Raw genomic sequence first — 55372 nt, forward strand, 5'->3', positions numbered from 1 at the left:
CCTGCCCACGCGCACCGACTACGTCGAGCTGCTCCTGTCGATCACCGAGGTGAAGGGAAAGAAGGTGTTCGACGTGGGGACGGGGACCGGCGTGCTCTCGTTCCTGCTCCTGCAGCGCGGAGCGGCCTCCGCGGTCGCGACCGATTGTGACTCGCGCGCCGTGGCGTGTGCCCGGGAGAACGCCGAGCGGCTCGGCCTCTCCAAGCGCTTCGAGGTCATGGAGGGAGACCTCTTCCCGCCCGGCAAGGCCGACCTCGTCGTGAGCAATCCGCCGTGGATTCCCGAGCCGCCGAAGAACCGGGTCGACCGCGCCGTGTTCGATGAGGACGACCGCTTCCTGCGCGGGTTCCTGGAAGGACTGACCGGACACCTCAACCCGGGAGGAGAGGGGCTGCTGTTGCTGTCCGACCTCGCGGTGTTGCTCGGGCTGCGCTCCGCCGGGTGGCTGGACGAGCAGCTCGCGCGCAACGAGCTCGTCGTGAAGTGGAAGCGGTCGACTCCGGCGCGTCATTCGAAGGCGAAGGACCGGTCCGACCCCCTGCACGCGGCGCGCTCCCGCGAGGTCACTACTCTCTACGGGCTCAGTCCCGCTCGACCCTAAATCTTACCGATTTCTGTACGGGTGCCACCCCCCCGCGATTCGCCAAGGCATTGAAATCACAGCTATCTACCCCTGCGCGCTTGTTGGCACGGCGGATGCTCTATGGCTTCCACGAGAAGTCGGTCGGGCAGGACGGGTGAGGCGGTCGGGGTAGGGCGGGGCAGTTGGGGTTGTGGGTGGTGGGGGTTGGGTCGGGGCAGGGCGGGGTGGTCGGGGTTGGGGTCGGGCGGGGTGGTCGGGGTTGGCGGGTGGGGTTGGGTAGGGCGGGGCGGTCGGGGGGGTTGGGTAGGGACCGAAGGGTTGGGAGTTTTCTGGGGCAGTAACGGTTGGGTGGGTTGGGGATGGGCGGGTTGGGTTGAGCAGGGGCGGTAGGTAGGGAGTCTTCGGGGGTAGTGACGGGGAAGTGCATCGGGGAGGAGCTGCTGGGGAGCGGCTCCTCCCCGATTGTTTTTCCGTACGCGCGGGGTACTGCTGACCCCCACGACTCCCACGGGTAACCTCTGGCCGGGAGCAATCCATGACCGACCTCGCGACCCGACTCGCCCAGTCCACGCTGTCCCTGTGCCGCATCCCCAGTCCCATTGGTGAGGAGCGGCTCATCGCCGACCACGTGGAGCGCTGGGCGCGGGCGCACTTCCCCCAGCGTGAGGTGTTCCGTCAGGGGCACTCGCTGGTGCTGGGGAGCCTGCAGGATCCGAGGCCCACGGTGGCGCTGGTGGGGCACCTGGACACGGTGCCGGCGCACCCGAACGACCTGGAGCCGCGAATCGAAGGCGAGCGGGTCTTCGGCCTGGGGGCGTCGGACATGAAGGGCGGGCTGGCGGTGATGATGGCGCTGGCGGAGGACCTGCCGCGCGAGCAGCTGCCGGTGAACCTGGTGGTGGTGCTCTACGAGCGGGAGGAAGGCCCGTATCTGGAGAGCGGACTGGGGCCGCTGTTCGACACGAGGCCGGAGCTGAAGCGGGTGAAGTTCGGCATCGCGATGGAGCCGACGGACGGGGTGGTGCAGGTGGGGTGCGTGGGGAGCCTGCACGTGACGCTGCGGTTCAAGGGGAGGAGCGCGCACTCGGCGAGGCCGTGGCAGGGGGAGAACGCCATCCACAAGGCGGGGCCGCTGCTGGCGCGGCTGCTGGAGATGCCGAGGCGCGAGGTTCTGTACGGGGAGTTCGCCTTCTACGAGGTGATGAACATCACGAAGGCGTCGGGAGGGCGTGCGCGCAACGTGATACCGGAGGGGTTCGAGCTGAACCTGAACTATCGGTTCGCGCCGGGGAAGACGGTGGAGCAGGCGCAGCGGGACGTGCGGGAGCTGGTGGGGGACGTGGCGGAGCTGGAGTTCACGGACCTGGCGCCGAGCGGGCGGGTGTGCGCGGACAACGCGCTGTTCCAGGAGCTGATGAAGCTGACGGGGCTGCCGGCGGCGTCGAAGCAGGCGTGGACGGACGTGGCGCGTTTCTCGGAGCTCGGGGTGGACGCGGTGAACTTCGGGCCTGGGGAGACGGCGCAGGCGCACCAGGCGAACGAGAGCGCGCCGATTCCGGCGTTGGCGGTGGCGTACGAGAAGCTGGCGACGTTCCTGAAGGGAGCACGTTGAACCAATCATCACCCCTCTCCCTCCGGGAGAGGGACGGGGTGAGGGTATCTCGGGCCCCGGGTTGAACCCGTGTCCGCCCCCTCTCCCTCTGGGAGAGGGCTGGGGTGAGGGTCTTCCGTCCAGTTCCTCCACGGAGACACTCCGAGCCCGAACCACCGTGCAAGAATGAGCGGTGTCCGGGTGTTGAGAGACTCAGATGAACCCTCAGCTGCTCTTCCAGGAGTCCGCGTCCTTGCGGCGCATGGTGGTGCTGATGGTGCTGATCGCCATCCTGCTCTTCCACTGGGAGCCGGATGCCCGTCTGCTCAGCGCGCCAGCGCAGCGGCGGGAGTCCGACGGGCCCCTGCCCGAGGACGGAAGTGAGGTTGGAACGCAGGCCGCGAGACCGCTCCACTCGGCGCACTTGGAGGCCATCCCCCGGCGCCTGCCCGGTCCGCGCCAGTCGGCGAGGCGTCGTCCGGGCCGGCGCGGCTGAGCCGAGCACGAGCTCTCATCGCGAGGATGCGGAAGCCTTCCGCTGGCGCGCCGTGAGGGCCAGGAGCACGCCACACAGCAAGGCACCGCCCGCGCCCACCAGCCGCGGCGTCAGCGCCTCGCCGAGCAGCAGCACGCCGCCCGCCGCCGCCACCACCGGCACCGCGAGCTGCACCACCGCCGCCCGTAGCGCCGTGAGGTGCGGCAGCGCCGCGTACCACAGGCTGTAGCCCACGCCCGAGGCCAGCGCCCCCGAGGCCACCGCGAGCCCCACGCCCGCTGGAGTCGCCCGCGGTGCTCCCTGGACGAGCAGCGCCAGCGCGGAGAGCCCCAGCGTCATTGGCACACTCCGCAGGAAGTTGTCCGCCGTGGCCGCCAGCGGGTCCGCGTTGCCTCGTCCTCGCAGCGAGTACACGCCCCACGCCACGCCCGCTCCCGCCATCAGCGTGGCCCCGAGCGCGTCCGGTGCCGTGGCTCCGGGCAGCCGCAGCACCAGCAGCCCTCCGAGTGCCATCGCCAGCCCCATCCACTCGAGCACCCGCGGGCGCTCGCCCCGGAAGAGGCCCACGCCCAGCATCGTCGCCTGTACGCATCCGAAGAGGAGCAGTGCTCCCACTCCCGCCGGGATTCGCACGTACGCCAGTGAAAAGCCCGCCGCGTAGGTGAACAGCGCCAGCGCCGAGCCCCATGAGCCCCGGCGCTCTCCTCCTCCCCGTGCTCGCAGGAGGAGCCACAGCACCAGTGCTCCCGAGAGCAGTCGCACGCTGGTGAAGCTCGCCGCGTCGATTCGCCACGCTCCGTTCTCGAGCGCCGCCCGGCACAGCAGCGAGTTGGCCGCGAATCCCATCAGGGCCAGGACGGTGAGGACCGCGGTCTTCAGCACGGGGGCAACCTGGGGGCTCCTATACCCTCACCCCGACCCTCTCCCAGAGGGAGAGGGAGGGGATGGGGGGAGGGGATGGGGGGAGGGGATGGGGTTGGGAATGGGTGGGGGGTATTACCGCCAGAAGCCCACCGAGATACCGAAGTTCGAATAGCGCCTCGAGGCGTCGAAGGAGGCCGTCAGCGCCCAGTCCTCCAGGTAGCGGAACAGGAACAGCTCGAAGCCTCCCGTCAGGTGCGGCCTCGGCAGGTGGTCCTCGAACGGCGAGGGCTCCACGAAGACCCCCAGCCTTGTACGCAGTCTCCCGGGCCACGTCTCGTGCTCCACTCCCACCCGCGGTTGCAGCATCCCCGATGCCCCCACCTTCACCGGATCCGTCAGGGCCGTGAACGAGTGGATCGACACCGCGTTCTCCGCCGGAGAGATGAAGTCCGCCTGCGCGCTGATGAGCCACCGCCCCGCCAGCCCTCCCTCGTCCTCCGGCGGCACCTCCGCGAAGTGCTCCCCCTCCAGCATCTGTCTGCGCGCCGCGGGCGAGAGCCGGTTGTAGCGCTCGGCTCCTTCTCCCAACCGCCAGCTCACCCCCAGCGACAGCACCGCCGGTGACACCACCGCCGAGTACAGCTGCCGGCCCGCGATGAAGGGCACCTGTCCCACGCCTCGCCGCCACTGTCCCACCACCTCCGGCCGCACCGACACTCCCAGCCGGTACGGCCTGCCCTGCGGCCGGTAGAGCATGTCCAGCGCGATGCCCGTGTTCCCGTAACGCCAGTCCCCCTCCGGCTTGTGGCTGAGGACCGCCTGCGCGCTGTAGATGCCGAAGCCGAGGATGAAGTCGTCCCGCCCCAGCGCCAGCGCTCCCGCCAGCGTCGTCTGGAGGAGCGACACGCGGATGAGGTCATTCCGGTCGCAGTGGACGGTGTTGCAGTAGCCCACCTGGTAGTTGCGCAGCGAGAAGCCCATGCCGAAGTTGCGGTACTGCAGCAGCACCGCGCCCAGCAGCTGGAGCGTCGTCGGCGCGTCGTCGGCGAAGCCGTCGTTGTCCAGGTCCTTACCCTTGGCCTTGGACAGCGGCAGGTCCATCCAGGACAGCGTCACGCCTACGTCCCAGTCCCGGTCCAACTGCGGCGAGCGGTGGGCGAGCGCGGCCATGTTGGTGGTGAAGCCCGCCACGCCCTCGGCGATGCCCACGTTGGCACCGCCCATCGCCACCACCCGCGACGAGCCCATCAACACGCCGGAGTTGAGGTACAGCCGCTCCGGCCGCGTGGCCTCGGGCACTTCGTCCTGTGCCCATGCCGCTGGCGCCGCCAGCAGCACCACCCAGAGAAAGAGGACGGCTCGCATCAGCCCTGCTTCACCACCTGGGTGAACAGCGTGTCCGCCTCGGCCGCCAGCTTCGTGTCCCTCCACGTCAGGCCGCCCGCGTCGTGCGTCACCAGCGCCAGCGTCACCTTGCGCCACCGGATGTCGATGTCCGGGTGGTGGTCCGCGGCCTCGGCCGCCTTCGCCACCCGGCTCACGAACTCGATGCCCGCGAGGAAGCTCGGCGCTTCATAGGTCCGGCGGATCATCCCTCCCTCGTGCTTCCACTCGGGGTGCTCGGCGAGGAACTGCTTCAGGGCCTCGGGGGTCAGCTGCGTCTTGTCATAGGCCATGGGCGTCTTCTCCTAGGCGCGCTCCACCGCGCGCCGCCACTTCGTCAGGTGCCGCTCTCGCACTTCCGCCTTCATCTTCGGCTTGAAGACCTTGCCCACCTTCCAGGCGCGGCGGATGGCGTCCGTGCCACTCCATACGCCCGCTCCCAGGCCCGCCAGGAAGGCCGCCCCCAGGCTGGTGGTCTGCAGGTTCTGCGGACGCACCACCTCCGTCCCCAGCATGTCCGCCTGGAACTGCATCATCAGGTTGTTGGCCGAGGCGCCTCCGTCCACCTTGAAGGCGGGAATCTCCCGGCCGGTGTCGCGCCGCATGGCATCGGCCAGGTCGTTGATCTGCATCGCCACGCCCTCCAGCGCCGCGCGCGCCAGGTGCGCCGCCGTGGTGGAGCGGTCGATGCCGGCGAAGAGGCCACGCGCCTCGGGACGCCAGTGCGGAGCCCCGAGCCCCGCCAGCGCCGGGACGAACACCACGTCCCCGCTCTCCTTCACGCTGGCGGCCAGCGGCTCCACGTCCCCGGCCTTCTTGATGACCTTCAGCCCGTCGCGCAGCCACTGCACCGCGGCTCCGGCGATGAAGGAGCTGCCCTCCAGCGCGTACGCCGTCTTGTCCCCGATGCGCCAGGCCACCGTGGTGAGCAGCCCCGCGCTCGAGTACACGGGCGCCTCCCCCGTGTTCATCAGCAGGAAGGCGCCGGTGCCGTAGGTGCACTTGGCCTCGCCGGGGGTGAAGCACGCCTGTCCGAAGAGGGCCGACTGCTGGTCTCCCGCCATGCCGCTGATGGGAATTCCGTCCGGCAGACCGCGCATCCCCTTCGTGGTGCCGTAGACCTCGGCCGAGCCTCGAATCTGGGGCAGGCACGCGGACGGCACCTTGAAGAGGGACAGCATGGCCTCGTCCCACTTCAGCAGGGACACGTCCATGAGCAGGGTGCGGCTGGCGTTGGACACGTCGGTGACGTGCGCCTGGCCCCCGGTCATCTTGTAGACGAGCCAGGTGTCGATGGTGCCGAAGCACGCATCCCCCTTCTCGGCGCGCTTCCGGGCCCCCTTCACGTGCTCCATCATCCAGCTCAGCTTGGTGCCCGAGAAGTACGGGTCCAACACCAGGCCCGTCGTCTTGCGCACCCGCGCCTCCTCGCCCTGCTCGCGCAGCTTCGCGCAGTGCTCCGAGGTGCGCCGGTCCTGCCACACGATGGCATTGGCCAGCGGCTTGCCCCCGTCACGCAGCCACAGGCCCGTCGTCTCGCGCTGGTTGGTGATGCCCACCGCGGAGAGGTCCTTGCCGGCCAGCCCCGCGTTCTTCAGGGCCTGGCGGATGCAGTACTCGACGCTGGCCCAGATTTCGTCCAGGTCATGCTCCACCCAGGAGGGCTTGGGGAAGTACTGGGTGAACTCGCGGTAGGCGCTCCCCACCACCCGGAGCTTGTCATCCAGGATGGAGACGTGGGTCCCGGTGGTGCCCTGGTCCACTGCCAGCACGTACTTCGCCTTCGCCATGAGATGGAGCCTCCTGAGGCTGCCTGCGTGGTGTCCGGGCGAACCATAACCGAGCCAGGGCTCTTGGCACGCGCCGCGTACACGCCTACCCTTGCGCGCCATGCCATCCGTGAGGGAATTGCGAGCGCTGGTGCAGACGGACGTGAAGACGTTCCAGGACCAGCATGGCCCGGTGGCGCTCATCCAGCAGCCACCCGCCCCCGTCTTCCAGCGCCTGGCCCAGCAGATGGGCGGGGCGCGCACGGTGTTCATGGCCCACCGCTCCCGGCTGGCGGACCGGTTGATGGCGATGCTGCAGGGCTTCGAGCACCTGCAGGTCCTCTTCCTCAAGCCCAAGATGGACGGCGAGGTCTTCGCGGTGGGGCGGCTGGAGACGAGCTCCCTGGTGGTGCACGACCCGTCCGTCTCCAAGTTCCACGCCTTCATCCGCTGGAGCGCGGGAGACGGCAACTGCTACGTGCGCGACGCGGGCTCGATGAATGGCACGTTCGTCAACGCCATCGCCCTGGGCGAACAGGAGCAGCAGCTGTTCGACGGGGACGGGCTGTCCTTCGGCGACGCGCAGTTCCTCTACGTTCGCGCCGAGACGCTGCACGCGCACCTGTGCGCGGCCATCCCCTCCGTGGCCCGCTGAAGCGTCCACTGCTGGGCGTCTGGCCGCCCCCGGGTCTGCCTCCGGACGTGCCAGCGGCCAACAGTGCCTAGCTTGCTTCTCGTCCCGGGCGTGGTGGTGCATCCGGGGAGGGGAGGCAGGGGATGAAGGGCTTCATCTTCGAGGAGTTGAACGGTGGGGCGAGCTGCCGCACCTACCTCATCGTCAGCCCGCGGACACGCGAGGCGCTCATCGTGGACCCGGTGCTGGAGCTGCTGCCGGGCTACATGCAGCGGTTGGCGAAGGACCAGCTCCGGCTGAAGGTGGTGGTGGACACCCATACGCACGCGGACCACCTGTCCGGGTGCCGGGAGCTGGCGCGGATGACGGGCGCGGTCATCGCGGGGGCTCCCGAGGGCTCGGTGCACCGGGTGCTGAGCGACGGAGAGGTGCTGGAGGTGGGGGATGTGCGCCTCACCGTCTGGGCGTCCCCGGGGCACACGGCGGATGGCCTGGTGCTGGTGATGGAGGACCGGGTGCTCAGCGGGGACACGCTGCTCATCGGCGCCACGGGCCGCACGGACCTGCCCACCGGTGACGCCGAGGCCGAGTACCGCAGCCTCCAGCGCCTGCTGTCACTTCCGGAGGACACGCTCGTGTACCCCGCCCATGACTACGGCGGGCGCACGTTCAGCACCATCGGCCACGAGCGCCTCACCAACCCGCGCCTGCGCCTGAGCTACGAGGCGTTCATCCAGTTGATGACGTCTCCTCGCAACGAGAAGCCAGCGCGCCTGGCGGAGGCGCTCGCCTACAACACGCGCCCGCTCGACGCGTACGACGAGCCGGCCGAGCAGGCCTTCATGCTGTAGGCGGGGGGCGGTGGCTCGGTCGTCGCCGCCGCCGTCGCTGCCCTCGTCCACCGGGTCGAGCGTCAGGCCACCTTGGTGGTGGCGCGCTTGAGACGCTGGCGGGAGAGGGCGGCACGCGCCTCGTTCTCGTCGTGGACGAACTCCAGATCGAACGAGGGTTTGCCCGTGAAATACATCATCAGCGCGAGCCCCTTGGCGGCGGCCTTGGCCACGAAGTTGGCGCCGATGTACGCGACCCCCAGGTACCAGTCCTGGCGGATGTTCTTGGAGGCGTAGCCCCGGGCCTCGGAGGGGATGGTGCCAATCTCCGCCAGGTCGGTGATGAGATAGAACGGCTTCTTCTCGGCCAGCTCGCGGCAGATGTCGACGAGCTGTTTGACCTCCTCGAGCCCGATGTCACCCTTGATCTTGATGAACAGGGTGTCGGGTTGCTCGAAGCGGATGTAATGGGTGCCGATGGACCATTCGCGGGGAGCCGTCATGGGGAGCCTCGTGACTGCCGGTGTATCGCAGTCCAGGGCCATCCGGTAGGTGGTTCCCGGAAGGCATGACGGGAGCGGTCGTGTCGGGGCCCGTCCGGACGTGCCCGGAGCGGACGGTCAGGCGACCCGAGCTCGGCCGTGAGCACGCTCGCGGGCCAGGAGCTCGCGTGCCTCCTCCTCCGAGCCGACGAAGTGCAGGTCGAAGGTGAGCCGGCCGGTGAGGTAGTGAACGAAGGCGAGGCTCTTGGCGGCGGCCTTCTGCACGAAGCCCGCCCCGATGTAGACGGAGCCGAGGAACCAGGCGGGATTGACGTTGCGGGAGACGTAGTTGCGCGCCTCCGAGTCGACGGTGGTGGCCTCCCGGAGATCCGTCACCACGAAGAAGGGCCGGTGGTTGCCCAGCTCTCCGTAGATTTCAGACAGACAGACTGCATCCTGGAACGTGGTCTCCCCATCGATCCTCACCCAGAGGATGTCCGGTTGCTCGAAATGGGCAGAATGCGTCCCGAGCTTCCATTCGCGGCGGATGGCCATGTGACCCCCCCATGACGTTTGCCGCGCATACTACGCGTGTGGTTGTAGAAGAGTAGCGGCGTTGCAAGAGTTTCGGCGCTTCTGTCCAGTCTTTCAACGCTCTCGCGCTGGAGTGTCTCCGTAACCCGTCAGCTCCACGTAGCCGCGCCCCTGGAGGGGCTGGCCCTCGTGCGTGCCCGAGAGGCGGACGGAGCCCTCCCAATAGCGAACACTCACCGGCAGCTCCTGGTCGGCCAGGGCGGGGGTGATGTTCAATTCCAGACGTTGGGAGGGAATGGAGAGACGCCAGCGGGCCGGGTACACGGTGCCGCCGCGGGGGCTCTTCCAGGTGTCCGACACTTCCAGCCGCACGTCGTCGCGGGAGATGCGCACGGGCTCGCCCCGGGCGGGGATGAGCATGCCCGCGCTGAAGGGGTCCACCGAGCCGTCCTTCTGACGGAGCTGGTAGTACATGAGCTCGCCACCGTCCGAGAGCTGGAGCGCGAACCAGTCCCAGCCCACCTGGTTCTCGCCGAGCGGGCGGGTGCTCCACTCGCGGTCCATCCAGCTCTGGCCCGTCACCTCGTGGACGCGGCCGTCCACCGTCACCTGTCCGCGCGAGGGCATCCGGGTGAGCGAGTAGTAATAGGAGGCGTTGCCCGGCGCGGCGCCCTTCCGGGCGAGGCCCCGGTCACCCTGGAGCACCGGGGGCTTTCCCGCCTCCAGCACGAGGGACAGCGACACCCCGTCTCCCTGGGCGGTGAGCTTCATGGGCAGGGCCCCGTCGGCCAGGGCCTCGGCGCTCCAGTCCTCCAACCACACGCGGAAGGGCTCGGTGCGCGCGCCCGCGAGTCCCAACGCGTCGCGGGTGAAGCGCTCGGTGGCGTGGAAGCGCCCGCTGCCGATGTCCGAGAGCGCCAGGTGTCCCATGTAGACGTGCCGCGTGCCCCACGCGGACTCGCGCGGCGCGTCCCCGGGGGCCAGCGCGCTGCGGAAGAGGGTGAGCTGATAGCCGAAGTCATGCCCGTCCGCCGTGGAGAGGTTGCCCGTCCAGTACCACCACTCGGTGCGGAAGCCGGGGTGCGGGCCGTGGTCCTCGGGGAAGTGGAACTCCCGGGGCTCGAGGGCCCGGGTGTAGCCCGTCTCGCCGCCCTCTCCACCGCCGAGCGCCTCCGCCACCTTCAGCGTCGGTCGGGCACTGGGGGCCGGGGCCACATCCCGCGTCACCCAGACCGCTCCCGCCGCGAGCCCCGCGAGTACCACCGCCACGCCGATGACGAGTCCGCGTCCGCGCATCGCCCTCACTCCTCCCTCAGCGCGTTCGCGGGGTTGGCGCGCGACATCTTCCAGGACGGGTAGAGGCCCGCGAGCGCCGCGGCCAGCAGGGCCAGAACCAGCGCCTGCGCGAGCACGCCCGGCACCACCAGCAGTCGCAGCGTCCACCCGAAGGAGCGCTGGTTGATGACGTGGACGAGCACGTACGCGAGCGCCACGCCGAGCGGCAGCGAGAAGAGCCCCGCGAGCAGGCCCAGCAGCCCCGTCTGGAGGGACACGAGCCCCCAGAGCTGGCGCGGCGTGAGGCCAGTGGCGCGCAGCACGGCCAGCTCGCGCGCGCGCTCGAGCTGCAACGCCATGAGCGCGCTGAGCACGCCGACGAAGGCCACGCCCACGGCGAGCAGCCGCAGCACGTGGGTGATGGTGAAGGTGCGGTCGAACACCTCCAGGGAGGTTTCCCGCAGCGCGCGGTTGGAGCGGATGTCGAGCGCCTGCACGTCGCCGGCGCGCTCGCGCACCCGGGTCACCAGCGCGTCCACGTCCTGTCCGGGCGCGGCGTAGAGGGCCACGCCGCTCACCCTCGGGTCATCGAAGTGGCGCAGGTACGTGGCGCGCGGCATCAACAGCGTGCCCGCGTCCGAGCCGTAGTCGAAGTACACGCCGACGATGCGGAAGCGGCGCGGGCCCTTGTCGGTGGACAGCTCCACCGAGTCGTTCACGCCCAGGCGGCGGTGGAAGGCGAAGGGCTCGGAGACGAGGAGGGTGTCCGGCGCCTCCAACTCCTTCCATACGCGCTCCGGGTCTCCCTGCTTGAAGCGGTAGGGCCGCACGGTGACGGTGCCGAAGTCCACGGAGCGCAGGTCCGTGGGCATGCCATTGACGCGCACCTGCACGGTGCGGATGGTGGTGCTGCCGGCCACGCCGGGGGTGGCGCGCAGGTGCTCGGCGAGGCCCGGGGCGAAGGTGGCTCCGCCACGCCGGGTGACGAGCGCGGGCGGGGAGATGAAGACATCGGCTTGCAGCGAGGACTCCAGCCACTCGGCCACCGTGCCGCGGAAGCTGGCCACCATGAGGCCCACGCCCACCGTGGTGGCCACCGCCACCATGAGCGCGGCCAGGGCCACGGCGGTGCGGCTGAGGCTCGACGTCACCCCGCGCGCGGCCATGCGCCCCAGCAGCCCGAAGGGGCGCCCCAACGGACCGGCCGCCGCGCCCGCGAGCAGCGTCGTCAACCAGGGCACCAGCAGCGCCGCGCCCAGCAGCACCGAGAAGAGGCCACCGTAGGCCGGCAGCAGCTCGGGGGTGGGCAGGGCCAGCAGCCCCACGCCCAGCGCGAGCACGAGCAGTCCCAGCAGGGCCAGACGCGGAGCCCTCCGCCGGGCCACGTCCTCCAGCGTGGAGCGGCGCAGCGTCACCGCGGGGGCCGAGCGCGCCGCCTCCCACGCGGGCAGCAGCGCGGCGGCCAGTGTCGCGCCCAGGCCGAGCAGCACGCCCTTGGCCAGCGTGGACGACTCCAGCGAGAGGCCCCGCACGCTCACCACGAGGTACAGGTCGTTGAGCGTCCGGGTGACGAGCTCCACCAGCCCCCGGCCCAGGATGATGCCCAGCAGCAGCCCGGCCACCGTGCCCACCAGGCCCAGCGCCGTGGCCTCGACGAGCACGAGGGCGAACAGCTCGCGCCGGGTGATGCCCACCGCGCGCAGCCGCCCGAGCTGCTCGCGCCGCTGCACCACCGAGAAGGTCATCGTGTTGTAGATGAGGAACGTGCCCACCACGAGCGCCAGCAGCGACAGCGCGGTGAGGTTGGTGCGGAACGCCCGTGTCATCTGCTCCACCGCGTTGCCGCGCGCGCGGGGCCGTAGCACCTCGGCGCCCTCGGGCAGCAGCGGGTGCAGGCGCGCCAGCTGCGCTTCTCCGGCCTCGCCCACCGGCAGCTGGAGGTCGATGCGCGAGAGGCGCCCCACCTGTCCGAGCACCTCCTGCGCGGTGGAGATGTCGGTGAGCACGAGGCTCTCCATGGCGCGCGCACTGCCCTCGTCCTCGGGGTCCAGGATGGCCGTCACGCGCAGCCGCCGCGTCACGCCCTCCATGCCCACCTCCAGGGTGTCTCCGGCGCCGACGCCCAGCGCCTCGGCCGTGCGCCGCGTGAGGAGGGCGGTGCCGGGCTCGGTGAGGAAGGCACCCAGGTCCACGGAGCCGCCGCTCCTGGGCACGAAGGAGCGGAAGGGGGCCTCGGCGAACGGGTCCACGCCGAGGACGCTGAGGGGGCGCCTGTCGCCGCTCGTCGCGCGCACGTAGCCCTCCACCACGGGAGCGGACACGGGCGCGCCGGGCAGGAGGCGCACGTCCCGGTACACCGACTCCGGCAGCCCCGAGGGCCCGCCGACGAGCTGATGCGTGGCACGGCCGGCCACGGTGTCGGTGGAGCGCTCGAAGGCGCGCATGGCGCTCGCGTTGGCCAGGTCGATGGACACCACCACCGCCACGCCGAGCGCGATGCCCAGCAGGGACAGGGCGGTGAGCCACGGGTGGCTGCCCAGGTGGCGCAGGCTGGCGCGGGCCAGGAGGCGCTGTCTCACGCGCGGGCCTCCCGCTCGACGAGCTGGCCCGCCTCGAGTTGCAGCACGCGGTCCGCGCGCGAGACGAGGCCCGGGTCATGGGTGACGATGAGCGCGCAGGCGTGCTCCCGGCGCGTGAGGCCCTCCAGGAGGTCCAACACCTTGCGCCCCGTCTGCTCGTCGAGGTTGCCGGTGGGCTCGTCGGCCAGCAGGAGGGGCGGGGCGTGGGCGAGCGCGCGGGCCACGGCCACCCGCTGCTGCTCACCGCCGGAGAGCCGGTCGGGGAAGCTGCTGGCGCGGTTGCCCAGGCCCACCGTGTCGAGCAGCTCGCGCACGCGCACGCGCGACTCGGGGCCCTCGCGCCCGGTGAGCTCCAGGGGGAGGAGGATGTTCTCCTCCACCGTGAGGGTGGGCAGCAGGTTGAAGGCCTGGAAGATGAAGCCGATGCGGTCGCGGCGCAGCAGGGTGCGCTGGTGCTCGCTCAAGGTGACGAGCTCGCGGCCGTCGATGCGCACCGTGCCTCGCGAGGGCAGATCGATGCCGCTGATGAGGTTGAGCAGCGTGGATTTCCCCGAGCCGCTGCGGCCGAGCAGCACGACGAACTCGCCCGCGTGCAGGGTGAGGCGGACGCTGGAGAGCACCTCGCGGACGGCGTCGCCCTCGGCGTAGGACTTGGAGACGTCGTGGAGCTCGACAACGGGCTGGGCGGGGGGCATGCGTGGGGGGAGTGCTAATGGATGCGCGAGACCCATGCACGTTCCTTTGAAGCTGGATTCTCGGCAGCCTGCCCGCCATGAGGGACGCCGTGCGGTCCGGGACGGGAGTTGGTACTGTTCCTGGCACCGGATGCGTGGCGCATGAAGCTGACCGAGGACATCAAGCCGGTGACCTATATGAAGACCCGCGCCGCGGAGTTGCTGCGCGAGGAGGACCGCTCGCGCATCTTCGAGCGCTTCGAGCGGGCCATCAGCGCCAGCGAGGCCAGTGGACTGGGGTTGGGGCTCTACATCGCCAGGGAGATCGCCCAGGCGCATGGCGGAGACATCTCGGTGGAGAGCCGGCTGGGAGAGGGCTCCACCTTCACCGTGTCCCTGCCGCTGGCCGCGTAGGGCTGACGGATAATCGCAACCGGTCGAAGAAGGTGCCCACCTCCGAGGCGAGCAGGGGTCCGCCCCTGTCGCGCGGGACGATGTGGAAGCCGTCCTTCAGCGAGATGTGGCGCACCTGGGGCGACGCGGTGAGGCCTCGCGCCAGGAACCGGCCGCACTCGGGGTCCACCACGTGGTCCTGCTCGGCCACCGCCACCAGCGCGGGACAACGCACCCGGGGCAGGGCCTCCCTCGCCACGTCCTGCAGCGTCCACAGGTCCCGCAGCCTCGCCGAGGGGAAGGCCGGGAGGATGGGCGCCTCGGCGAGCACCGCCAGGTCGGACAGGTCCATGCCGGTCTTCTGCACCCAGGGCTTCACCCGCTCCAGCAGGCCGGTGTGCCGCAGGCGCTTGAGCAGCCACATCTTCGGTCCCTTGAAGCGCAGCGCCGGGGCGATGAGCGCCAGCCCGTGCACGCGCTCCGGGTAGTCCGCCGCGAGCATCAGCGACAGCAGGGCCCCCATGGACAGCCCCGCCACGAAGACCCGCCGGTAGTCGCGCAGCGACAGCAGGGCCTCGGCCGCGGCGCGCTCCCAGTCCCGGTGTCCCACGTTCAGCAGGGCCTCGGGGGTGGTGCCATGGCCGGGCAGCTGGATGGCGCGCACGTACAGGCCTCGTGCCGCCAGCGCCTCGCCCAGCGGACGCACCTCCCAGGGGCTTCCGGTGAAGCCATGCAGCAGGAGGCAGGCATCCTCTCCCCGCCCCAGCTCGAACGGCGCCGTCTTCTCCGGGTCCATCCGCTGTGCTCTCACCGTGACTCAGTCTAGTCACGGCCCGCATACGGCGGTATGCCCCCCCCATGTCGGATACACCCAAGCCTCCCGAGCCCTTGCCGATTCAGATAGATGACGATGTGGCCAATGGTCGGTACGTGAACATGGCCCTCGTCAACCACACGGAGACGGAGTTCACCCTGGACTTCATCCACGTCCAGCCGCATCCGGTCCGCGCGAAGGTGCTCTCGCGCGTCATCCTCAATCCCAAGCACGTCAAGCGCCTGTTGAAGGTGCTGCAGGACGGCGTCGCCAACTACGAGTCGCGCTACGGCACCATCGTCATCACCGACGACGGCCGTCCCATGCACTGAGGGCGTTCGTGCCAGGCCCGTGGAAGGCCGCTGGCGCGAGGCCAGCGGCCGGACCTGCTCACCAGGTGTAGCGGGAGAGCACGGGGAAGTGGTCGCTCGTGGTGTTGCTGTAGTTGGAGATGTACGAGTCCACCCGGTAGGCCTGCACCGAGCCCGAGACGTAGGTGGCCTTCAGCTCGTTGGTGACGAGCTGGTGGTCGATGGCATCCGGGTAGCTGGCGGTGGTGGCGATTTTCGCGTCGGACAGGGCCTTGGTGGGGAAGGTGTAGTCGGCCGAGTCGCTCACGAAGTTCTGGTACGGGGACGCCTTGCCGGAGGTGATGGAGGTGTCCACGTCGTCGTTCCAGTCGCCGAACACGATCACCTTGGTGGTGGGGTAGGTGCTGTCCAGGTAGGACTTGAGGGCCTGCGAGGCGTTGTAGCGGCGCTGCCAGCTCGTCGTGTCGTCGTAGGCCTTGGCGTGCAGGACGATGACGACGATGTCCCCGGTGCGGCCGTTGAGGTTCACCCGCATCTTCACCTCGAGCGGGGGTCGGCCGGCGAAGTCGGTGTCATAGGAGGTGAGGATGACGCGGGCGCTCAGCACCGAGGCGACGCTCGTCTTGTAGAGGATGCCCACCTTCTGCTCGCTGGAGCTGTAGTAGGAGCTGCCGTTCGTCACGGTGGAGTCACTGGCGAGCAGGCCCGCGTAGCCAGTCAGCTGCGACTTGAGGTTGCTGAAGCTGGTGGTGCTCACCACCTCCTCCAGGCCCCAGATGTCCAGGTCGGCGCCCTGGATGACATCGCGCGCGTTGGTCAGCTGAAGCGACTCGTTGGTGGGGCCATTGGAGGTGGAGCCGAACCACTCGACGTTCCAGTTGCCGAAGTCGAGCGTGGTGGCGGTGCCCCGGGCGGGGATGGTGACGGCGTCCTCGCGGGTGGCGAGCTCGGAGTCGGAGGTGTGCTCCTCGGGGGAGCCACCGCACGCGGCGGTGAGGGAGGCCAGCAGCAGCAGGGACAGACGCGAACGGGAAGACATGGGGGGGTCTCCGGGGGGAGGGTTGAGGCGCGCATGATGGGAGGGGCCCACCAGGCGGCCAAGCCAAGACTCGGTCACTCGCGGGTCGACCACGAGACTCCAGAGGTCCTCCCCGGTGCCCGATGGCGGACCGCGTCATGGCTCCCAGGTCCCGGGTTGGGGGAAAGCCACGGGGAGGCCATCGCGATACTGGCCTCCGGCGCCGGGTCGGCGCAGACTCGTTGGTCCCGTGCGACCCGTCGTCCCGCTCCTCGTCCTCCTGTTGCTGACCGCTCCGGCCGCACGCGCCGCCTGCCCCGATGGGGTGCGGGTGTTTCCCGCTCCCGGCGCGGTGGTCCCCACCAATACCCGCTTCCTGCTCGAGGGCCTCGGCGCCTTCAGCTCCCGGGTGGCCGAACTGCCCGGCCGCGTCCTGCGGCTCCAGGCGGATGGCCACGAGGTGGAGGTGCGCGTCCAGCGCGGGTGGAGCAGCCCGCTGGGGCGCTCCGCCGTCGTGCTCCGGCCCTCGGGCCCGCTCAAGCCGGGCCTCTCCTACGCGCTGCGCCTGGACGATGTGCTGCCCGACGTGAAGGTGCTCAACGGAGGGGGCTCCGCGTTCCCCGAGTGGCACAGTGGCCGGGGCCAGGACGTGTCACGCCCGCGCTGGCTCAAGCGGCCCGCCGTGAGCGAGGGCCTCTTCCGCCGCACCCGCGATGGCACCGAGCGCTTCGTCAAGCTGCGCATGACCCTGGGCGAGGACAGTCCGGCCTACGCCGTGGTGACGCTCTCGCGCCGTGACGAGGACATGGCGCCCCAGCACTACGTCACCCCGCTGCACGACGGCGTGGCCCTGGTGGGACACGAGGCTTGTAGTGGCGCCTTCGCCCTGGAGGATGGCAAGAGCTACCGCGCGAAGCTGGAGGTCTTCGACGCGGCGGGCAACACGGCTCCCGCCGTGCCCCCCTTGCAGTTCGAGGCGCCCGTGGCGACCCAGGAGAGCCCATGACGGTGGATGTGGAGAAGTTGAAGCAGGGGATGGTGGAGTTCATCCACGCGTTGCAGGACGACATCTGCGGCGCGCTGGAGCGGCTGGATGGGAAGGCCCGGTTCCGCGAGGACCCCTGGCAGCGGCCGGGTGGCGGGGGTGGGCGCAGCCGCGTGCTGGAGGATGGGGCCGTGCTGGAGAAGGGCGGCGTGAGCACCTCGGTGGTGTTCGGCGAGCTGGAGGAGGCCTTCGCCAAGAGGTTGCAGGGGGAGGGCCGCACCTTCTGGGCCGCGGGCATCTCGCTCGTGCTGCACCCGCGCAACCCGTATGTGCCCACCGTGCACGCCAACTACCGCTTCCTCCACCAGGGCGGAAAGGCCTGGTTCGGCGGCGGCGCGGACCTGACGCCCTACTACCTCCACGAGGAGGACGCGGTGCACTTCCACCGGGTCCACAAGGAGGCGTGTGACAGGCACGACCCGGCGTACTACCCGCGCTTCAAGGAGGCGTGCGACAAGTACTTCTACCTGCGCCACCGCGAGGAGACGCGCGGGGTGGGCGGCATCTTCTTCGAGAACATGGGCGGAGACCTGGAGCGCGAGTTCGCCTTCGTGAAGGACGCGGGCCGGGCGTTCCTCCCCGCGTACCTGCCCATCGCCGAGCGGCGCAAGGACACGCCCTACACGGAGGCGCAGCGCTTCTGGCAGGAGGTGCGGCGCGGGCGCTACGTGGAGTTCAACCTCGTGTGGGACCGGGGCACCACCTTCGGCCTGGAGACGAACGGGCGCACCGAGTCCATCCTCATGTCGCTGCCCCCGCAGGTGCGTTGGCGCTACGACCACCACCCGGCTCCCGGCTCCGAGGAGGCGAAGCTGGTGGAGGTGCTGCGCAAACCCCGCGACTGGGCGGGCGCTCGCTGACGAGGAGGAGGGTCCCCCGTGGAGAACTCCGTTCCCGACAAGCCGCGCATGGCCACCTGGAAGAAGGTGGCCCTGGGGGCGGCGGTGCTCGCCGTGCCCTGCCTCATGGCGGTGGCCGGCGGCGCCTTCTACCTCATCAGCCGCAGGTACCCCGCTCAGGACCAGGCCCTCAGTCAGGAGGCGCGCGTCAACGTGCTGCGCCTCTGTGGTGACGTGCAGTCCTACCGCGACGAGCACGGCGTCTTCCTCGCCGCGGGCCCGGTGCCGAAGGACGTGCCGCGGGGCGGCAAGGCGGTGCCCTTCGAGCCGGATGAGAACCTGAAGAGCATCGGCTTCGCCCCCGGCGAGCGCATCCGCTACCAGTACCAGGTGGTGGTGCAGGAGACGCCCCTGGGCGAGGCGGAGGTCACCTGCTTCGCGCGGGGGGACCTTGATGGGGACGGCCAGGTATCCGTCTTCCGGGTCACTTTGGACGCCAATGGGATGACCTCTCCGGTGACGGTGGAGCGGGAAGAGGAGTAGCCGGGGGCCCCCTGGCAACTTGCTGGCCGGCCGGGCGACAATCCAGGAGATGAGCCACGCCGGAAACATCAAGGGGCGACGCGGGACTGTCATAGGCCCGGCGCCGACCCGTTCCGAGGGAGGGTCTCCGGGCCCCTCGGGCAAACCGGCTCGTGGCATCGGCAATGGCCCGCCTCGTGAGGAGAAGACGCAGATCGGCCGGATGCCCACGCAGGCCGGCCCCCCGCGCCCGGGTGGCTTCACCGAGGAGAAGACGCAGATAGGCCGGATGCCCCCGGGGGCCGAGCCCTCGCGCTCGGGCAACGTGCGTGAGGAGCAGCCGAAGACCGGTATCTGGAACTTCGCCCAGGACGGACTGGAGAGCGGTGGCGAGCCCCGTGCCGGCAAGGCCCGCGATGACCGGGCCGGCCGCTTCGAGGGGCCTCGCGAGGGCTCGCGTTCCACCGGTGAGCGGCCACGGCTCAGGGACCGTGCTCAGGAGGGGGCCGAGGCTGGTGCCCGCTCCGATTCCAGCAATCGAGCCCCGCCCAGGACGAGCGAGCGGCCCCAGCGTCAGGAAGCTCCGCGTCAGGATGCCCCGCGCCAGTGGGACGCTCTCGCCACCCAGGTGTCCATCCGCGCGCCGCGCGGAATGGAGGTGCGCGGGGGCGAGGCGAAACCACTGGAGGACCTGCTGCCGGAGCTCGGCGAGTCCACTGGGCTGGAGTCACTCGCCCATCATCTCTCCGAGGAGGCGCGCTACCTGGGGCTGGACATCCGTCCCTCACGGCTGGCGCCCTCCGAGCGCGCCGAGCGCCTCTGGAACTTCTTCCTCGCCTACGCCGAGGCGAACGCGAGGGACCCGGCGGGCCAGACGGAAGCGGGGTTCGAGCGCTTTCGCGAGGTGCTCATCCAGAATGGCTTCACCGGACTGCGCGACGCGAACACCGGCTGGGACGGCGTGGAGGTGGCGCTCCAGTTGTTGGAGGCCCGCTCTCCGGAGGAGCTCCAGGCGAAGCTGGCCGAGGTCCGCATCGAGCCCGGGCCGGAGATGCTCCCCTCGGAGGTCTCCACGCCCGTGGCGGAGGAGCACATCACGCTCCCGGAGATGCCGGCCGTCGAGGTCCCCGTCGCGGAGGATCAGTCCTCGCTGAAGGACGACCCGTTCCACTCCAAGCCCGAGCGGTCCGCCCAGAAGCAACCCGTGGCCGAGGGCCCGGCGGAGTTCGACCAGGCGGAACCGCCTCCGCCCGCTCCCTTCCAGGTGGGGGCCCGGCCGCCGCCGGGAGTGGTGGTGCCTCCGGGGATGGTGCCTCCGGGAGTGGACGACCCGGACGACGTCCCCAATGCGGGCCATGACCGCCGTGGCACCAACAAGCGCCTGGGCTCTCACATGCTGTGGAACGTCCTCCACCGCTTCAGGGATCCGCCGGAGCTGAGCGCGTTGGAGCGGGAGAAGTGGAGCCAGGTGGCCTTCGGGGCCATCCTCGCCCTGGTGGGGGCGACCCTGTTGGTGATCATGTTCGCCAGCCTGTGACTCAGTGGGCGGCGCTCTTCGAGAACAGGTTGATGACGAGGCAGCCCCCGAGAATCATCGCCATGCCGAGCAGCGCGGCCAGGTCGAGCTTCTGCTGGTAGAGCACGTAGCTGGCCGCCGCGACCAGGACGATGCCGAGGCCGGACCAGATGGCATAGGCGATGCCGACCGGAATCGAGCGCAGCGACAGGTTCAGACAATAGAAGGCGATGCCATAGCCCACGACGACCAGGAGGCTGGGCAGCGGCCGGGTGAACTCCGCGGTGGACTTGAGGGCCGAGGTGGCGATGACCTCGGCGACGATGGCGATGCCGAGATAGACGTAGGCGGGCATGTGCTGGTTCCTGCGTTGCTGGGTTCCCCGGAAGGGGGGGACGCCAGCCTGGGCCTGCCCGCTTCCCAGTCAACACTGTTGGTGATTTCGCTCGCCGGGTCGTGAAGCCGCCCGGCGGTGAACGGCCGGTCACACGGAATGCTTGGGCCCCGGGGCGCTCATGCTAGGGTGGCGCACCCTTGGCTACCGACGATCTCACTCTCGTCAAGCGTGTCCGCAGCGGAGACCAACGCGCCTTCAAGCTCCTGGTCGAACGCTACCAGCGGAAGGTGTACGCCGTCGCGCTGGGCATGCTGAAGGACAAGGAAGAGGCGATGGACGTCTCCCAGGAGGCGTTCGTCAAGGTCTACAAGTACCTGGACCACTTCAAGGGCGACTCGTCCTTCTACACCTGGCTCTACCGCATCACCGTCAACATCTGTATCGACGTGATGCGTCGGAAGGGCGCGGCTGGTGGGGAGACCGAGGAGTTCGACGAGTCCGTCGCCAACGACCTGTCCGAGGCCCGCATCGGCGCGCTGGGCAGCCGCCTGGGCACCAACCCCCAGAAGAGCGCCCTGCGGCGCGAACTGGCGGAGAAGATCCAGGAGGCCCTCGCGGCCGTTCCCGAGAAGCATCGCGCCATCCTCCTGCTGCGCGAAATCGAGGGAATGTCCTACGAGGACCTCTCCCGCACGTTGGACATCCCCAAGGGCACGGTGATGAGCCGGCTCTTCCACGCGCGGGCGAAGGTCCAGAAAATCCTGAGTGAATACCTGGAGTTGGACGAGGCCAAGAGCGGGGTGGGCAGTGAGTGAAAGGACCTGGAATATCGGTCCCCAACTGCCGTCCAACCCCCAAGTCCCCCATTACACCGGGTGAGGAACATGGCCGGAAATCCCGCGTGCGAGCGTTTCATTCCACTGCTGTCCCCCTACATCGATGGGGAGGTATCCCCCGCTGAGCGAGTCAACGTGGAGCGCCACCTGGCGGCCTGCCGAGACTGCGCCACCCGCGCGGCGGATCTGCGTGCCGAGTCCGCGTTGCTTCGCGTGGGGCTCGAGATGGCCGTGGACGAGGTGGACTTCAAGGACTTCACCCAGCGCGTCATGGCCCGGGTGACGCCGGAGCGTCCGCCCCTGCTGGAGCGGCTGCGCATCTCCCTGTCCGAGCTGTTCCTCTACCACCGCACGGCCATGGTCTCCTCGCTGGCCACCGCGGCGGTGCTCGTGCTCGTGCTGGTGCCGCTGCTCATGTCCCAGAGCGAGGTGCCCATGGGCTATGGTGGGGACCGGATGCGGGTGCGCGCGGTGCGCGCCTCCGAGGGGGCCAAGGTGGCCCCGGTGGTGCTCGAGTCCGACGATGGCAACACCATCATCTGGGTGGTGGATCAGGACGCCACGCACGACGCCTCGGCCGTTCCGCCCAAGGGCGCCCGGGACGCGAGCGTGCCGGACGAGCTGGACCCGAAGGATGACCCCGCGAAGGATCGGCCCCAGGGAGGAGAGCTATGAGGAAGACGAAGCACTCGACGATGGCCATGCTGGTGCTCGCACTGGTGGGCCTGCTCTTCACCCCGCTGGCGGCCCGGGCCCAGGAGCAGCAGAAGCTCAAGGTGCAGGTGGAGGTGGTGCTCGTCTCGCGCAAGGGCACCGAGGTGGAGCCCTCCTCCCTCCAGAAGATGAAGGAGACGTTCCAGCGTCAGAACTTCAACTTCACCTCCTTCAAGCAGCTGTCGCAGCAGTCGCTCGAGGTGGGCAGCAAGGAGTCCACCGAGGTGAAGCTCCCCAACGGGGTGAACGCCTCGCTGCGGCTGCTGCGCATGCAGGGCGACACCGCCACCCTCCGCGTGGAGGTGCCCCAGCTGTCGGCCGTGGACGTGGAGCTGGGCCGCGAGGGCTCCGTCTACCAGCGCGCCGGCAAGCACGTGGGGGGCGAGCTCATCCTCGTGCTCTCCTCTCCCGCCGCGAAGTAGGCGCCGGGCCTCACCAGCGGATGTGGTAGGTGCAGGCCACGCTGCCCTTCTGGCGGCAGCCCGAGCCGTGGTCGACGCGCACCCACGTCGCGTCCTTCGGCCGGAAGCGCTCGCAGATGGCCTCGATGACACCGTGGTCGAAGTTGCAGGAGTAGGGGGTGTCGCAGATCATCCGGCCGCCGCGCTCCCCCGACGCCTCGAAGTGGTAGCCGCCGATGTTCCCGTTCTGATGCCCGCGGTGGTTCATCTGGTAGGCCACGTTGAGCACCTGCAGGGCCTCGCGCAGCGTGCGCACCTCGGGCGGGAAGCGCGCGTGGTCCGGAACCTTGCGGCCCACCGCGCGCATGGTGACCGGGCCAATCTTCTGCTCGATGGCCTCGATGGCGGCGATGGCGCTGCGCATGGAGTACCACCCCTCCGGCTCGATGTTCGCGATGCCATGGTCCGCCAGGAGCTTCTGCGCCTGCGTCTTGATGAGCTCCAGCGCGTTGACGATGGCCATCAATGACTGACCCACCACCTCGACGTTGGGCGGAACGACCTGCTTCTGCATTGCGACCTCTTGGTGGGGTGGGCCTCGCCGGAATGGCTGCCACCAATTGCCGAACAGTAGACGCCCGGGGGGCTTTCCGGGCAGGGGGGGACTCTCTCGTACCAGCTCTTCCCCTGTCCGTGGATGTCGTTCCGGTCATTCGTTCCGGTGGGGGCAACCCGTCCTTCGGTAGAAAAGACAGTCCCTGGCACGGACCTTCCGGGACGCTCACCTTGTGGGACATGAGTGATTTCAGGGGGTTGTGCTTGGGCACGCGGGTTGCTGAGAGAGTCTGGCGTGGGGCGGCGGCGTGGGGCGTGTCGGCAACAGGATAGGCAACTCAGACCAGAGGGAAGGGCGGACCATGGCGAAGACCCAGCGGAGTGGCCAGGTGATGAAGCAGGTGGCGCGTCGGGTGAAGGGGACGGCGGGGCGGGCGGTGGCCAAGGCGAGCAAGCCCGCGCGCAAGGTGCAGGTGACGCTGGGTGATTTGATCGCCGCGGCCTTCGACGTGGCGGGTGAGACGCGGGCCGCCGCCAAGCTGGTGTCCTCGCGCGCCATGGCCTCGGTCACGGGCAAGCAGATCGTCTTCGTCGGCTGAGACGGATTGGGGAGCTGGGGACAGCGACCCGCGTTCGTCCACGGGTTGGGGGGGTCGGGGGGCGGGAGGTCGGACGCGGGTCGTTGTCCGGTTGTACGGGGAGACGCCAGGCCGCTCGCTTTCCGAGGAAGCGAGTGCCCCTGGCGTTTCCATTCGTGTGACCGGGCACCCGGCGGGAAGCGGGGTAGAGTGACGCGCCATGATTGGTGCCCTCGTCCTCGTCTCCGTGCTCCAACAGGCCCCCAAGGCCTTCGTTGATTCCTCCGCGGCGGCAGCACCCGCGGAGGAGGGTGTCCACTTCCACGCGGCCCTCGAGGTGGGCGCACTGGCCCTGTCGGCGGGGACCGACGCCACGGGGGTGGATGGCTTCGGCTTCGCCTTCCCGCGCCTGGGCGTGAGGGGCGGCGAGGAGTTCGAGTTCGAGCTGGGGGCACCGCTGCGGTTGCGGCTGCTCGACCAGGAGCCGCTGCAGGCGCAGCCGGACTACGGCGGCCGGCTGCGGCGCGAGGACTGGGACGAGCGCAGTGACTTCGCCCAGGTGCTGCGCTCGCTGCGCATCGGCCGGGACGATGGGCGCTTCCAGTTGCGCGCGGGCGACTTCTCCTCCTACTCGCTGGGCGCGGGCTGGCTGGTGAACCGCTACAACAACCGGATTTCGCCGGACTACCACCCCGCGGGAGCCAACTTCACCGCGTACCTCGGGCCCACGCGGGTGGAGCTCTTCGCCAGCGACGTGCTGGCCGCGCGCCTCTTCGCCGGCGAGGTGCGGTTGGACCTTGGCCGCGTGCTGAGCAACACGGAGACGGCCTTCGACCGCTTCCTCCTGTCGGTGGACGTGGCGCACGACTTCGGCAGGGCGGGGGGCACGTCGCCCGCGCTGTCGGCGGCGAGCGTCGGCCTGCAGGCGGGCCTGGTGAGGAACGAGAAGCTCCAGCTGTGGGTGCAGGGAGCGGCGGGGGCACGGGCGGACACGCTGGCCGAGTCGGTGCCGGACTACGGTGCGACCGTGGGCCTGGTGGTGGCGGGCAAGCCCCGGGAGAACGTGGAGATCAGCGGCCGGCTGGAGGGACGGCGCCAGGGAGGACTGTTCCGCTTCGGCGCCTTTGGCGCGGGGTACGAGCTGTCGCGCTTCTCCGGCGTGGGCCTGAGCGAGCTGCCGCTGTCCCAGGAGCAGCTGCCGGCGACGTTCTCCGGTTACGGCGAGCTGGTGGCGACGGTGAGCCAGGGGCGCGCGGAGGACCTGGAGCTGCTGGCCAGTGCGTCCGGCGAGTACTTCGTCACCACGGGCCGGGTGGACGCGGACGCGGTGCTGCAGCTGCAGCTGCCCGGGGGCAGGACGATGGCGGAGCTGCGCGCCATCCTCACGGACCTCACGGGCAAGCCGCGCTACTCCGTGGCGGCCGAGGTGCGTCACCGCTTCGTGCCCGCGCTCTACGGCATCTTCATGGGTGGCACGGAGCATTTCCCGCAGGCCAATGGGAGCCTGAGGCACGGCTTCATGGCGGGCCTGGGGGTGGGCGTGGACTTCGAGCGCTGAGCCCGTTACGGGAGCCTGGAGACGCGGAGGCGCGTCCATGCAGGCTCCCGAGCTTCTCCAGGAACTGGTGGTGGTTTTCGGGGTGGCGGTGGTGGTGGTCCTGGCGCTCAGCCGGTTGCGCCTGCCCACCCTCGCTGGCCTCATCGCCGCGGGTGCGCTCATCGGCCCGAGTGGCCTCGGCTGGGTGCATGACACCTGGCGTCTGGAGGCGCTGGCCGAGATTGGCGTGGGCCTGCTGCTCTTCGGCATCGGGTTGGAGTTCTCGCTCGAGCGGCTGAGGCGGCTGTGGAAGGTGCTCACCCTGGGTGGAGGGCTCCAGGTGGCGCTCACCCTGCTGGCGGTGGTGGCGCTCGCCATGGCGCTGGGCTTCCCGGCCCGCAAGGGCGTCTTCCTGGGCTTCCTGGTGGCGCTGTCCAGCACGGCCATCGTGCTGCGCGTGCTCGGCGAGCGGCTGGAGACGGACGCACCCCATGGGCGGCTCATCGTGGGGGCGCTCATCTTCCAGGACCTGTGCGTGGTGCCGATGATGATGGCCATCCCGCTGCTGGCCGGGCAGGAGCAGGGCGTGGGGGCCCTCGCCTGGGTGTTGGCCAAGGCGGCGCTGCTGGTGGTGGTCACGGTGGTGTTCGGCCGGGTGGTCGTGCCGCCGCTGCTCCAGGCGGTGGCCCTCACGCGCCGGCGCGAGCTCTTCCTGCTGGCGGTGCTGGGACTGTGCACGGGCATCGCGTGGCTCGCCGTGCTGGCGGGCCTGTCCCTGGCGCTGGGGGCCTTCATGGCCGGGGTGGCGCTGGCGGACAGCGACTACGGCTACCAGGCGCTGGCGGACATGCTGCCGCTGCGCGAGACGTTCGCCAGCCTCTTCTTCATCTCCATCGGGATGCTCTTCGACGTGCGCGTCGTCCTGGAGCATCCGTTGCTGGTGATGGGGTTGTGGCTGGGGGTGCTGGTGGGCAAGTCGGTGCTGGGCGGGGTGGGGGCGCTGGTGATGCGCTTTCCGCCCAGGGTGGCGGTGATGGCGGGCGTGGGGCTGGCGCAGATTGGAGAGTTCTCCTTCGTGCTGGCCAACGCGGGGCTGCAGGTGGGGCTGTTGAGCGTGGAGGAGCGCAACCTCTTCGTGTGCATGAGCGTCCTCACCATGGCGGTGACACCGGTGGCGCTGAGCTTCGCGCCGAGGCTGGCGGCGGGCGTGGCGCACCTGCGGCCGCTGGAGGTGCTGTTCGGCGCGCATGGGCCGCACCGGCTGGCGCACGAGCACCGGGAGCTGGCCAACCACTTCATCGTGGCGGGGCTGGGGACGGCCGGACGCATGGTGGTGAGGGCCCTGCGCGCCAGCAACCTGCCGCACGTGGTCATCGAGTTGGATCCGCACGTGGTGGCCGAGGCGCGGCGGCGTGGCGAGGTCATGTACTACGGGGACATCTCCAGCCCGGAGATATTGGAGCGCGCGGGAATCCACCGGGCGCGAGCGCTGGTGCTGCTCATCTCCGATCCGGACGGGACGCAGCGGGCGGTGTCGGCGGCGCGGAGGCTGTCACCGGACATCCCCATCCTGGTGAAGGTGCCGAGGCTGCGGGACATCGGGGACCTGCACGAGCGGGGCGCGAGCGACATCGTGGCCGGCGAGTTCGAGACGGCGCTGGAGGCGGTGACGCGGGTGCTGCACGTGGGAGGCGTGGCGGAGGAGGTCCTCAACGAGCTGCTGGCCTCGCTGCGCCACGAGGGCGTGCCCGAGCACGGCCCCGTCTCCGGCCCGAGGCGCATGTTGGGGACGATGGGCGGGCTGCGGCGAGGCACGGCCACCACTTGCTCGCACCTGCAACTGTTGCGGGAGGGCGTGGAGCCGAGGACCTCGGGGTGCGAGTCCTGCATGGCGCTGCACCTGCGCTGGCACAACCTGCGGATGTGCCTGACGTGCGGTCATGTGGGCTGCTGTGATGCGTCCTTCGGCCGGCACGCGGCGAAGCACTACGAGACCACGGGGCACCCGCTGATGCGCTCCTTCGAGCCGGGCGAGCACTGGGGCTGGTGCTACATCGACGCCATCGAGATCGACCCGAGGCCTCCTCGGGGGGATGAGCACCTCGAATCTGGGCGATTGAATCCCCGTTCATCCAGTGAGAAGACGGGTCCATGGCGTCGAAGCTCGGAACCGATCTGACCGTAGGCAGCATCCCCCGACACATCGTGACCTTCTCGCTGCCGATGCTCATCGGCAGCTTCCTGCAGACGGCCTACAGCTTCATCAACGCCATCTGGGTCGGACAGTTCCTCGGCACAGGGGCGCTGGCCACCGTCACCGTGAGCTTCCCCGTCGTCTTCACCCTCTTCGGCATCGGGATGGGGATGACGCTGGCGACGAACATCCTCGTGTCGCAGAGCTACGGCGCCAAGCGCTTCGACGAGCTGCGCCGGGTCGTGGACAGCTCGACCGTGCTGATCCCCGGGCTGGGAGTCCTCCTCACCGTGCTGGGCGAGATCTTCACTCCCTACATCCTTCGCGCGATGGACACGCCCGCCGACATCTTCGATGCGTCGGTGGGCTACCTGCGCATCTTCCTGCTGTCGCTCCCCTTCAGCTTCGCCATGTTCGCGATCCGCAGCATGCTCCAGGGGATGGGGGACTCGAAGACGCCCCTGTACTTCCAACTCGTCTCCGTCGTGCTCACGACGGTGTTGGATCCGCTCCTCATCTTCGGCCATCTGGGACTGCCGAGGCTGGGACTGAACGGTACGGCCTGGGCCACCATCTTCTCTCAAGCCGTGGTGCTGGTGGCGCTCATGGCCTGGCTCCACCACCAGAAGTCCCCGGTGGCTCCCGGATGGCCGCACATCCGCCACCTGGGCCAGGAGACCCGGCAGACCTTCCGGATCGGCATCCCCGCCTCCATTCAACAGTCGCTGGTCTCGCTCGGCATGGTCCTGGTGACCGGCATCGTGAACGGCTTCGGGGAGACCTCCACGGCGGCGTTCGGTGCCGCCTCGCGCATCGACCAGATCGCCTTCATGCCGGCCATCAACTTCGGCATGGCCATCTCCACGCTCGCCGGACAGAACATGGGCGCGGGCCACCACGGCCGCGTGCGGGAGATCTTCACCTGGGGCTGTCTGTTCAGTGGAGCCATCACCCTGGTCATCTCGGTGGTGGCCGTGCTCTTCCCGGAGCCGCTCCTGCGGGTGTTCACCACGGATGCGGCCGTCATCGGGCTCGGCATCTCGTACCTGCACATCGTCGGCGCCTGCTACGTCCTGTTCGGCCTCGTGTTCGTGAGCAATGGCATCATCAATGGCGCTGGCGCGACGATGATCACCACCGTCATCTCCCTGCTCAGCCTCTGGGTGGTCCGTGTCCCTGGGGCCTATTGGCTCTCACGCCAGCTGAACAGCGTGGACGGGGTCTGGTACGCCATCGCCTTCAGCTTCTTCGTCTCGCTGACCTGCAGCATGGCCTACTACTTCTCGGGACGTTGGCAGCGGGTGCTGGTCGGGAAGAGGCACGCGAGCCCCGCCGCGGCCGAGCCCAAGCCGGATCCCGCCAAGGTCTTCGCCAACGAGACCGGAGAGGCGTGAACGCTCCTCCGCCCCGCCCTCGGATCAGGTGGACGAAGACTTGTTGCCGAGCAGCTTCGGGGAGGCCGGAGCGGCGGGCAGGACGACGCGGAAGGTGGTGCCCTTTCCCAGCTCGCTCTCCACGGAGATCTCTCCCCCCAACCCCGACACGATGCCGTGGCAGATGGACAGGCCGAGTCCCGTCCCCGTCCCCACCGGCTTGGTGGTGAAGAAGGGGTCGAAGATGCGGTCGCGCACCTCGGGGGCGATGCCACTGCCGGTGTCCGTCACCTCGATGATCACGTGCGTGCCGATGGCGCGCACCCGCACGCGCACCTCGTTGCGCTCGGGCTGGTTGGCGGGCAGGGCCTGGGCCGCGTTGATGAGCAGGTTGAGGAACACCTGCCCCAGGCGGATCTCACTGGCCCACACCACCGGCACCGGCTCGAAGTCCTTCACCACCTGGGCGCGCCCGCGCAGCTCGTTGCGCACCAGGCGCAGGCTCGACTCAAGCACCTCGCGCACGTCCACCGCGGACAGCTGCTCGCCATCGTCGCGCGAGAGCGTCCGCAGGTCGCGCATGATGTGCCGCATCCGCTCGGCGCCCTGGTGCGTCTCGCTCAGCACCTCCTGCATCTCCCGCAGCGGCTCGGGCGGCAGCTCGCCCATGAGCCGCTGGCACTCCTGCTCCAGGAAGCCCAGGTTGGAGAGCACGAAGGCGAGCGGGTTGTTGATTTCATGCGCGATGCCGGCCGCCAGCGTGCCCACGCTCGCCAGCCGGTCGGCCAGCAGCAGGCGCGACTGCATCTGCTTGCGCTCGGTGACGTCCCGCGCGCTCACCACCGTGGCCGCCTCGCCGTCGAAGAGCAGCCGCATGGCGCTCAGCTCCGCCTCCACCGGCTGGCCGCCCGCGCGCAGGAAGCGCACCTCGCGGATGGAGTTCTCCTCGCCCTTGAGCACGCTGGCGGCCACCTCCCGGTCATCCGGGTGGATGAGCTCCAGCAGCGAGGCGCCGTCGAGCCCCTCCGCCGAGCCATGGCCCAGGAAGGTGAGCCCCGCCGGGTTGATGTAGAGCAGGTGGCCGCCGCGGTGCACGAAGATGGCCTCGGGCAGCCCCTCGATGAGGGTGCGGAAGCTCTCCTCGGAGCGGCGCAGCGCCTCCTCGGCGCTCTTGCGCGCGGTGATGTCCACGGCCACGCCCCCGAGCAGGTGCCGGCCGAACGCATCGCGCAGGGCGAACTTGTGGATGAGCCAGTGGTGCTCCGTCCCCTCGGGCGAGAGCACCAGCTGCTCGGCGCAGAAGCGCTGCCCGGTGGTGAGCACGCTCTGGTCCTCCATGCGCATCCGCTCGGCCTGCGAGGCGGTGAACAGCTCGGCATCCGTCATCCCCACCATCGCCTCCGCCGAGCGCCGGAAGAAACGGGCGTAGGCCTCGTTCACCCACGTGCGCCGGCCCGAGTCGTCCTTCATGAAGGCGATCAGCGGACTCTGGTTCATGAAGGAGTAGAACAGCTCCTGGCTCTGCTGGAGCGCCGCCAGGGTGTCGGCGAACTCGGCCACCAGGGTGCCCTTGGCCTCGAACTCGGAGGCGTTGATCATCGCCGCGCCGAGCAGCTGACCCATCAGCTCCAGCGTGCGCACGTCCAGGTCATCGTAGGCGTTGGGCTCGCCGTAGATGACGTTGAGCGCGCCCATGCCGGTGCCACCCCGCTGCAGCGGGACGACGATCATCGAGCGGGCGTTGATCTGCCGGGTGGCGGTCACGTTCACCCGCGGATCATTCTCGGTGTCGCGGGTGTGGAGCACCTCGCCGCGCAGGATGCTCATGCCCGAGAGGCTGTGGGCGAGCTTCAGCCGGAAGCCGCGGTGGGGGGTCTGGCTCCCGATGGCCACGTGATAGACCAGCTCCTCGCCCTCGACCAGCGCCACCGAGGCGCCCGTCGCGCCGCTCAGCTCCAGGGCGCGCTCGGCGATGAGCCTCATCACCGTGTCCATCTCGAGCCCCGCCAGGGCGACGTCGTTCTGGGTCTGGATGATGGCGGTGAGCCGCTCCAGCTCGCCGCGCGAGGGCGGGCCCTTCTGGGTGGCCTGCATCCCGGCCGTCCTGCGCCGGCCGAGCCACTCGAGCCGGGTGCGCAGCCGCGACGGCTCGAAGGGGGCGATCAGGTAGTCATCCACCGCGGCGGCCAGCAGGGCTTCCAGGGGCACCGGCTCGTTCGAGGCGGGCAGCAGCGCGAGGAGGAAGGGCCGGGGCCGCACGTCCGGGGGAATGGGCCGCCGGGAGATCTCCTCGGCGATGTCACGCCCGGACACCAGCACGCCCTCCACCCCGCGAAGCCATGGCTGGGCCTGCTCGGCATGTGGGGTGTGGACCACCTCGTGGCCCCATTCCTGGAGGAGCTGGCGGATGGAGTCATCGGCTGGTGGACCAACGAGGAGCAGCTTCATGGTGGTCGCTGGAAGGGGGCATGGCCCTCCTACAGGGATGACCTCCTGCCGTGGAATCCGCTCACCTGTCCGATGTGCTCACGATGGATGGGCACGTCCCTCCCCCGGGAAGCGTAGTCCACGGCTTCGTTGGGGAACAAGCCGTCCAGGCTCACGCGAATCAGGGCCGCTCCTCCTCCTCAGCGCCCGAACAGGCCCTTGCGTTTCTGGGGGGCACGGTCCTGCTGGGCCATCTTCGCCAGGCGCTGGCCGAGGATGCGGCTCATCTCCAGGGCCATGGCGGGGTTGGCCATCACCACGCCGCGGAAGTCGTCGCGGCCCACGCTGGCCAGCTCGCACGGCGTGGCGGCCTGGGCGCTGGTGGAGCGAGGCTCGCCCGTGAGGAGGGCAATCTCGCCGAAGAAGCCCCCGGGCTTCACCACCTCCAGCACGCGCCCACCCTCGGCCAGCAGGTTCACTTCTCCGGAGACGACGACGTAGAAGGTCTCCCCCGCTTCTCCCTTGTTGAAGATGGGCTCGCCCGGCGCCTTGCGCAGGTACTCGGCGCCGCGCGCCACGGTGGACAGCTCCTCGTCGCTCAGGGGGGCGAGGAAGTCCACCTTGCGCAGTATCTCGGCCAGGGGCGTGTCGTCGTGGCCCTGGAGCTCGGCGGTGAGGCACTCCACGGCCCGGGCCAGCTCGGCGCGGCGGGCCACGAGGATGATGGTGTACCCGGCGCGCAGCACCGTGCTGCCGTCCGGCAGGGTGATGCGGCCCTCCGGGTCCAACAGGCCGATGAACACGCACTCGCGGGGGAAGTTGGGCAGGGCGCGCACCTGGGCCACCGTCCGGCCGGACACCAGCGCCTTGGGACTCACCTGCAGCTCGAAGAGGATGGCGTCCCCGGCCGCCAGCGGCAGCGAGCCCGCCACCTGGGGGAAGTCGATGGCCGTGGTCATCTTCGCCACCACGACCTCGGCCTCCTCCACCAGCTCGCTCACCCCGGCGAGCCGGTAGGCCTCGCGGTAGCGGCTGTCCAGCATGCGCACCATGACGCGGGCGCCGCCCATGGAGCGCACCAGCGTGGCGAAGGCCAGGTTCTCCGCGTCGCGCGCCAGCACCCCGGCCGCGATGTCCGCGCCGGAGATGCCCGCCGACTCCAGCACGTGCGGATCCGTCGCGTCCCCGCACACCGTCACCACGCCGATGTCCTCGAAGAGCCGGTTGCAGGCGGCCGCGTCCCGCTCCACCACCGTCACCTGGTGGCGCTCCGCCACCAGCCGTGCCGCCAGCGCTCCACCCACCCGTCCGCCACCCGCGATGACGATTCTCATGACGCCTTCCTCCCGTTGCCCGCCTCACCCTCGGGGGCGCCCGACAGCACGTGCTCCAGCTCCAGCGTGCGCTCGTCCAGTCTCGCCAGTTGTGCCTCGGCGGTGGCCTCGGGGATGAGGCCTGCGCGCCGGGCCGACAGCAGCGCGGTGCGCTCCGCGTCGATGAGGCGGCGGCGCGTCACCAGCACGATGCGCGCCCCCTGTGCCAGGTGCTGCTCGCTGAGCCGGCGCAGCTCCCGCTCGGCGCCGGCGATGCCCACCTGGTAGTCGCTGCGCAGGTGCTCGTAGGCCGCGCGGGGGATGAGCCCCTGGTCGTGCAGCACCTCCAGCTCCTGGCGCGCGGCGCGGCTGGCGATGAGCCGCGCCTGCTGCTCGGCCACCGCGTAGGCCACCGGGTCCTCGTGGAAGAGGCCCAGCCGCTTGAGGATGCCGGTGAGCGCGAGCCCCTGGATCACCAGGGACACGAAGGTGACGCCGAAGGCGATGGCCACCAGCAGCTCGCGCGAGGGCGTGGCCTCCGGGAGACCCAGGGCCAGACCGATGGAGAGCGCGCCCTTGATGTTGCCGAGGATGAAGACGTGCTGCCAGCGCAGGGGCACGGCCTCGGAGGGGCGCACCAGGCGCAGCAGCAGGAAGGGCAGGTAGATGGCCACCGCGCGCCCGGCGAAGACACAGGCCACCGCGAGCACCGTCTGGGTCATGTGGGCCACCAGCGTCTGGGGCCGCGTGGTGAGTCCCACCGAGAGGAAGAGGAAGGTGTTCACCCCGAAGGCGGCGTACTCCCAGAAGGTGTGGATGGCCACCTGGCTCTGCGGGGCCACGTGGCGGCGCAGGTTGATGCCGGTGCTCAGGCCGGCCGTCACCGCGGCGATGGCACCCGACAGGTGGAGCTGCTCGCCGATGACGAAGGCGGCGAAGGCCAGCGCCGTGGTCACCATGATTTCGGCGAGCGGATCCTCGGTGTGGCGGATGACGAAGCCGGCCACGAGCCCCAGTGCGAGGCCGAGGACGAGGCCGCCCACGGTGGCGCCCAGCACCTTGGCGCCGAGCAGGGGCAGGGAGAAGGAGGAGTCGCCGCCCACCACGATGTTGGCGATGGCGGCGTAGGCCACGAGCGCGGTGCCGTCGTTGAAGAGACTCTCGCCCTGCATGATGCCGGAGAGGCGCCGGGGCACGGGGGCGCGGCGGAAGGCGTAGAGGATGGAGACGGTGTCGGTGACGGCGAGCATGGCGCCGAGCAGCAGCGCGGGCCCCCAGGCGAGCTCCAGGGCGAAGTGGAGGGCCGTGCCGGTGGCGGCGATGGCCAGCACCATGCCCAGGGTGGCCAGGGTGGCGATGGGCAGGAGGTTGGCGCGCACGTTGGCCACGTCCGCGGTGATGCCGCCCTCGAAGAGGAGCAGCGGCAGGCAGACGAGGAAGACGACCTCGGGGTTGAGCGGGGGGACGCCCGGGAGGATGCCTCCCACGGCGATGAGCAGGCCACCGACCACCAGCGCGACGTTGTACGGAATGCGGACGCGCTTGGCGGCGATGGCGAGCGAGCTGGCGGCCACCATCAGGCCGATGATGAGGGGCATCTCAAGGTGCACGCGGGGCCAAGACTCGCAGATACGGGGGCTTCGTGCACGGGTTGTCCGCACCGTGACCGCGGTTTGGCGGGGGGGGCCCTCGCGGGCGGGCCCCTGGCCGGATGCCTGGCGCGAGGAGGCATGGGCGGGATTGGCGTGGAGCCCACTCCGGTTCGGGGGGCCATGAAACGCATCCTCCTATCGCTTGCCCTCCTGGCGGTCGCGGCTTGTGGTCCCGAGACGCCCGGAGACGCCTCCACGGATTCCTCTTCGACGCTGGGCACCCGGGAGGCGCCCCTGGCGATCTCTCCCGCGGGCTCCATCCCCACGGGTCTTCCCGCGCGCCTCATGGTGGGCCTGTTCGAGAACAACGGACAGACCTGGATGAAGAACAGCGGCGTGCCCTGGGATGCGCGCTACCGCTATTTCACCAAGGGGTGGGTCAACAACTGGGGCTGGTATCCCAAGGATGGCTCCTACGGTAAGGAGTTCATGGTGGAGTCCGCCGCCCAGGGCTCCCTGCCGGTCATCCAGTACTACCAGGTCAACTCCGAGGATGGTGGCGGTGAGGACCAGTTCCTCGCCAAGGTGCAGAAAGCCACCACGATGGCGAGCTACTTCTACGACTTCAAGGTGCTGATGCAGCGGGCGAAGGAGTTCAACAAGCCCGTGCTGGTGCTCATGGAGGCGGACGGCTTCGGCTTCCTGCAGAAGCAGACGCAGAGCAATCCCAACACCTACGCGGCGGTGGCGGCCTCGGGCGTGCCGGAACTGTCCGGGCTGCCCAACACGGTGGCCGGGTGGGGGCTCTCCTTCCTCCAACTGCGCAAGGCGGTGGGCGCGAACAACGTCATCCTGGGCATCCACATCTCGGGGTGGGCCAGTGACAAGGACATCGCGCACTTCTCCGTGACGGACCCGCTGCAGCCGGAGGTCGACAAGGTCTACAACTTCCTCAAGCCATTGGGGCTGGGGCCCAACGTCACGGGGGCGACCTATGACGTGCTGGTGGGCGATCCGCTCGACCGGGACGCGGATTTCTTCAGGATCACGAAGGGTCAGGACCGCTGGTGGGACGTGAGTGACACGGCCCCCATCGAATCCAAGAGCTTCAACCGTTACGCCGAGTGGCTGCGGCTGTGGAACGTGACGTCGGGCAAGCGCTGGGTGTTGTGGCAGCTGCCCGAGGGCAACTCCAACAGCCCCAACGTGGACAACACGGCGAGCGCGGACGAGGGGAAGAACCTGGCGAACGCGGGCTACAGGGACAACCGCGCCGAGTACTTCTTCGGCACCAACGCCGCCGAGCACCGCGCGAAGTTCGCCAACAGCGGTGTCATCGCGCTGCTCTTCGGGCGGGGTGAGGGCGTGCAGGCCTCGCACACCAACGACTACTACTCGGACGGCCAGCTCTACCTGAAGAGCCGCGCGGGCGCCTTCCTGAAGGCCGGTGGACTGGCCATTCCCGCGGGTCCCAACACCAACCCCCCGCCGCCCCCGCCGCCTCCGCCCCCGCCCGGCAAGGACCCGGCGCCGTACAACTTCGAGGCGGGGACGCAGGGGTGGGCCCCCACGAAGTCCGGCGTCACGGGCGTGTCCTCGTCCACCACGCGGGCCTGGGCGGGGAGCCGCTCGCTCGAGGTGAAGCTGGTCGGTAGCGCGGGCGGAACGTCCCCGGTCGCCGTTGCCAATCCCACGGTGACCGCGGGCAAGACGGTGTCCTTCCGGGTGTGGGTCCCCCCGAACCACGGCATCTCGGGCGTGCAGCCCTTTGTGCAGCAGGGCGCGGCGGGCGGTTGGCAGTGGACGGGCAAGTGGACGGGCAACACGGCGCTGAAGGCCGGTGACTGGAACACCATCACCGTGCAGGTGCCCGCGAACGCGGTGACGCCGCTGAGCCAGCTCGGTGTCGAGTTCATCACCCAGACCGCCTGGTCCGGCACGGTGTACGTGGACTCGGTGAGCTGGTGAGTCCGAGGGGCCGCGTGCCTGGGTTTCGGGCGCGCGGCCCCGTTCACGTTCACCGGCGGATGCGCAGGATGACGTCCTTGCGCGGTCCGCAGTCGCCGCGGCCGTCGCAGTTGCTGGTGGTGACGTAGAGGTGGCCGTCCGGGCCCATGGTGGTCTCTCGCAGGCGGCCCCACTCGTTGCGCAGGTACACCTCGTGCCGGGTGACCTGCCGGGGGTTGTCGGGAGAGAAGACCACGCGGTGCAGGTGCCTGGCGCCGAGCACGCCGACGAGCAGCGAGCCCTTCCACTCGGGGATGGCCTCGCCGGTGTAGATGGCGGCACCGCCCGGAGGCACCGCGTCGTCCCAGGTGAGGGACGGGGTGACGAAGCCCTCACCGGACTGGCAGCTGTAGATGGTGGGCCAGCCGAGGTTGTCCCCCTTGCGCACCACGTTGACCTCGTCGTGCCCGCGGCGGAGCGTGTCGCCGCTGGGTCCGTGGTCGGTGAAGTAGAGGGTGTCCCGGTCCTTCCAGTCGAAGCCCTGGGTGTTGCGCACGCCGAGGAGGAAGGCGGCCTTGCCCGGGAAGGGGTTGTCGTCGGGCACCTCGCCCTCGGGAGTGAGGCGCAGCAGCTTGCCGGAGGGGGTGTCCATGGCCTGCGAGTTGTCCGGCTCGCGCGCGTCGCCCGTGCCGACGTAGAGCATGCCGTCCGGGCCGAAGCGGATGCGGCCGCCATCGTGGTACTTGCTGGCGGGGATGTCGCCGAGGATGACGCGCTCGAAGGTGGCGGTGGCGTGGTCCTCGGAGAGCGTCCAGCGCTCCACGCGGTTGCGCGGGCTGCCGTCCGCGTCATGGGTGACGTAGAGGTAGAAGCGCCGGTGGCTCGCGAAGTCGGGAGGCGCGGCGATGCCGAGCAGGCCGCCCTCGCTGCTTCTGGCGATCTTCACGGTGGCGACGGGGTTGGGTTGGAGCACGCCCTGGCGCAGCAGGCGGACGCGGCCGGGGCGCTCGGAGACGAGGGCGTCGCCACCCGGGAGCCAGGCGATGCCCCAGGGGACCTCGAGCCCCTCGGCGACGACATCGACGGTGATGGGCACGGTGCCGTTGGGGCCGAAGTCGTCCTCGACGAGGATGCAGTCGGGCGCGTTCTTCGCCTGGCTCTTGCGGCAGCCGGAGCCAGCGGCGAGGACCAGGAGGGCGGAGAGCAGGAGGCGGGTGCGCATGCCGCATCTATGACGAGCGGAGGGCGCGTCCGCCACCGCCTCGTGGGACGCGCGTCTGGAGGTGGACGTGGTAGAGGGCTCGTGAGCCCGTGAAATCCTTCCGCCACGCCTACAAGGCTCCCAGGGACCCGAGTGCCTACGCTTCGATCGAGGTACGCATGGAGCGTGCGCTCGCGTACGTGGAGGAGGTCCGCGCCCGCTCGGGCCAGCGCCTCACGGTGACGCACCTGGTGGCCAAGGCCGCCGCGGATGCGCTGCGCCGCTACCCGGAGGCCAACGTCATCCTGCGCTGGAACCGCCCGTGGCTGCGTAGGCGCGTGGGCGTCTGTGTCCTCGTGGTGCAGCCGCATCACCTCGGCCGCGTGGACCTCACCACCGCCACCGTGCATGACGCGGACAGGCTCTCGCTCCAGGACTTCGCCGCGGCCATGGAGGAGCGCGTCCAGAACGTGCGCCACCGCCGGGATGCCGTCATCGAACGGGGCAAGCGGCGCTCCTACCGCATCCCCGGCCTCTTCATGAACGCCGCCCTGGACCTGCTCTCCTTCGTCTGGTTCACCCTCAACGTGGACCTCGCCTGGGTGGGCATGCCGAGAGACCCCTTCGGCTCCGTCGCCGTCTCCAACGTGGGCTCGCTGGGGCTCGAGCGGGCCTGGCTGGCCATGGTGCCCTACACCCGCGTGGCCCTCTATCTCGCCCCGGGTGCCGTGCGTGACGTCCCCGTGGTCGATGGGGATTCACTCGTGCCCGGCAAGGGGATGACCCTCTCCTGCACCTTCGACGCGCGCCTCCTCGACGACGAGCTCGCCGCGCGCGTCCTGCGTCACATCGGTGATGCGCTGGAGGACCCCGAGTCCGCCTGGGGACCGCCCGAGGTCCCGCGATAAGGTGGCGGGCATGAGATTGCCGCTCGTCCTCCTGCTCACGCTCACCACGACCGTCTCCGCCGCGCCCAGGCCCCAGGTTCCCGCCGGCTACTGGCCCGAGTCCCGCGTCGAGGAGCTCCTCGCCAAGACCGAGACGATCCGCCTCGCGCCCGACCTCTCGCGCCTCACCCCCGAGGAGCAGCGCGCGGTGAAGGACCTCCTGGAGGTGGGGGGCATCCTCCAGCGCATCTATGAGGAATCGCGGCACCCCGAGGCACTCGAGGCGTACGCACGCCTCACCCGGATGGACCAGCAGACCGGGGGGGCGAAGCGGACGCGGGACCTGCTCACCCTCTATCGGCTCTCCCAGGGCCCCATCGCGACGACGCTCGACAACAAGCGCGAGGCCTTCCTCCCCGTGGCCGCCGAGCTGCCCACGCGCAATGTCTACCCGTCCGACCTCACACGCGAGGAGGTCGAGGCCTTCCTGGCCCAACACCCGGAGACGCGTGACGAGCTCCTCGGCGAGCGCACCGTCGTCCGCCGTGCGACGAAGGCCAGCCTGGCGGGAGATCTCGCGGCGCTCGCGAAGTACCCGGCGCTCGCGCTGCTGCACCCCCGGCTCTCCCCGAACCTGAAATCGCTCGCGAAGAAGCCCGACCCGAAGACGCTCTACGCCGTGCCGTACCCGGTCGCGTACGCGAACGACTTCGTGCGCGCGTACGAGCTGCTCATGAGCGCCGCGGACTCGGTGGAGAAGGGGGATGGGGAGCTCGCGCGCTACCTCCGCAACCGGGCGAGAGATCTGCTCTCCAACGACTACGAGAGCGGGGACGCGGCCTGGGTGACGGGCCGCTTCCAGCGCCTCAACGCGCAGATCGGCTCCTACGAGACGTATGATGACGCGCTCTTCGGCGTGAAGGCGTTCCATGGGATGAGCCTGCTCCTGGCGAACGAGGAGGCGACCCGCGAGCTGCGCCGGGCCCTGAGTGGCTTGCAGGCCATCGAGGACGCACTGCCCTACGCGAGCCACAAGCGCATCCGCGAGGACATCCCGGTCGGCATCTACGAGGTCATCGCCGACTTCGGGCAGGCGCGCGGTACGAACACCGCGACCATCCTCCCCAATGACGCGCTCTTCGCGCACCGCTACGGCCGCACCATCCTGCTGCGCGAGAACATCATGAAGAACCCCGACATCTTCGCCGCCGATGCGCGCGTCTGGCGCGCCGTCACCGCGGACGCGCACGCGAGCGACCTGGCCGCCGAGGGGAACTTCCAGCGGACGCTGTGGCACGAGATCGGTCACTACCTGGGCGTCGACCGGGACGCGCGGGGGCGGGCGCTCGACGTGGCGCTGGAGGACTACGCGGACGCGCTCGAGGAGATGAAGGCGGATCTCGCCTCGCTCTTCGCGCTGCACGCGATGAACAAGGGCGGCACGGTGAGCGACGCCACGCTGCGCGCGGTGCGGGCCTCCGGCATCCGGCGCACGTTGCAGAACGCGAAGCCGCGCCGCGACCAGCCGTACCAGACGATGCAGCTCATCCAGTTCAACTGGTTCCTGGAGCATGGGCTGCTCCAGGCCGACCCGAAGACCGCGCGTCTCACCATCCACTACGAGCGCTACCTGGAGGTCGTCACCTCGCTCTTGAAGGAGGTGCTCGCCGTGCAGCACGCGGGGGACAAGGCCGCCGCCGCTCGCTTCTTCGAGCGCTGGGGCACGTGGACTCCCGAGCTGCACGACGTGCTCGCCGCCCGCGTCCGCGAGGCCCAGGGCGCCCGCTTCCGGATCGTCCACTACTCGGCCCTGGGCGAGTAGGCTTCAGCGGAGGGCGTGGAACCATCCGGCGTACGGGGTGTTCTCGACGAGTCGGCGGTTGAGGTCGGGAGCGCCGTCGGTCCACCACGGCGGTCCTCTCTCTCCGAGGGCCACCTTCGCCCGGTGCACCCGCGCTCTCGCCTCGCGCTCCGCTCTCGTGTCCCCGGCTCGTAGCGCCCGGCCCACGTCCCGCCGCGCGTGCATCAGCGCCTCCACCAGCAGCGCGCGCTGCCTGGGCCCGAGCGCGGGATTGGAGCGCCGCCAGAGCCGTCCCTCCACCACGAGGTAGCGTCCATCGGGCGTCGTGGGGGGCGGCTTCGGCTTGTCCGCTCGGGGGGTCATCGCGGTAACCTTGTCACCCATGGCTGGTGAGGATCGAGAACTGCGAGACACCGTGGAGCGGCTCCAGGCGGAGCTGCGCGAGGCGAAGGACGAGCTGACCCGCAGCCGTGCCGAGATGACGCGCCTGGAGCAGCTCTCGACGCGAGAGAAGCAGGACCGCGTGAAGGCCGAGGCCGAGCGCGCCGCGGCTGAATCGAAGGCGCGCGACGCGGATGCGGCCTTCCAGCATGCCCTCTCCCGACTCGAGCTCGCTCGCAAGGAGTCCAAGTCCGCGCCGGAGGCTCCCTCCAAGCTGGAGCGCCATCGTTCCGGACCCCTGGCCAATGACGGCATCCGTCCCGACAGCACGGAGCAGAAGATCCGCTTCGCGGTGGGAGCCGCGGCGGGCGGCTTCTCCGGCTTCTTCTTCTCGGCCGAGTGGGGCTTCATGTCCGGTGCGCTGACGCTCGGAGTCATCGCGGGCTCGGCCCTGATCGGCGGTGTGCTCGCGTGGTGGTACGGGGACCGTTACTGGACGAGCTGACGCTTCAGGGGCGGGTCTTGCCGCTCCCCGGGAGCTGGTCGGGATGGGTGGGCACCCGGACGTCGCCCGAGATGATTCGGGCCTTCAGCTCCTCCAGCGTGCGCAGGGCGTCCTGCTTGCCGGGGAAGTCGAGGCGCACCGGGGCGTAGGTGATGCCGCCCTCCTTGAGGCCCAGTGACTGGTTGCCGCCCTGGAAGCGGTCTCGCACCCTGTCACGCACCGCCTCGTAGACGACGAGGTCCACCCGCTTCACCACCGCGGACAGCACCGCCTTCGGCGCCAGGTGGGTCGGGTCCGAGTCCACGCCGATGACGTACACCGGCCTGCCCTCGTCGCGCGCCTCCTTCACCGCCTGGATGGCGCCCAGCCCGTCCACTCCGGCCGCCGCGAAGATGACGTCCGGCCCCTTCGACAGCATGTCCTGTCCCACCTGCTTGCCGAGCGCGAAGTGGGTGAAGCTCCCCGTGTAGTTGACGATGACCTGCGCCTTGGGATTCGTGGCGGCCACGCCGGCCCGGAAGCCCGCCTCGAACCGCTTCACCAGCGGGATTTCCATGCCGCCCACGAAGCCCACCTTGCCGCTCTTCGTCACCAGTCCGGCCAGTGCCCCCACCAGGTAGCAGCCCTCCTCCTCGCGGAACACCACCGTGCGCACGTTGGGCAGCGTGTACGGCTCGTTCCGTTCATTCAGCAGCGGGCTGTCCACCAGGAGGAACCGCATGTCCGGGTTGCGCTTCGCCACCGTCTCCACGGCGTTCTCCAGCATGAAGCCCACCGCCACGGAGAGCGATACCCCCTGGTCCACGAGCAGTTGCAGGTTGGGCTCGTAGTCCTCCGCCACCCGGCTCTGGAGGACGACGGGGGTGATGTCGAGCGGGGCGAGCTGGGATTTCCGCTCCGCCAGGTCCGGCCCGAACGAGGCCTCGCGCTCCTCGGACGCCAGCGGCTTGTAGCCGCCCTCCTCGTGCTTCACGCCCGCGGCCCACAGCTCCAACCCGCGCAGCGCCGAGTCGTTGAAGGCCTGGTCTCCCCGGCCTCCCAGTCCCAGCACGAGCCCCACCTTCGGCCGCGTGGCCGCTGGCGTTGGGGCCGCGGCCGCCGGAGCGGGTGATTTTTCCGCCGCGGCGGGTGCTTCCTTGTTGCTCTTGCAGGCCGACAGCACGGCGAGGACGAGGAGCAGGAGGTGGCGTGGGCTCATGGGTCCTTGGATTTAACACGCTCCCTGAACGACCACGGGGCGCCCCCGGTCTCCCGGAAACGCCCCGTGTTGAACCCTGGGCTCTCGATACCCTCACCCCGTCCCTCTCCCGGAGGGAGAGGGGTAGGGGTGATTGTGGTGGGGCCAGGTCCTCAGATGTCGAAGTAGAGCTGGTACTCCATCGGGTGCGGACGCAGGCGGATGGCGTCCACCTCCTTCTGCTTCTGCTCGATCCAGCTGTTGAGCGAGTCCTCGCTGAAGACGTCTCCCTTGAGCAGGAACTTGTGGTCCTTCTTCAGGCAGTCCAGCGCCTCGTCCAGCGAGCCCGGCATCTTCGGCACGTCCTTGAGCTCCTCCGGCGACAGCCCGTAGATGTCCTTGTCCAGCGGCTCGCCCGGGTCGATCTTGTTCTCGATGCCATCCAGCCCCGCCATCAGCTGCGCGGCGAACGCCAGGTACGGGTTGCAGCTCGGGTCCGGCGAGCGGAACTCCAGGCGCTTGGCCTTCGGGCTCGCGCTGAACATCGGGATGCGGATGGACGCGCTGCGGTTGCGGCTCGAGTACGCCAGGTTCACCGGCGCCTCGTAGCCCGGCACCAGCCGCTTGTACGAGTTGTTCGTCGGGTTGCAGATCGCCGCCAGCGCCCGCGCGTGCTTGAGGATGCCGCCGATGTAGTGCAGCGCCATCTCGCTCATGCCCGCGTAGCCCTCGCCAGCGAACAGCGGCTTGCCGCCCTTCCACAGCGACTGGTGCGTGTGCATGCCGCTGCCGTTGTCCCCGTACAGGGGCTTGGGCATGAACGTCACCGCCTTGCCATGCCGCGCGGCCACGTTCTTCAGCACGTACTTGAACCACATCAGGTTGTCCGCCGTCTTCACCAGCGTGTCGAAGCGGAAGTCGATCTCCGACTGGCCCGCCGTCGCCACCTCGTGGTGCTGGCGCTCCACGATAATCCCCACTTCACCGAGGATGCGCACCATCTCGTCGCGCAGGTCGTTGTGCGCGTCCGTGGGCATGACGGCGTTGTAGGCGTCCTTGTAGTTCGGCTTGTAGCCCAGGTTGCCGCCCGGCTCCTCGCGGCCCGTGTTCCACGCGCCCTCGATGGAGTCGATCTCGAAGAACATGTGGTGCGGGTCCGTGCTGTAGCGCACCCCGTCGAAGATGAAGAACTCGGCCTCGGGTCCGAAGTACGCCGTGTCCGCCAGGCCCGTGCTCTTGAGGTACTTCTCCGCGCGCGCGGCGATGTTGCGCGGATCCCTCATGTACTGCTCTTTGGTGATGGGATCGCTCACGTTGCACAGCAGCACCAGCGTCGGCGTCTGCGTGAACGGATCCATCACCGCGGTGTTCGGGTCCGGCATCACCAGCATGTCGGAGTTGTGAATCTCCAGCCAACCCTTGATGGACGAGCCGTCGAAGCCGAGGCCCTCCTCGAAGATACCCTCGCTCAGCTCGTGCAGCGGAACCGCGAAGTGGCGCCAGCGACCGATGAAGTCGATGAAGCGCAGGCTCACCATCTGCGCGCCGTGCTCCTTCGCGAACGAAAGCACGTCCTTCGCCGTCTTGGTGGTCATGGTGTTCGGAATCCTTTCCTGCCGGGTGGGTACTCCCAGGGCGTCGCGGACACTAGGGACGACATCCTCCGGAGAAAAGAGGAACTTGCGGGCGGGTATTGGCCTCTCGACAGGGGAGCGCGATGTTGAGCTGGCAACTTCCTGGAGGAGCACCCTGTCCACCGGTGATCGGCATCGCGAGCTGTGGAGGTTCCCCGGGCTGTCAGCCCTGGTGGCATTGCTCCTGCTGTGCGGCTGTGCCACGGGGGCGCCCCCAGCGGGGCTGTTGACCTCCCTGGGCGTGCGCTCCCGGGTTGTCCCTGGGGCACCGCGTGCGCTGGAGCCGCGTGACCTGCGGGCCATGGCGGAGGCCGAGGCGCGGCAGCGACGCACGCGGGAGGCCGAGGCTTTGGAAACAGCGGTGGCGGCGGTGCACGCTCGCGCCTGGGAGGGGGGAGGGTCCGAGGCACGAGTGGGTGGACGGCTCGTGTTGCGCCTGCGGATGGACGGGCGAAGCATGATTCTCCAGGACTGTGTCATGGAGCCGGGAGTGGGGCCCGAAGGCGTGCCGGTGCGAGAGGCCTCCTTCCGCCTCGTGTTGAAGCGGGCATTGCTTCAAGAAGCCTGGGGGTGGAGCGGTGATGTGGTGGTGGTGCTTCAGCGTGCTCGCGAGGGCTGGGAACTCGTGGATTCCTCGGCCCCCACGGCTTCGGCCATGCGAGGCATGAGGCCCATGGTTCGCCCGTCGGTCATGCCGGCCCATGGCTCTTCCACTGCTGCATCCACCCTTTCCTCGCGAGCCGATGGATCGGACACTGCTCTGCCCGAGCGGGATGAGCGGAAGAAGGTGGAGGCCGAGCGCTGGAAGGCGGTCGAAGCGAAGCTGGAGGAGTATCTGCAATGGGGCATGCGGTTGATGGAGACGCATGTCGCGCATCTGCGCCGCATCGCTCCCGGCCATCGCCTCACGGACCATCCGCTGCGTGAGAAGTCGTTGTCGGCCCTCGTAAGTGCCACGCTGGGATGGGCCTACGCTCATACCGAGGATCCGGACTTCCTACGTCGCGGGCCCTCCGAGGTTGCTCTCTACCTGTTGGCGAGCCGATCGGCCCTGGCCACCGCGATCGAGTTGGGCAAGCGGGCCCCACCTCACCTCGACTACACCCCTCCTCCAGAGGACACGTACACCTCGGAGGAGTTGCTGCTGGAGCTCGCGGTGGGCTTCACTCCCGGCGTGGGCGAGGTGACGGAGCTGGAGGCCGCCTTGACCGGATTCAGCCTCACCGGCCACCGTCTCAGCGAGCCCGAGCGCGTCTTGTCCGCCGTGGGGGTGTTGCTGCCCTTCGTGAACGGCAAGTTGCTGAAGCAGGGAGGAGAGGGGGCCCTGCAACGAGTTGCCCTCCTCACCGGCAAGGGTCTGGACGAGGTGCGGGTGCTTTCGCGTGTCGCCTCCCACCTCGCTCCCGAGGATGTGCGGGAGATCGAGCGCCTGTTGCGCAACGCCTCGGAGGGACGTGTTCTGACCCAGGGGGAGTTGGAGTTCCTCCAACGCGTGGCCCTCCGGCTGGAGACGCCCGTGCGCGAGGCCTCCGAGGCGCTCCGGCGTGGAGACAAGCTGCCCCTGCTGGGTGTTCGTACCCTCACGGATGGTTCACGGCTGCTTCCTGGCACTCCCGAGCACCTGGCCCAGTGCTGGGTGGACTACCAGTTCCGCCACCCTGGCAAGTACCCGCGCTTCTCCTATGGGGTGGACCCGGAGTGGGAGCGCCTCTACCGCTCCATCCTCGCCAACAAGCCCGTGGGCAATGCCTTCGAGAACGCCACCCTCGCGAGGCAGGGCTACATGAAGAACACCGCCATGATGGTGCCTCCACCTGGCGGGATGGCTTCGGGTTTCATCCCCGACTCGGTGCTCGGCAACCCCGGCGAGCTGGTGTGGGGCAAGCCCTACCATTTCGTCGAGGCCAAGGCTCGCGACGAGCTGGCCCATACCGGCAACCTCAAGGTCATGCTCGATTACGTGCGCGAGTACGGAGGTCATGTCGAACTCTGGGTTCGTTCCGCTCGGCATCCGGATGGGGCAACGCGGCTCACCAAGCCTCTCCAGAATGTGCTGCGCGAACTCGAAGATATCGGCAGAGTGACGCTCCTCTCCCACCCCTGATGGGTTCCATGCGTAAGCCTCTGACGACACGCATCTGCCTGCCCCCCGGCATCCCATCAGGCGCGGTGATAAGTAAGTTCCTCCACCTTGCTTTCGAGAAGTACCGATGGTTCTCGCCGGTGCGGTACGGGGTAGCCTCCCTGAACAGCAGGCTCAACCCGGACGACATCGATTACGACGCCCTGCTGCGCTTCTATGAGGAGCGCGACACCCTTTGCGTCACGGCCAGAACGGATCGGGATTTCTTCCTCATCTTTCCATCGAAGCCCGATGACCCTCTCTACACGGGTGGCGTCACCTGGGTGACGTCGGTGACGTGTGCCTCGAAAGCTTCCTGGCGTGCGGCGCACCTCGAGCAGGTGACCGAGCTCATGCGCCTCGTGCGCTCTCCCTTCGCGTTCTCCTCGATGGACGATGACATCGAGCACAAGACCCGGCGCTGGGTGCCTCATGAAAAGGGGGGACAGCGTCATGTCTCGACCGTACGGGACTACAGCCAGGGCCTCGCCGGCCTCTTCTGGAGGAACTTCTACGGCCCGCCCTTCATCCGACTCTTCGGCGAGCGCCTCACGTCCCTATCGCCCGAGTACCGCCAGCCGCTCGGGGATGACCTCGTCCTCGTGCAGCCCTACGTGCTTCCCACCGAAGCAGGCACCGAAGCGGGTGCGGCCCGGGAGCGCGAGCTCATCGCCCACCTCGGGCCCGAGTGCTTCTACGACCACACTCACCATGTGCCGCCCACCCGCTGCCCCGTGCTCGACCATCTCACCGAGCCCCTGCACTGACAGCGATGCGCCTCAGCGCTTCGCGCGCGTGATCAGGCCCACCGAGCCGAGGATGGCTCCCATGGCGAGGAAGCCCCAGGTGCTCAGCGACTCGCCCGCGAGGAACGTGCCGAGCAGCACGGCCACCATCGGGTTGACGTAGGCGTAGCTGGTGGCGAGCGCCGGCCGGGCGTTGCGCAGCAGGTAGCCGTAGGCGCTGAAGGCCACCAGCGAGCCGAAGACGATGAGGTAGCCCAGCGACAGGAGGGCGCGCGGTGTCGGCAGGGTGGTGAGGTGCTCGCCCGCTCCGAAGCTGATGAGCAGGAAGAGGACGCCGCCGGTGAGCATCTGCGTGGCGGTGGACATGAGCCCCTCCGCCATCGGCAGCCGCCGCGTCCAGATGGAGCCGAACGCCCAACTCAGCGGGCCCACCAGCAGCGCCAGCACGGCCCACAGGTGGCCGCTCATGTCGCTGCCGAGGTTGAGCAGCACCAGGCCGCAGAAGCCGATGCCCAGGCCCCAGCGCTCGGCCCGCCCGGGCCACTGGCCGAAGAGGCCGCTGAAGAGCGCGGTCCACAACGGCACGCTGCCCACCACGATGGCCACCACTCCCGAGGGCACCCACTGCTGGGCGAAGACCACGGCGCCGTTGCCCCCGACGAGCAGCAGGAAGCCGATGAGCGCGCCCGCTCCCCACTGGCGCGCCGAGGGGTTGGCGTACCCGCGCAGCCTCAGCACGGTGTAGAGGATGGAGCCCGCCACCATGTAGCGCAGCCCCGCCATGAGGAAGGGCGGGAACCCCCCCTCGAGCACCCAGTGGATGGCCAGGTACGTCGAGCCCCAGATGACATAGAGCGCGAAGAGGCAGAAGTAGAGCGTCCCGCGGTTCGTGTCCGCGGTCGTGGAGTCCGCCGGTACCGTGGCGGTGGGAATCGAGGAGGTGATGGTGGACAAGGCGTCGCGCTTTTAACGCCGGGGCCCGCTCCTCGCGATGTACTCCGTCGGCCTACCCGCCAGGCCGAGTGCTCCGCCCGGTGGCTCACATCGGGCACCTGGGGCGTTGGTTCTACGACAGCGGACAGCCCAGGGGAGCGGGGAGGAGTCGCCCGCGGGGGCTCGTATGGCTGGGGCGTGCTCGCCGGACCCTGTCCCGGAGGACGAAGCGCGCCAGGGTCCCGGGTCTTACCAGTGACCTGGAAGGCGCCTGTCGCGCGGCGCGGCCCTGGGTCGCGCGGCAGCCGGAAAGGTGATGGAATGGGCCATCTCCGCTCGCACCCTGGACGGGCTCCGTCCAGGCGGGCGGGGGATTGAACCGTACCCTCCATCTTCTTAATCTTTCAGGGCATTCTCGCTGTTTTCGTCGGCCGCGCCGAAGCGCCGTTGGGGAGTGTGAGCAGAGATGTCCGAAGAGTTGGGTGAGCGCGAGAAGGAAGTCCTCCGAGCCGTCGTGCAGGAATACATCGCCCGGGGTGGCCCGGTCGGGAGCCAGCACCTGGCGCGCAAGCCGGAGTTCGACGTGTCCTCCGCCACGCTGCGCAACGTGCTGGCGGACCTGGAGGAGCTGGGCTTCCTGGAGAAGCCCCACACCTCCGCTGGCCGGGTGCCCACGGACCGTGGCTATCGCTTCTACGTGGACACGCTGGTGCAGCTGAGGGACCCGGGGCCGCGCGACCGCGAGCTCATCCACGCGGGGCTCGCGCACGAGACGGGCATGGAGGAGATGCTCGGCGAGGCCTCGCGCCTGTTGCACTCGCTCACCCGGCACGCGGGAGTCGTCGTCACCCCGCGCCCGGACGTGGCCATCTTCCACCGCATCGAGTTCGTCCGGCTGCGGGAGGACCGCGTGCTGGCCATCCTCGTGGGGCAGAACGGCCAGGTCATCAACAAGCTGCTGTCGGTGGACTTCCCCGTCACCTCGGACGAGCTGCTCAAGGCGAGCAACTACCTGTCCGAGCTGCTGCACGAGGTGACGCTGGAGGAGGCGCGCGAGCGCATCCGGGGCGAGCTGGACCAGGAGCAGGCGCTCTACAACGTGCTGACGGCCAAGGCGCTCAAGCTGGGGGCGGCGGCCACGGACCTGCAGACGGGGGAGCGGGTGCTCATCGAGGGCACGGGCTCGTTCCTGGAGCAGCCCGAGTTCGCGGACGTGGAGCGCATGCGCGCGCTCTTCAAGGCGCTGGGGGAGAAGCACAAGCTGCTGGCGCTGCTGGATCGGGTGCAGCGGGCGCGCGAGATGCAGATCTTCATCGGCACCGAGAGCGAGTTCTCCTCGGCGGGGGACGTGACGGTCATCGCGAGCCCCTACGGCAGCCGGGAGCAGGTGCTGGGGACGGTGGGGGTCATCGGGCCCACGCGGATGAACTACCAGCGCATCATCCCGTTGGTGAACTTCACCGCGCAGGCCCTCTCGAGCGCGCTGGACAAGGCGTGAGCCTTCCCTCCCTCTCCCCCTGGGAGAGGGCTGGGGTGAGGGTCTACTTCCGGCGAAGCTCGAGCCGCGAGGGCTCCTGTGCGGACTGTGCCGCCGCGCCGCGAGCCGCCTCCAACTGGATGGGGCGGAGCCACATCAAGACGAGCGCCGCGATGCACAGGGCGGCGGCGATCAAGAGTGGGACGAGAGAACGGTGTCGCACGGGCCCCTCCGTGGGGATGGCTGGTCGCCATCCAGGAGGGGAGAGCCTAGTGGGGAATGGGGCGGTTGCCGAGATTCCGGCTCAATGCGGGACGGGAGCGGGCGCGTAGACGCGCAGGGCGGCGGGGGCGAGCTCGAAGCGTATCGGGGTGTGGCCGATGAGCTCCCCGTCCGCGTTGATGTCCTGGGGCGGCTGGGCATCCACGTACAGGTACGCGGTGCGCACGGCGGTGACGGCCGGATGGGACACATGCTCGCCGCGGCGCAGGGACAGCGCGACGCGCGCCAGGGTGGACAGGTCCTGCATGTGGCCCAGCCCGGTGCCCTCGCGTCCGGACTCGGCCGAGGGCGCCGCGATGGTGTAGGCGTCCAGGCGGTGGTCGTCGAGCGTGGCATCGGGAGTCACCACGTTGCCCGCGCCGTGGTAGCGCCCGTTGCCCACCACGAGCTGGAGCACCTCCAGCTCCAGGTCTCCCCGGTCGGTCGTCATCCGCACGTGGAAGGGCTGGTGCTCCCAGAGCTCGGCGACGGCGGCCATGGGGTAGGCCAGCTTGCCCACGCGGCGCTTGAGCTGGGGCGTCAGCCGCTTGGCGATGGCGGTGGCCAGGCCGAGGCTCGCGGCGTTGAGGAAGGGCCGCCCGTTGGCGAGCCCCACGTCCACCCGGGCGGTGTAGCCGGCGGCGATGATGTCGCAGGCGGCCTCCAGCGTGGGGGGAATGCCGAGCGAGCGGGCGAAGTCGTTGCCCGTGCCCAGCGGCAGCACGCCCAGCGTCACGTCACGTCCGAGCAGCAGGCGCACGGCATGGTTGAGCGTGCCATCCCCCCCGCCGATGAGGACCCGCCGCACACCGTCTTCCAGGGCCTCGCGCAACACCTGCTCCATGCGCTTGGGCCGGGAGAGCCGGTAGCTGGCGGCGACGGGAATCCCGCGTGACTCGAGCGCCGCGAGCGTGGCCGGGAAGGCCTCGCTCCCCATGCGGCACTTCTTGTTCACGATCAGCAGCGCGGGCCCTTCATCGAGGGCGCCACGCTTGGGAGGGGCGATGAGTGCGGCATCTGGAAGGGCATCGACGGCCATCGTCGTCGAAGATGCGCACGGGCGGGCAGGGAGGCCAGGGACGGCCGGGCACGCCCGGTCCGCTTCCCCGGTTGCCCTCCCTGTGGGTCAGGGTCAGCGTGACTCCTCGTCCTTGGCGGCGGCCACCGCGTCCGCGGCCCACGGCCAGGTGTCCCGCGAGGACTCATAGTGGGCCAGCAGGTCCGCCGGGTCCTTGTAGATGGCGCGGCAGCCCGCCGTGCGCAGGTCCTCCTCGGGGAAGCCGCCGCACAGCACGCCCACCGTGGACACGCCCAGCTTGTTCGCGGCCAGCGCGTCGTAGGGGGTGTCCCCGATCACCACCACGCTGTGTGGCTCCGGCCGGCCGAGCTTCTCCAGGGCCGCATCGAAGATGTCCGGGTGGGGCTTGGACTTCTCCGCGTCCGCCTTGGAGGTCTCCGTGTCCGTCAGCCCCTCGAGGCCGCACAGCCGGACGTAGTGCTCCAGCTCGTCTCCCTTGGCGCTGGAGGCGAGCGCGATGCGGATGCCATCCTGGCGCAGCCGCTGGATGAGCTCCCGCACCTTGGGGAAGGGGCGCAGCTTGGGCATGAACTCCCGCTTGAAGAGCGCGGAGCGGTAGTCGCTCAGCTCCTGGCCGAACTTCTCCAGCTCGTCCTCCGTGAAGAAGACGGGCATCAGCTGGTCGGCGCCCTTGCCAATCTGACTGCGCACGTGCGCGAAGGGCACGTCCCGCCCGAACTCCAGGAAGGCGCGCCTCCAGGCCTCGGCATGCTCGTCCACCGAGTCCACCAGCGTGCCATCCACATCGAAGATGACGTTCCGCACCAGGGCCATTCCGTCGCACTCCTTCCCGGTAGGGAAGGTGGGAACGCCCCTGGTGGGCTTCAACCCCAGCGGCGCTCCTACTGTGCGCCCGCCACCGCGAACGTCTTGGTCTGAACGGTGTAACCCTCGGGCGCGGTGAGCGCGAACGTCTCCGAGGGCAGGGTGGGGTTGAGCTCCACGCGCGACAGGGTGGTCTCCGCGACCTTCTGGGCACCCGCCCACTGCGTCAGCCGCTTGGGCACGCACACGGCCAGGGCCTGGTCGCAGTGCTCCTCCTCCACCCGGATTTCCGAGGTGTCGCCGCCACTGCGGATGCGCTTGCCCAGGAAGTCCATGGCGGGCCAGCGCAGCACGTACGTCACCTCCACGTCACTGCCCGCGGGCTTCACCGTCAGCTCCACGGCCTCGGGGCCGCGGGGGTGGGGAGCGCGGTGGGCGCTCACTCCCTGGCTCGGTAGCAGCGGGGCGCGGAAGCCCTCGGGGGCGAAGGGCGCGAAAATCTGCGTGAGCGCGCCCACGCGCTGCTCCGGGGGCAGGTCGTCCTTGTAGTGGAAGAACTGCTTCGCCGCGTCATTGCGCTCGAAGAAGTGCTCCCCGTCCCAGGCGTAGGTGCGCGAGGCGGGCGCGCCCAGCGTCCCCATCATCTTCTGCGGCGCGCGGTAGGCGAAGGAGAAGTCCATCGTCTGCGCACCTTCGTGGGCGGTGCCCGCCAGCACGTAGCTGGAGAGCTTGCCGTCGCGGGCGGCCAGCCGCTGTTTCGCGTCGGAGAGCAGGGCGGACGTGTCGTCCGGGCGACGGCAGCCGGCGAGGACGAGCAGGACGAGGGGCAGGAGACGAGCGCGCATGGAGTCCGGAAAATGAAGAAGGCCCCCCTGTCGCCAGGGAGGCCTTCGCACACTACGTGCAAACAGCGGATACTGACTACTTCACCGCCACGCCGACGGCGCCCGAGACGGGGAAGCCGATGATGAGACCGGTCAGGGCGAAGATGCCGTGACGCGGGGTGGTGCCGGCGGTGAGCAGGTGCACCTTGTTGCCGCCCATGGCCTTGGCCTCGGCCACCAGGAGCTTGTTCACCACGGTGTCCAGGTCGCTCTGGACCAGGTCGATGACGTGGAAGATGGCGGTGAGGCCGAGCGCGGTGCCCTGGATGACGGCGATGGGCTCGGCGCCCGGCACGGAGATCTCGTTGCCCGAGACCACGGCGGTCTCCACGCTGGTGCACGCTACGAGGCTGCTCGCCACAACCGCCGAAACAATGGCCTTCTTCATCTGTGTATCCCCTCTCGAGTCAATGCCGTTGGTACCCTTGCCAGTCAGCCGTCCTGGCCCCTGGCGGGTCGATGGGTCCGCAAGCTGCCGTGGTGTCGTAGCAAAGGCGCCTTTCAAGTCAAGCAATGGATCCTGTCAATATCGGGAGATGCCCACGGGTCGCGGCCCCGCGTTGAAATGAAGGCCGGGCGTTGCTACCCCCACCAGACCCATGGAGAGCGCCCAAGTACGCCCCGCGAACCGTCTCTGGCTGCACCTGCTGCTCTTCGTGCTGACCGCCGGGACGACCTCGTTCACCTTCGACCATGCGTTCCTCGGCACGGCGCTCCCCTGGGACGAGCGCCTGACGGGGGCGTTGGCCTTCAGCGCCGCGCTGCTCGCCATCCTCGGCTCGCACGAGATGGGGCACTACGTGCTGGCGCGCGTGCACGGGGTGGACGCGTCGCTGCCGTACTTCATCCCGGTGCCCTACCTGGGGGTGGGCACGCTGGGGGCGGTCATCCGCATCCGCGGGCGCATCCCCGACAAGAACGCCCTGGTGGACATCGGGGCGGCGGGGCCCCTGGCGGGGCTGGCGGTGGCGCTGCCCATCATCGCCTGGGGACTGGCCCACTCCACGGTGGTGGATTCGCCGCCGGTGCCCTCGCCCTTCCCGGGGGACGAGTCCCTCTGGAGCCTGGGCAAGGACCTCCTGCTCTGGGTCCAGGTGAAGCTGGGCCACCTGCCCCCGCCCTCCGAGCCCCCCTTCACCGGGCACATGCAGTGGGTCTTCAGTGACGGCCTGCTGATGAAGGGCCTGCAGTGGCTGGTGCTGGGGCCGCTGCCCGAGGGCAAGGACGTGATGGTGCATCCGGTGGTCATCGCCGGCTGGTTCGGCCTGCTGGTGACCCTGCTCAACCTCATCCCCGTGGGCCAGTTCGACGGGGGGCATCTGGCCTTCGCCTTGTGGGGCAGGCATGCTCGGTGGGTGGGCAAGGCCATGGCGCTGGTACTGCTTTTCCTCACCCTCTTCTACACGGTCACCTGGGGTGTCTGGCTCCTGGTGGCCACGAAGCTGGTGGGCTTCGGCCATCCGGAGGTGACCCAGCCAGCCGAGCCTTTGGGACTCGGGCGGAAGCTGGTCTGCGCGGTATGCTTCCTCGCCCTGGCGGGCTGTGCCATGCCCGTGCCCATCCGAATGGTGATCTGGTGAAGTACTTCTGTGAGGCTTGCGAGCGGCTCGTTCCCCCGGCGTCGTACCGGCTGGAGTTCGGTCTGCTCGTGGTCAAGTGCTCCCGCTGCAAGGTGGAGATGCGCTGCGGGCCGGACGTGGACGAGGCACCCGCGCCAGCGCCCGCCACGCCCAAGACGGCCGACGCGCCGGTCATCATGCTCGGCGTGGGCGACGCGGAGCCCGACCCCATCGAGAACGAGCCCACCCGGCGAGTGGCGGTGCCCGCGTCCGTGCTCGCGGCCATCGAGGCGGAGGCCAAGGAGAACCGCCGCAAGAAGGAGTCCCCGGCGCCCGCGCCCGTGGCGGAGGTGAAGATCTCCGCGCTGGAGTTCGTGGCGGCGGCGAAGGCCGCGGCGCCCGAGCCCGCGGTGGCCAGGGCCCCGGCGCCGGAGCCCGTGGCGGCCAGGGAAGTGCTGTCGGAGCTCCCGCCCGCGAAGACCCCGGCGCCGAAGTTCCCGATGTCGGAGGCCGCGGCATCGAACCTGGTGGTGCTGCGGCTCGCGGATGTGCACGGGCGCTCGTCGGAGTCCAAGCCGGCCGCGGAGCCCAGGCCGGTGGAGTCCAAGCCGGCGGCGGAGGCGCCCGTGCTGCGCCCGTCCATCGCCGTGCGCGCGGTGTCGGAGTCCTCGGCGGATGACCCCTTCATGCCGCCCCCGGGCTACTGCCCCAAGTGCATCGGGCCTCGCAAGGACGGCACGGTGGTGTGCCCCTACTGCGGGCTCGAGTACGCGCGCTTCCGGACCGACGAGTTCCGTCCCTCGCCGGCCGTCGCCTCCACGTGGCTGGGCGTGCAGGAGCTGTGGGAGAGCAAGGGCGCGCACGACAAGATTCTCGCGCTGGCCTCGGAGAAGGGGGAGCTCGCCGGACTGGGCCGGCTCTACCGCATCCGGCTGGCCCGCAACCCGGACGATTCCATGGCGAAGCGCGGGCGTGAGGAAGTGCTCCGCCTGGCCACGGCCAGCTCGACGCTGATGCCCTCGGCGCCTCCGGACAAGCGCGCGAAGGTGAAGACGGCCGCGCTGGGACTGCTGTTCTTCGCCCTGGTGATGGCGGCCGTGCTCATCATCTACCAGACCCGCCGGATGCTGGCGGGCGGGCCGTAGTGCGCGACGCGCTCGCCATCGACCTCTCATGGCTGCTGCGCCTGCGCTGGGGCGCCATCGTCGGGCAGGTGGCGCTCATCCTCGGGGTGCACTTCGGGCTGGGCATGCCGCAGCGGCTGGGGCCGCTGTTCGCCACCATCACCGTGGCGGTGGCGAGCAACGTGGCCCTGGGCCTGTGGGCCCGGCGCGAGCGTCCCATCCGCCAGTGGCTGCCGTGGGCGGTGATGGCGCTGGACGTGGTGCTGCTCACGGTGCTGTTGGACCTGAGCGGGGGCCCCTTCAACCCCTTCAGCGCGCTGTACCTGGTGCACATCGCGCTGTCGGCGGTGGTGCTGCGCGCGGGGTGGACGTGGGCGCTGACGGGGCTGGCCATCTCCTGCTTCGGCGTGCTCTTCGTGAACAACCTCTGGTTTCCCCGGGAAGGGGGCGAGGCGGCGTCGACGCACCACCACATCCACGACGTGCGGATGCACCTGGAGGGCATGTGGGCGGCCTTCGCGCTGGCGGCGGGCTTCATCGTCTATTTCGTCCAGCGGGTGACGCGGGCGCTGGCCGCGCGTGAGGCGGAGCTGGTGGCGGCCCGGGCGGACTCGGCGCGGCACGAGAAGCTGACGGCGCTGGCGACGCTGGCCGCGGGCGCCGCGCACGAGCTGTCCACGCCGCTGTCCACCATCGCCGTGGTGGCCAAGGAGCTGGAGCGCCACCTGGAGCGCACCGGGGCGGCGGCCTCCTCGCTCGAGGACGTGCAGCTCATCCGCCAGCAGGTGGCGCGCTGCCGGGACATCCTCACGCAGATGGCCACGGACGCCGGGGCGAGCCGGGGCGAGTCCATGGTGGCGCTGTCGCCCGCGGCGCTGGTG

The 55372-nt window shown here is 69.8% G+C and carries 54 protein-coding genes (2 of these 54 cut by a window edge); 28 read left to right on the forward strand and 26 right to left on the reverse strand.

The genetic code is table 11. The features are described 5' to 3' along the window. The 3 genes from JRI60_RS05645 to JRI60_RS05655 form a co-directional block, all read left to right on the forward strand. Positions 1 to 601 carry the 3' portion of a N5-glutamine methyltransferase family protein gene (locus JRI60_RS05645; protein WP_239470367.1) on the forward strand. The gene continues 482 nt to the left of window position 1, outside the view, so 601 of the gene's 1083 nt are visible here — the last part of the coding sequence; its start codon lies beyond the left edge, outside the window; the stop codon is at positions 599 to 601. Between the two features lie 517 nt (positions 602 to 1118). Then, positions 1119 to 2195, forward strand: a complete 1077-nt coding sequence (dapE, locus tag JRI60_RS05650; RefSeq protein WP_204224832.1) for a succinyl-diaminopimelate desuccinylase — start codon at positions 1119 to 1121, stop codon at positions 2193 to 2195. A 196-nt stretch (positions 2196 to 2391) separates the two neighbouring features. Next, complete coding sequence (locus JRI60_RS05655; protein ID WP_204224833.1) at positions 2392 to 2670, forward strand: hypothetical protein; 279 nt, start codon at positions 2392 to 2394, stop codon at positions 2668 to 2670. A 15-nt stretch (positions 2671 to 2685) separates the two neighbouring features. Here the strand turns inward: JRI60_RS05655 and JRI60_RS05660 are convergent, their stop codons facing one another. The 4 genes from JRI60_RS05660 to glpK all read right to left on the reverse strand — a co-directional run bounded on the left by JRI60_RS05660 (position 2686) and on the right by glpK (position 6707). After that, positions 2686 to 3552: a DMT family transporter gene (locus JRI60_RS05660; protein WP_239470368.1), complete on the reverse strand. Its 867-nt coding sequence runs from the start codon at positions 3550 to 3552 to the stop codon at positions 2686 to 2688. Between the two features lie 114 nt (positions 3553 to 3666). Then, complete coding sequence (locus tag JRI60_RS05665) at positions 3667 to 4899, reverse strand: hypothetical protein (protein ID WP_204224834.1); 1233 nt, start codon at positions 4897 to 4899, stop codon at positions 3667 to 3669. Continuing rightward, positions 4899 to 5210: a 4a-hydroxytetrahydrobiopterin dehydratase gene (locus JRI60_RS05670; RefSeq protein WP_204224835.1), complete on the reverse strand. Its 312-nt coding sequence runs from the start codon at positions 5208 to 5210 to the stop codon at positions 4899 to 4901. The genes JRI60_RS05665 and JRI60_RS05670 overlap by 1 nt, the downstream gene beginning before the upstream one ends. 12 nt (positions 5211 to 5222) lie before the next feature. Next, positions 5223 to 6707, reverse strand: a complete 1485-nt coding sequence (glpK, locus tag JRI60_RS05675; protein ID WP_204224836.1) for a glycerol kinase GlpK — start codon at positions 6705 to 6707, stop codon at positions 5223 to 5225. A 100-nt stretch (positions 6708 to 6807) separates the two neighbouring features. On the opposite strand from glpK, the gene JRI60_RS05680 reads away from it, so the two are divergent. Beyond that, on the forward strand, positions 6808 to 7341 hold the full coding sequence (locus JRI60_RS05680; protein ID WP_204224837.1) for an FHA domain-containing protein: 534 nt from the start codon (positions 6808 to 6810) through the stop codon (positions 7339 to 7341). A gap of 122 nt (positions 7342 to 7463) precedes the next feature. Then, the gene (locus JRI60_RS05685) at positions 7464 to 8171 is read left to right on the forward strand and encodes an MBL fold metallo-hydrolase (RefSeq protein WP_204224838.1); all 708 of its coding nucleotides are present in this window, start codon (positions 7464 to 7466) and stop codon (positions 8169 to 8171) included. A gap of 62 nt (positions 8172 to 8233) precedes the next feature. Here the strand turns inward: JRI60_RS05685 and JRI60_RS05690 are convergent, their stop codons facing one another. From JRI60_RS05690 to JRI60_RS05710, 5 genes are all read right to left on the reverse strand, one after another. After that, positions 8234 to 8653 carry an STAS/SEC14 domain-containing protein gene (locus tag JRI60_RS05690; RefSeq protein WP_204224839.1) on the reverse strand — a complete coding sequence of 140 codons (420 nt, stop codon included), beginning with the start codon at positions 8651 to 8653 and terminating at the stop codon, positions 8234 to 8236. A gap of 117 nt (positions 8654 to 8770) precedes the next feature. After that, complete coding sequence (locus tag JRI60_RS05695; protein ID WP_204224840.1) at positions 8771 to 9187, reverse strand: hypothetical protein; 417 nt, start codon at positions 9185 to 9187, stop codon at positions 8771 to 8773. Between the two features lie 93 nt (positions 9188 to 9280). Further along, a complete protein-coding gene (locus tag JRI60_RS05700) occupies positions 9281 to 10462 on the reverse strand; it encodes a lipocalin-like domain-containing protein (protein ID WP_204224841.1) in 1182 nt (393 codons plus the stop codon). 5 nt (positions 10463 to 10467) lie between these two features. Then, the gene (locus tag JRI60_RS05705; protein ID WP_204224842.1) at positions 10468 to 13020 is read right to left on the reverse strand and encodes an ABC transporter permease; all 2553 of its coding nucleotides are present in this window, start codon (positions 13018 to 13020) and stop codon (positions 10468 to 10470) included. After that, the gene (locus JRI60_RS05710) at positions 13017 to 13715 is read right to left on the reverse strand and encodes an ABC transporter ATP-binding protein (RefSeq protein WP_204224843.1); all 699 of its coding nucleotides are present in this window, start codon (positions 13713 to 13715) and stop codon (positions 13017 to 13019) included. The genes JRI60_RS05705 and JRI60_RS05710 overlap by 4 nt, the downstream gene beginning before the upstream one ends. 141 nt (positions 13716 to 13856) lie before the next feature. On the opposite strand from JRI60_RS05710, the gene JRI60_RS05715 reads away from it, so the two are divergent. Beyond that, positions 13857 to 14108 carry a sensor histidine kinase gene (locus tag JRI60_RS05715; protein ID WP_204224844.1) on the forward strand — a complete coding sequence of 84 codons (252 nt, stop codon included), beginning with the start codon at positions 13857 to 13859 and terminating at the stop codon, positions 14106 to 14108. On the opposite strand, the gene JRI60_RS05720 is transcribed toward JRI60_RS05715, so the two are convergent. Beyond that, positions 14080 to 14883 carry an alpha/beta hydrolase gene (locus tag JRI60_RS05720; RefSeq protein ID WP_204228754.1) on the reverse strand — a complete coding sequence of 268 codons (804 nt, stop codon included), beginning with the start codon at positions 14881 to 14883 and terminating at the stop codon, positions 14080 to 14082. The two genes, JRI60_RS05715 and JRI60_RS05720, sit on opposite strands and share 29 nt — an antisense overlap. Before the next feature lie 62 nt (positions 14884 to 14945). Here JRI60_RS05720 and JRI60_RS05725 point away from each other — a divergent pair, with 62 nt between their 5' ends. After that, the gene (locus tag JRI60_RS05725) at positions 14946 to 15233 is read left to right on the forward strand and encodes a DUF3467 domain-containing protein (protein ID WP_204224845.1); all 288 of its coding nucleotides are present in this window, start codon (positions 14946 to 14948) and stop codon (positions 15231 to 15233) included. A 58-nt stretch (positions 15234 to 15291) separates the two neighbouring features. On the opposite strand, the gene JRI60_RS05730 is transcribed toward JRI60_RS05725, so the two are convergent. Continuing rightward, complete coding sequence (locus JRI60_RS05730) at positions 15292 to 16251, reverse strand: endonuclease/exonuclease/phosphatase family protein (protein ID WP_204224846.1); 960 nt, start codon at positions 16249 to 16251, stop codon at positions 15292 to 15294. Positions 16252 to 16480: 229 nt separating this feature from the next. Between JRI60_RS05730 and JRI60_RS05735 the strand changes: the two genes are divergently transcribed. From JRI60_RS05735 to JRI60_RS05750, 4 genes are read left to right on the forward strand one after another with little or no spacing between them, the layout of a single operon-like run. Beyond that, positions 16481 to 17236 carry a hypothetical protein gene (locus JRI60_RS05735; protein ID WP_204224847.1) on the forward strand — a complete coding sequence of 252 codons (756 nt, stop codon included), beginning with the start codon at positions 16481 to 16483 and terminating at the stop codon, positions 17234 to 17236. Then, on the forward strand, positions 17233 to 18135 hold the full coding sequence (gene hemF / locus JRI60_RS05740) for an oxygen-dependent coproporphyrinogen oxidase (RefSeq protein ID WP_204224848.1): 903 nt from the start codon (positions 17233 to 17235) through the stop codon (positions 18133 to 18135). The genes JRI60_RS05735 and hemF overlap by 4 nt, the downstream gene beginning before the upstream one ends. Positions 18136 to 18153: 18 nt before the next feature. Beyond that, positions 18154 to 18657, forward strand: a complete 504-nt coding sequence (locus JRI60_RS05745) for a hypothetical protein (protein WP_239470369.1) — start codon at positions 18154 to 18156, stop codon at positions 18655 to 18657. Between the two features lie 49 nt (positions 18658 to 18706). Beyond that, positions 18707 to 20173: a hypothetical protein gene (locus JRI60_RS05750; RefSeq protein ID WP_204224849.1), complete on the forward strand. Its 1467-nt coding sequence runs from the start codon at positions 18707 to 18709 to the stop codon at positions 20171 to 20173. A gap of 1 nt (position 20174) precedes the next feature. Here JRI60_RS05750 and JRI60_RS05755 read toward each other — a convergent pair whose 3' ends face one another. After that, entirely contained in the window at positions 20175 to 20507 is a 333-nt protein-coding gene (locus JRI60_RS05755) for a DMT family transporter (RefSeq protein WP_204224850.1), read from the reverse strand. A gap of 179 nt (positions 20508 to 20686) precedes the next feature. Here JRI60_RS05755 and JRI60_RS05760 point away from each other — a divergent pair, with 179 nt between their 5' ends. From JRI60_RS05760 to JRI60_RS05770, 3 genes are all read left to right on the forward strand, one after another. After that, entirely contained in the window at positions 20687 to 21304 is a 618-nt protein-coding gene (locus JRI60_RS05760) for an RNA polymerase sigma factor (protein WP_204224851.1), read from the forward strand. 69 nt (positions 21305 to 21373) lie between these two features. Continuing rightward, a complete protein-coding gene (locus JRI60_RS05765) occupies positions 21374 to 22000 on the forward strand; it encodes an anti-sigma factor family protein (protein WP_204224852.1) in 627 nt (208 codons plus the stop codon). Further along, positions 21997 to 22461: a hypothetical protein gene (locus tag JRI60_RS05770; RefSeq protein ID WP_239470370.1), complete on the forward strand. Its 465-nt coding sequence runs from the start codon at positions 21997 to 21999 to the stop codon at positions 22459 to 22461. The genes JRI60_RS05765 and JRI60_RS05770 overlap by 4 nt, the downstream gene beginning before the upstream one ends. A gap of 10 nt (positions 22462 to 22471) precedes the next feature. Here JRI60_RS05770 and JRI60_RS05775 read toward each other — a convergent pair whose 3' ends face one another. Beyond that, positions 22472 to 23014, reverse strand: a complete 543-nt coding sequence (locus JRI60_RS05775) for a hypothetical protein (protein WP_239470371.1) — start codon at positions 23012 to 23014, stop codon at positions 22472 to 22474. A gap of 343 nt (positions 23015 to 23357) precedes the next feature. On the opposite strand from JRI60_RS05775, the gene JRI60_RS05780 reads away from it, so the two are divergent. The 4 genes from JRI60_RS05780 (at position 23358) to JRI60_RS05795 (ending at position 28698) form a co-directional block, all read left to right on the forward strand. After that, positions 23358 to 23594, forward strand: a complete 237-nt coding sequence (locus JRI60_RS05780) for a chaperonin (protein ID WP_204224853.1) — start codon at positions 23358 to 23360, stop codon at positions 23592 to 23594. 199 nt (positions 23595 to 23793) lie between these two features. Beyond that, positions 23794 to 25131, forward strand: coding sequence for a hypothetical protein (locus JRI60_RS05785; protein WP_204224854.1), 1338 nt, complete (start codon positions 23794 to 23796; stop codon positions 25129 to 25131). A 37-nt stretch (positions 25132 to 25168) separates the two neighbouring features. Further along, positions 25169 to 27289, forward strand: a complete 2121-nt coding sequence (locus tag JRI60_RS05790; protein WP_204224855.1) for a cation:proton antiporter — start codon at positions 25169 to 25171, stop codon at positions 27287 to 27289. Beyond that, positions 27262 to 28698, forward strand: a complete 1437-nt coding sequence (locus JRI60_RS05795) for an MATE family efflux transporter (protein ID WP_204224856.1) — start codon at positions 27262 to 27264, stop codon at positions 28696 to 28698. The genes JRI60_RS05790 and JRI60_RS05795 overlap by 28 nt, the downstream gene beginning before the upstream one ends. Before the next feature lie 24 nt (positions 28699 to 28722). Here JRI60_RS05795 and JRI60_RS05800 read toward each other — a convergent pair whose 3' ends face one another. The 3 genes from JRI60_RS05800 to JRI60_RS05810 form a co-directional block, all read right to left on the reverse strand. Then, complete coding sequence (locus tag JRI60_RS05800; RefSeq protein WP_204224857.1) at positions 28723 to 31125, reverse strand: ATP-binding protein; 2403 nt, start codon at positions 31123 to 31125, stop codon at positions 28723 to 28725. Positions 31126 to 31304: 179 nt separating this feature from the next. Next, positions 31305 to 32438, reverse strand: a complete 1134-nt coding sequence (locus tag JRI60_RS05805; protein ID WP_204224858.1) for an NAD-binding protein — start codon at positions 32436 to 32438, stop codon at positions 31305 to 31307. Next, a complete protein-coding gene (locus JRI60_RS05810) occupies positions 32435 to 34027 on the reverse strand; it encodes a cation:proton antiporter (RefSeq protein WP_204224859.1) in 1593 nt (530 codons plus the stop codon). Before JRI60_RS05810 ends, JRI60_RS05805 begins: the two co-directional genes overlap by 4 nt. Positions 34028 to 34189: 162 nt before the next feature. On the opposite strand from JRI60_RS05810, the gene JRI60_RS05815 reads away from it, so the two are divergent. Next, positions 34190 to 35977, forward strand: a complete 1788-nt coding sequence (locus JRI60_RS05815) for a hypothetical protein (RefSeq protein WP_239470372.1) — start codon at positions 34190 to 34192, stop codon at positions 35975 to 35977. A 49-nt stretch (positions 35978 to 36026) separates the two neighbouring features. Here the strand turns inward: JRI60_RS05815 and JRI60_RS05820 are convergent, their stop codons facing one another. Beyond that, complete coding sequence (locus JRI60_RS05820) at positions 36027 to 37178, reverse strand: PQQ-dependent sugar dehydrogenase (RefSeq protein ID WP_204224860.1); 1152 nt, start codon at positions 37176 to 37178, stop codon at positions 36027 to 36029. An 89-nt stretch (positions 37179 to 37267) separates the two neighbouring features. Between JRI60_RS05820 and JRI60_RS05825 the strand changes: the two genes are divergently transcribed. Next, entirely contained in the window at positions 37268 to 38065 is a 798-nt protein-coding gene (locus tag JRI60_RS05825) for a 2-oxo acid dehydrogenase subunit E2 (RefSeq protein WP_239470373.1), read from the forward strand. A gap of 10 nt (positions 38066 to 38075) precedes the next feature. Continuing rightward, complete coding sequence (locus JRI60_RS05830) at positions 38076 to 39866, forward strand: NUDIX hydrolase (protein ID WP_204224861.1); 1791 nt, start codon at positions 38076 to 38078, stop codon at positions 39864 to 39866. A 3-nt stretch (positions 39867 to 39869) separates the two neighbouring features. On the opposite strand, the gene JRI60_RS05835 is transcribed toward JRI60_RS05830, so the two are convergent. Continuing rightward, entirely contained in the window at positions 39870 to 40229 is a 360-nt protein-coding gene (locus tag JRI60_RS05835; RefSeq protein ID WP_239470374.1) for a hypothetical protein, read from the reverse strand. Between JRI60_RS05835 and JRI60_RS05840 the strand changes: the two genes are divergently transcribed. Then, positions 40228 to 40731 (forward strand): hypothetical protein, encoded by a 504-nt coding sequence (locus JRI60_RS05840; RefSeq protein WP_204224862.1) that lies wholly within the window; start codon positions 40228 to 40230, stop codon positions 40729 to 40731. The genes JRI60_RS05835 and JRI60_RS05840 overlap by 2 nt on opposite strands. 4 nt (positions 40732 to 40735) lie before the next feature. On the opposite strand, the gene JRI60_RS05845 is transcribed toward JRI60_RS05840, so the two are convergent. After that, complete coding sequence (locus JRI60_RS05845; RefSeq protein ID WP_204224863.1) at positions 40736 to 41929, reverse strand: BMP family lipoprotein; 1194 nt, start codon at positions 41927 to 41929, stop codon at positions 40736 to 40738. A gap of 152 nt (positions 41930 to 42081) precedes the next feature. Continuing rightward, on the reverse strand, positions 42082 to 43503 hold the full coding sequence (gene glnA, locus JRI60_RS05850) for a type I glutamate--ammonia ligase (protein ID WP_204224864.1): 1422 nt from the start codon (positions 43501 to 43503) through the stop codon (positions 42082 to 42084). A gap of 496 nt (positions 43504 to 43999) precedes the next feature. On the opposite strand from glnA, the gene JRI60_RS05855 reads away from it, so the two are divergent. Further along, positions 44000 to 45646, forward strand: coding sequence for a pre-toxin TG domain-containing protein (locus tag JRI60_RS05855; RefSeq protein ID WP_204224865.1), 1647 nt, complete (start codon positions 44000 to 44002; stop codon positions 45644 to 45646). 65 nt (positions 45647 to 45711) lie between these two features. Next, positions 45712 to 46431: a hypothetical protein gene (locus JRI60_RS05860; RefSeq protein WP_204224866.1), complete on the forward strand. Its 720-nt coding sequence runs from the start codon at positions 45712 to 45714 to the stop codon at positions 46429 to 46431. A 12-nt stretch (positions 46432 to 46443) separates the two neighbouring features. Here the strand turns inward: JRI60_RS05860 and yedA are convergent, their stop codons facing one another. Continuing rightward, positions 46444 to 47364 (reverse strand): drug/metabolite exporter YedA, encoded by a 921-nt coding sequence (gene yedA / locus JRI60_RS05865; protein WP_204224867.1) that lies wholly within the window; start codon positions 47362 to 47364, stop codon positions 46444 to 46446. Positions 47365 to 47809: 445 nt separating this feature from the next. On the opposite strand from yedA, the gene hrcA reads away from it, so the two are divergent. Then, positions 47810 to 48841 carry a heat-inducible transcriptional repressor HrcA gene (hrcA, locus tag JRI60_RS05870; RefSeq protein WP_204224868.1) on the forward strand — a complete coding sequence of 344 codons (1032 nt, stop codon included), beginning with the start codon at positions 47810 to 47812 and terminating at the stop codon, positions 48839 to 48841. Positions 48842 to 48884: 43 nt separating this feature from the next. Here the strand turns inward: hrcA and JRI60_RS05875 are convergent, their stop codons facing one another. The 5 genes from JRI60_RS05875 to JRI60_RS05895 form a co-directional block, all read right to left on the reverse strand. Continuing rightward, positions 48885 to 49043, reverse strand: coding sequence for a hypothetical protein (locus tag JRI60_RS05875; protein WP_204224869.1), 159 nt, complete (start codon positions 49041 to 49043; stop codon positions 48885 to 48887). 81 nt (positions 49044 to 49124) lie between these two features. After that, positions 49125 to 50120 (reverse strand): lipid kinase, encoded by a 996-nt coding sequence (locus JRI60_RS05880; protein WP_204224870.1) that lies wholly within the window; start codon positions 50118 to 50120, stop codon positions 49125 to 49127. Positions 50121 to 50213: 93 nt separating this feature from the next. Continuing rightward, positions 50214 to 50927, reverse strand: coding sequence for an HAD family hydrolase (locus JRI60_RS05885; protein WP_204228761.1), 714 nt, complete (start codon positions 50925 to 50927; stop codon positions 50214 to 50216). Between the two features lie 74 nt (positions 50928 to 51001). After that, positions 51002 to 51769, reverse strand: coding sequence for a hypothetical protein (locus tag JRI60_RS05890; RefSeq protein ID WP_204224871.1), 768 nt, complete (start codon positions 51767 to 51769; stop codon positions 51002 to 51004). 76 nt (positions 51770 to 51845) lie between these two features. Further along, entirely contained in the window at positions 51846 to 52196 is a 351-nt protein-coding gene (locus JRI60_RS05895; RefSeq protein WP_204224872.1) for a hypothetical protein, read from the reverse strand. Between the two features lie 211 nt (positions 52197 to 52407). Between JRI60_RS05895 and JRI60_RS05900 the strand changes: the two genes are divergently transcribed. The 3 genes in view from JRI60_RS05900 to JRI60_RS05910 are tightly spaced (each overlapping or abutting the next) and all read left to right on the forward strand, a layout consistent with a single transcriptional unit that may run on beyond the window. Then, positions 52408 to 53388, forward strand: coding sequence for a site-2 protease family protein (locus JRI60_RS05900; protein ID WP_204224873.1), 981 nt, complete (start codon positions 52408 to 52410; stop codon positions 53386 to 53388). Further along, entirely contained in the window at positions 53385 to 54512 is a 1128-nt protein-coding gene (locus JRI60_RS05905) for a hypothetical protein (RefSeq protein WP_204224874.1), read from the forward strand. The genes JRI60_RS05900 and JRI60_RS05905 overlap by 4 nt, the downstream gene beginning before the upstream one ends. Next, positions 54512 to 55372 carry the 5' portion of an ATP-binding protein gene (locus JRI60_RS05910; RefSeq protein ID WP_204224875.1) on the forward strand. It continues 465 nt past the right edge of the window, so only the first 861 of its 1326 coding nucleotides appear in the window; the start codon lies at positions 54512 to 54514; the stop codon falls past the right edge of the window. Before JRI60_RS05905 ends, JRI60_RS05910 begins: the two co-directional genes overlap by 1 nt.

Origin of the sequence: Archangium violaceum, assembly GCF_016887565.1 — a bacterium.
Taxonomy (GTDB): Bacteria; Myxococcota; Myxococcia; order Myxococcales; family Myxococcaceae; genus Archangium; species Archangium violaceum_B.

Excerpts from the sequence above, each read along its gene's own strand:
- JRI60_RS05840 (WP_204224862.1), top strand. The coding sequence starts at position 40,228 with ATGGCTGGTGAGGATCGAGAACTGCGAGACACCGTGGAGCGGCTCCAG.
- JRI60_RS05695 (WP_204224840.1), bottom strand. The coding sequence starts at position 9,187 with ATGGCCATCCGCCGCGAATGGAAGCTCGGGACGCATTCTGCCCATTTC.
- JRI60_RS05720 (WP_204228754.1), bottom strand. The coding sequence starts at position 14,883 with ATGGACCCGGAGAAGACGGCGCCGTTCGAGCTGGGGCGGGGAGAGGAT.
- hemF (WP_204224848.1), top strand. The coding sequence starts at position 17,233 with ATGACGGTGGATGTGGAGAAGTTGAAGCAGGGGATGGTGGAGTTCATC.
- glpK (WP_204224836.1), bottom strand. The coding sequence starts at position 6,707 with ATGGCGAAGGCGAAGTACGTGCTGGCAGTGGACCAGGGCACCACCGGG.
- JRI60_RS05725 (WP_204224845.1), top strand. The coding sequence starts at position 14,946 with ATGTCGGATACACCCAAGCCTCCCGAGCCCTTGCCGATTCAGATAGAT.
- JRI60_RS05670 (WP_204224835.1), bottom strand. The coding sequence starts at position 5,210 with ATGGCCTATGACAAGACGCAGCTGACCCCCGAGGCCCTGAAGCAGTTC.
- JRI60_RS05785 (WP_204224854.1), top strand. The coding sequence starts at position 23,794 with ATGATTGGTGCCCTCGTCCTCGTCTCCGTGCTCCAACAGGCCCCCAAG.
- JRI60_RS05755 (WP_204224850.1), bottom strand. The coding sequence starts at position 20,507 with ATGCCCGCCTACGTCTATCTCGGCATCGCCATCGTCGCCGAGGTCATC.
- JRI60_RS05765 (WP_204224852.1), top strand. The coding sequence starts at position 21,374 with ATGGCCGGAAATCCCGCGTGCGAGCGTTTCATTCCACTGCTGTCCCCC.
- JRI60_RS05835 (WP_239470374.1), bottom strand. The coding sequence starts at position 40,229 with ATGGGTGACAAGGTTACCGCGATGACCCCCCGAGCGGACAAGCCGAAG.
- JRI60_RS05800 (WP_204224857.1), bottom strand. The coding sequence starts at position 31,125 with ATGAAGCTGCTCCTCGTTGGTCCACCAGCCGATGACTCCATCCGCCAG.
- hrcA (WP_204224868.1), top strand. The coding sequence starts at position 47,810 with ATGTCCGAAGAGTTGGGTGAGCGCGAGAAGGAAGTCCTCCGAGCCGTC.
- JRI60_RS05895 (WP_204224872.1), bottom strand. The coding sequence starts at position 52,196 with ATGAAGAAGGCCATTGTTTCGGCGGTTGTGGCGAGCAGCCTCGTAGCG.
- JRI60_RS05750 (WP_204224849.1), top strand. The coding sequence starts at position 18,707 with ATGAGCCACGCCGGAAACATCAAGGGGCGACGCGGGACTGTCATAGGC.
- JRI60_RS05680 (WP_204224837.1), top strand. The coding sequence starts at position 6,808 with ATGCCATCCGTGAGGGAATTGCGAGCGCTGGTGCAGACGGACGTGAAG.
- JRI60_RS05855 (WP_204224865.1), top strand. The coding sequence starts at position 44,000 with ATGATTCTCCAGGACTGTGTCATGGAGCCGGGAGTGGGGCCCGAAGGC.
- JRI60_RS05820 (WP_204224860.1), bottom strand. The coding sequence starts at position 37,178 with ATGCGCACCCGCCTCCTGCTCTCCGCCCTCCTGGTCCTCGCCGCTGGC.
- JRI60_RS05845 (WP_204224863.1), bottom strand. The coding sequence starts at position 41,929 with ATGAGCCCACGCCACCTCCTGCTCCTCGTCCTCGCCGTGCTGTCGGCC.
- JRI60_RS05890 (WP_204224871.1), bottom strand. The coding sequence starts at position 51,769 with ATGCGCGCTCGTCTCCTGCCCCTCGTCCTGCTCGTCCTCGCCGGCTGC.
- JRI60_RS05730 (WP_204224846.1), bottom strand. The coding sequence starts at position 16,251 with ATGTCTTCCCGTTCGCGTCTGTCCCTGCTGCTGCTGGCCTCCCTCACC.
- glnA (WP_204224864.1), bottom strand. The coding sequence starts at position 43,503 with ATGACCACCAAGACGGCGAAGGACGTGCTTTCGTTCGCGAAGGAGCAC.
- JRI60_RS05780 (WP_204224853.1), top strand. The coding sequence starts at position 23,358 with ATGGCGAAGACCCAGCGGAGTGGCCAGGTGATGAAGCAGGTGGCGCGT.
- JRI60_RS05805 (WP_204224858.1), bottom strand. The coding sequence starts at position 32,438 with ATGAGAATCGTCATCGCGGGTGGCGGACGGGTGGGTGGAGCGCTGGCG.
- JRI60_RS05770 (WP_239470370.1), top strand. The coding sequence starts at position 21,997 with ATGAGGAAGACGAAGCACTCGACGATGGCCATGCTGGTGCTCGCACTG.
- dapE (WP_204224832.1), top strand. The coding sequence starts at position 1,119 with ATGACCGACCTCGCGACCCGACTCGCCCAGTCCACGCTGTCCCTGTGC.
- JRI60_RS05665 (WP_204224834.1), bottom strand. The coding sequence starts at position 4,899 with ATGCGAGCCGTCCTCTTTCTCTGGGTGGTGCTGCTGGCGGCGCCAGCG.
- JRI60_RS05795 (WP_204224856.1), top strand. The coding sequence starts at position 27,262 with ATGGCGTCGAAGCTCGGAACCGATCTGACCGTAGGCAGCATCCCCCGA.
- JRI60_RS05655 (WP_204224833.1), top strand. The coding sequence starts at position 2,392 with ATGAACCCTCAGCTGCTCTTCCAGGAGTCCGCGTCCTTGCGGCGCATG.
- JRI60_RS05815 (WP_239470372.1), top strand. The coding sequence starts at position 34,190 with ATGAAACGCATCCTCCTATCGCTTGCCCTCCTGGCGGTCGCGGCTTGT.
- JRI60_RS05715 (WP_204224844.1), top strand. The coding sequence starts at position 13,857 with ATGAAGCTGACCGAGGACATCAAGCCGGTGACCTATATGAAGACCCGC.
- JRI60_RS05690 (WP_204224839.1), bottom strand. The coding sequence starts at position 8,653 with ATGACGGCTCCCCGCGAATGGTCCATCGGCACCCATTACATCCGCTTC.
- JRI60_RS05900 (WP_204224873.1), top strand. The coding sequence starts at position 52,408 with ATGGAGAGCGCCCAAGTACGCCCCGCGAACCGTCTCTGGCTGCACCTG.
- JRI60_RS05700 (WP_204224841.1), bottom strand. The coding sequence starts at position 10,462 with ATGCGCGGACGCGGACTCGTCATCGGCGTGGCGGTGGTACTCGCGGGG.
- JRI60_RS05880 (WP_204224870.1), bottom strand. The coding sequence starts at position 50,120 with ATGGCCGTCGATGCCCTTCCAGATGCCGCACTCATCGCCCCTCCCAAG.
- JRI60_RS05790 (WP_204224855.1), top strand. The coding sequence starts at position 25,169 with ATGCAGGCTCCCGAGCTTCTCCAGGAACTGGTGGTGGTTTTCGGGGTG.
- JRI60_RS05685 (WP_204224838.1), top strand. The coding sequence starts at position 7,464 with ATGAAGGGCTTCATCTTCGAGGAGTTGAACGGTGGGGCGAGCTGCCGC.
- JRI60_RS05775 (WP_239470371.1), bottom strand. The coding sequence starts at position 23,014 with ATGCAGAAGCAGGTCGTTCCGCCCAACGTCGAGGTGGTGGGTCAGTCA.
- JRI60_RS05710 (WP_204224843.1), bottom strand. The coding sequence starts at position 13,715 with ATGCCCCCCGCCCAGCCCGTTGTCGAGCTCCACGACGTCTCCAAGTCC.
- JRI60_RS05830 (WP_204224861.1), top strand. The coding sequence starts at position 38,076 with ATGAGATTGCCGCTCGTCCTCCTGCTCACGCTCACCACGACCGTCTCC.